36 protein-coding genes and 1 riboswitch (1 of these 37 running past the window's edge) are annotated in these 57,671 nt (G+C 35.9%); of the genes, 17 read left to right on the forward strand and 19 right to left on the reverse strand.

What is annotated here, in order from left to right; translation table 11 throughout:
• The coding region (locus tag AC07N0_RS20490; RefSeq protein ID WP_494590784.1) for a T9SS type A sorting domain-containing protein at positions 1-3,121 on the forward strand (3,121 nt) is incomplete at its 5' end.
• Here the strand turns inward: AC07N0_RS20490 and AC07N0_RS20495 are convergent.
• The gene (locus AC07N0_RS20495) at positions 3,118-3,369 is read right to left on the reverse strand and encodes a hypothetical protein (RefSeq protein ID WP_494590785.1); all 252 of its coding nucleotides are present in this window, start codon (positions 3,367-3,369) and stop codon (positions 3,118-3,120) included. The two genes, AC07N0_RS20490 and AC07N0_RS20495, sit on opposite strands and share 4 nt — an antisense overlap.
• A gap of 344 nt (positions 3,370-3,713) precedes the next feature.
• On the opposite strand from AC07N0_RS20495, the gene AC07N0_RS20500 reads away from it, so the two are divergent.
• The 4 genes from AC07N0_RS20500 to AC07N0_RS20515 all read left to right on the forward strand — a co-directional run bounded on the left by AC07N0_RS20500 (position 3,714) and on the right by AC07N0_RS20515 (position 8,583).
• Positions 3,714-4,715 carry a pectinesterase family protein gene (locus tag AC07N0_RS20500; protein WP_494590786.1) on the forward strand — a complete coding sequence of 334 codons (1,002 nt, stop codon included), beginning with the start codon at positions 3,714-3,716 and terminating at the stop codon, positions 4,713-4,715.
• Between the two features lie 172 nt (positions 4,716-4,887).
• On the forward strand, positions 4,888-6,633 hold the full coding sequence (locus AC07N0_RS20505; RefSeq protein WP_494590787.1) for a DUF885 family protein: 1,746 nt from the start codon (positions 4,888-4,890) through the stop codon (positions 6,631-6,633).
• 18 nt (positions 6,634-6,651) lie between these two features.
• Positions 6,652-7,902: an NAD(P)/FAD-dependent oxidoreductase gene (locus AC07N0_RS20510; protein WP_494590788.1), complete on the forward strand. Its 1,251-nt coding sequence runs from the start codon at positions 6,652-6,654 to the stop codon at positions 7,900-7,902.
• Positions 7,903-7,974: 72 nt separating this feature from the next.
• Positions 7,975-8,583 carry a Crp/Fnr family transcriptional regulator gene (locus AC07N0_RS20515; protein WP_494590789.1) on the forward strand — a complete coding sequence of 203 codons (609 nt, stop codon included), beginning with the start codon at positions 7,975-7,977 and terminating at the stop codon, positions 8,581-8,583.
• Positions 8,584-8,626: 43 nt separating this feature from the next.
• Here AC07N0_RS20515 and AC07N0_RS20520 read toward each other — a convergent pair whose 3' ends face one another.
• Together AC07N0_RS20520 and AC07N0_RS20525 are read right to left on the reverse strand one after the other, a co-directional pair.
• The gene (locus AC07N0_RS20520) at positions 8,627-10,312 is read right to left on the reverse strand and encodes a RagB/SusD family nutrient uptake outer membrane protein (RefSeq protein WP_494590790.1); all 1,686 of its coding nucleotides are present in this window, start codon (positions 10,310-10,312) and stop codon (positions 8,627-8,629) included.
• A 128-nt stretch (positions 10,313-10,440) separates the two neighbouring features.
• A complete protein-coding gene (locus AC07N0_RS20525; RefSeq protein ID WP_494590791.1) occupies positions 10,441-13,530 on the reverse strand; it encodes a SusC/RagA family TonB-linked outer membrane protein in 3,090 nt (1,029 codons plus the stop codon).
• Positions 13,531-13,894: 364 nt separating this feature from the next.
• Positions 13,895-14,112, forward strand: a riboswitch (cobalamin riboswitch).
• Between the two features lie 205 nt (positions 14,113-14,317).
• Between AC07N0_RS20525 and metE the strand changes: the two genes are divergently transcribed.
• Positions 14,318-16,648 (forward strand): 5-methyltetrahydropteroyltriglutamate--homocysteine S-methyltransferase, encoded by a 2,331-nt coding sequence (gene metE, locus AC07N0_RS20530; protein WP_494590792.1) that lies wholly within the window; start codon positions 14,318-14,320, stop codon positions 16,646-16,648.
• Between the two features lie 38 nt (positions 16,649-16,686).
• Here the strand turns inward: metE and AC07N0_RS20535 are convergent, their stop codons facing one another.
• From AC07N0_RS20535 to AC07N0_RS20545, 3 genes are all read right to left on the reverse strand, one after another.
• Entirely contained in the window at positions 16,687-17,085 is a 399-nt protein-coding gene (locus tag AC07N0_RS20535; protein ID WP_494590793.1) for a helix-turn-helix domain-containing protein, read from the reverse strand.
• 51 nt (positions 17,086-17,136) lie between these two features.
• Positions 17,137-20,502, reverse strand: a complete 3,366-nt coding sequence (locus AC07N0_RS20540; protein ID WP_494590794.1) for a DEAD/DEAH box helicase — start codon at positions 20,500-20,502, stop codon at positions 17,137-17,139.
• Positions 20,503-20,571: 69 nt separating this feature from the next.
• A complete protein-coding gene (locus AC07N0_RS20545) occupies positions 20,572-22,407 on the reverse strand; it encodes an alkaline phosphatase (RefSeq protein WP_494590795.1) in 1,836 nt (611 codons plus the stop codon).
• 359 nt (positions 22,408-22,766) lie between these two features.
• Here AC07N0_RS20545 and AC07N0_RS20550 point away from each other — a divergent pair, with 359 nt between their 5' ends.
• The 4 genes from AC07N0_RS20550 (at position 22,767) to AC07N0_RS20565 (ending at position 31,669) form a co-directional block, all read left to right on the forward strand.
• Entirely contained in the window at positions 22,767-24,167 is a 1,401-nt protein-coding gene (locus AC07N0_RS20550) for a TolC family protein (RefSeq protein WP_492804256.1), read from the forward strand.
• A gap of 2 nt (positions 24,168-24,169) precedes the next feature.
• Positions 24,170-27,448, forward strand: a complete 3,279-nt coding sequence (locus AC07N0_RS20555) for an efflux RND transporter permease subunit (protein ID WP_492804254.1) — start codon at positions 24,170-24,172, stop codon at positions 27,446-27,448.
• A 75-nt stretch (positions 27,449-27,523) separates the two neighbouring features.
• Positions 27,524-28,639 carry an efflux RND transporter periplasmic adaptor subunit gene (locus AC07N0_RS20560; protein WP_494590796.1) on the forward strand — a complete coding sequence of 372 codons (1,116 nt, stop codon included), beginning with the start codon at positions 27,524-27,526 and terminating at the stop codon, positions 28,637-28,639.
• A gap of 720 nt (positions 28,640-29,359) precedes the next feature.
• Positions 29,360-31,669 (forward strand): efflux RND transporter permease subunit, encoded by a 2,310-nt coding sequence (locus tag AC07N0_RS20565; RefSeq protein ID WP_494590797.1) that lies wholly within the window; start codon positions 29,360-29,362, stop codon positions 31,667-31,669.
• Between the two features lie 75 nt (positions 31,670-31,744).
• Here AC07N0_RS20565 and AC07N0_RS20570 read toward each other — a convergent pair whose 3' ends face one another.
• From AC07N0_RS20570 to AC07N0_RS20600, 7 genes are all read right to left on the reverse strand, one after another.
• Positions 31,745-32,683, reverse strand: coding sequence for a DUF6607 family protein (locus tag AC07N0_RS20570; RefSeq protein ID WP_492804249.1), 939 nt, complete (start codon positions 32,681-32,683; stop codon positions 31,745-31,747).
• The gene (locus AC07N0_RS20575; protein WP_494590798.1) at positions 32,680-33,837 is read right to left on the reverse strand and encodes a PepSY-associated TM helix domain-containing protein; all 1,158 of its coding nucleotides are present in this window, start codon (positions 33,835-33,837) and stop codon (positions 32,680-32,682) included. Before AC07N0_RS20575 ends, AC07N0_RS20570 begins: the two co-directional genes overlap by 4 nt.
• A 3-nt stretch (positions 33,838-33,840) precedes the next feature.
• On the reverse strand, positions 33,841-35,124 hold the full coding sequence (locus AC07N0_RS20580; protein ID WP_494590799.1) for a hypothetical protein: 1,284 nt from the start codon (positions 35,122-35,124) through the stop codon (positions 33,841-33,843).
• Positions 35,125-35,134: 10 nt separating this feature from the next.
• Complete coding sequence (locus tag AC07N0_RS20585; protein WP_494590800.1) at positions 35,135-37,537, reverse strand: TonB-dependent siderophore receptor; 2,403 nt, start codon at positions 37,535-37,537, stop codon at positions 35,135-35,137.
• Between the two features lie 141 nt (positions 37,538-37,678).
• Entirely contained in the window at positions 37,679-38,398 is a 720-nt protein-coding gene (locus AC07N0_RS20590; RefSeq protein ID WP_494590801.1) for a nickel transport complex, NikM subunit,transmembrane, read from the reverse strand.
• Between the two features lie 57 nt (positions 38,399-38,455).
• Complete coding sequence (locus AC07N0_RS20595; protein WP_494590802.1) at positions 38,456-39,580, reverse strand: PepSY-associated TM helix domain-containing protein; 1,125 nt, start codon at positions 39,578-39,580, stop codon at positions 38,456-38,458.
• 239 nt (positions 39,581-39,819) lie between these two features.
• The gene (locus tag AC07N0_RS20600) at positions 39,820-42,183 is read right to left on the reverse strand and encodes a TonB-dependent siderophore receptor (RefSeq protein ID WP_494590803.1); all 2,364 of its coding nucleotides are present in this window, start codon (positions 42,181-42,183) and stop codon (positions 39,820-39,822) included.
• 367 nt (positions 42,184-42,550) lie between these two features.
• On the opposite strand from AC07N0_RS20600, the gene AC07N0_RS20605 reads away from it, so the two are divergent.
• The 6 genes from AC07N0_RS20605 (at position 42,551) to AC07N0_RS20630 (ending at position 47,003) form a co-directional block, all read left to right on the forward strand.
• Complete coding sequence (locus AC07N0_RS20605; protein WP_494590804.1) at positions 42,551-44,653, forward strand: TonB-dependent receptor plug domain-containing protein; 2,103 nt, start codon at positions 42,551-42,553, stop codon at positions 44,651-44,653.
• A 187-nt stretch (positions 44,654-44,840) separates the two neighbouring features.
• Positions 44,841-45,194, forward strand: a complete 354-nt coding sequence (locus AC07N0_RS20610; protein ID WP_494590805.1) for a hypothetical protein — start codon at positions 44,841-44,843, stop codon at positions 45,192-45,194.
• Positions 45,195-45,198: 4 nt separating this feature from the next.
• Positions 45,199-45,600, forward strand: a complete 402-nt coding sequence (locus tag AC07N0_RS20615) for a SpoIIAA family protein (RefSeq protein ID WP_492804235.1) — start codon at positions 45,199-45,201, stop codon at positions 45,598-45,600.
• Between the two features lie 10 nt (positions 45,601-45,610).
• The gene (locus tag AC07N0_RS20620) at positions 45,611-45,823 is read left to right on the forward strand and encodes a hypothetical protein (protein ID WP_492804233.1); all 213 of its coding nucleotides are present in this window, start codon (positions 45,611-45,613) and stop codon (positions 45,821-45,823) included.
• 29 nt (positions 45,824-45,852) lie between these two features.
• A complete protein-coding gene (locus tag AC07N0_RS20625) occupies positions 45,853-46,470 on the forward strand; it encodes an HmuY family protein (RefSeq protein ID WP_492804231.1) in 618 nt (205 codons plus the stop codon).
• Between the two features lie 200 nt (positions 46,471-46,670).
• Complete coding sequence (locus AC07N0_RS20630) at positions 46,671-47,003, forward strand: DUF6686 family protein (RefSeq protein ID WP_494590806.1); 333 nt, start codon at positions 46,671-46,673, stop codon at positions 47,001-47,003.
• A 69-nt stretch (positions 47,004-47,072) separates the two neighbouring features.
• Here the strand turns inward: AC07N0_RS20630 and AC07N0_RS20635 are convergent, their stop codons facing one another.
• From AC07N0_RS20635 to AC07N0_RS20650, 4 genes are all read right to left on the reverse strand, one after another.
• Positions 47,073-48,146, reverse strand: a complete 1,074-nt coding sequence (locus tag AC07N0_RS20635; protein ID WP_494590807.1) for a phytase — start codon at positions 48,144-48,146, stop codon at positions 47,073-47,075.
• Between the two features lie 72 nt (positions 48,147-48,218).
• Positions 48,219-49,469: a right-handed parallel beta-helix repeat-containing protein gene (locus tag AC07N0_RS20640; protein WP_494590808.1), complete on the reverse strand. Its 1,251-nt coding sequence runs from the start codon at positions 49,467-49,469 to the stop codon at positions 48,219-48,221.
• A gap of 29 nt (positions 49,470-49,498) precedes the next feature.
• A complete protein-coding gene (locus tag AC07N0_RS20645) occupies positions 49,499-52,258 on the reverse strand; it encodes a TonB-dependent receptor (protein ID WP_494590809.1) in 2,760 nt (919 codons plus the stop codon).
• Between the two features lie 274 nt (positions 52,259-52,532).
• A complete protein-coding gene (locus AC07N0_RS20650; protein ID WP_494590810.1) occupies positions 52,533-54,188 on the reverse strand; it encodes a tetratricopeptide repeat protein in 1,656 nt (551 codons plus the stop codon).
• Positions 54,189-54,464: 276 nt separating this feature from the next.
• Between AC07N0_RS20650 and AC07N0_RS20655 the strand changes: the two genes are divergently transcribed.
• Positions 54,465-55,730 carry an alkaline phosphatase family protein gene (locus AC07N0_RS20655; RefSeq protein ID WP_494590811.1) on the forward strand — a complete coding sequence of 422 codons (1,266 nt, stop codon included), beginning with the start codon at positions 54,465-54,467 and terminating at the stop codon, positions 55,728-55,730.
• A 102-nt stretch (positions 55,731-55,832) separates the two neighbouring features.
• On the opposite strand, the gene AC07N0_RS20660 is transcribed toward AC07N0_RS20655, so the two are convergent.
• Positions 55,833-56,759, reverse strand: a complete 927-nt coding sequence (locus AC07N0_RS20660) for a ParB N-terminal domain-containing protein (RefSeq protein ID WP_494590812.1) — start codon at positions 56,757-56,759, stop codon at positions 55,833-55,835.
• Between the two features lie 21 nt (positions 56,760-56,780).
• On the reverse strand, positions 56,781-57,671 hold the 3' portion of the coding sequence (locus tag AC07N0_RS20665; RefSeq protein WP_494590813.1) for a ParA family protein. 57 nt of this gene lie beyond the right edge of the window; the window shows 891 of its 948 coding nt (coding positions 58-948); its start codon lies off the right edge, out of view; it ends in the stop codon at positions 56,781-56,783.

A 57,671-nucleotide genomic window follows, 5' to 3' on the forward strand; every position in this document is an offset into this window, starting at 1 on the left:
TAAAGTTTCTTTATTCGACCACCAAGGTTCATTCGAAGATACGCCCGTTTCTGTTTATGCTTTAGACGGAACTACTAAAACTTTATTGGGAACATTTAATGGAACTGCTTATATGTCTTTTGTAGACATCGTGGTAAGTACTCCATTAGATGCTGATGCTATCATCATTCACAAATATGCTAATGCTATTCCACAAAAAGTTCAAGTATATGGTATTCCTACTACTACGCCAGCTACTAAACCAGAAGAGCCAGTAATTACAACGCCTGATCCTGTAGTTGTAGTAACACCACCTACGCCTATTGTAGAAACGCCTGTAACTGTTGCGCCAGACCGTATTAAAATTGCTAAAATTTCAGCTAGCGAAAACACAGGTCAAGACTATACTCCTTGGTTGAATGATGATTTGAACAGCTTGGTTGAATATGCTTGGACTGGCAACTCTAAATGGGTTGACGTAAGATTGACTTTTGAAAAACGCAGTAAAATCACTAAAGTTTCTTTGTATGACTATGAAGGTACTTTCGCTGATAATCCTGTTTCGGTATATGCTTTAGATGGTGCTAATAAAATTTTCTTAGGCTTGTTTGAAGGTCTTGCTTACAAAACATTCGTAGATATTATTGTAGCTACTCCTTTTGATGCAGATGCTATCGTAATTCATAAATTTGCGAACAACATTCCTCAAAAAGTACAGGTTTTTGGCTTAGAAGCTACTACAGTTTCTACTGGCTTAGTTGAAGATAGCCCAGTTGTTACTACTCCAACACCGCCTACACCTGTAGTAGTAGTACCTCCAGCACCAGTAATTGCTGGCACTAAAATAGAAATTAACCCAAAAAGATGGTATCAATTAAATAATAATAGTAATGGATTAGACGAACTTTTTGATGGTAATGTAGATGCTTCAGTAAATACAGGATGGGGAAAATTATTAGATAACTATGATGCTTATTACCCTCTTCTTGATGACGAGCAAATGACATTGCAAAGCATTCGTTTTTATGACGGACAAGGTATATTCCACGACAAGCCTATGACGCTTTCTGTGATTACTGATACTTGGGAGAGAATTCAGATTGCTAAATTCACAGGAGACTTATACAATACTTGGGTTGGTCCAGATGCTCTTAATCCAAATACATTTTCTTTGAGCAATATCCCTGCAGGTAAAATCAGATATTTGGTAATCAATACCTATGGTAATTTACCAACAGAAATGGAGTTGTATGGAACACATGTACCAAGTAAAAAAGCTGTTACAGCAGCTCCTTTGAAAGCTATCAAAATGAAAGATGGTTTTGGCGTAAATGGTTTTGAATGGGACTTCTTTGATCCATATCATCCAGATTATGTTGATGAAACAAAGTTTAAAGCTGTTAAATCATTCTCAGGATTCCGTCACTACATAGATTGGGATAAGCTTGAGTTCAGTGAAAACAAATATACATTCAATCCAACATATAGCGGTGGTTGGAATTATGATGCGATTTATGAGCGTTGTAAAACTGAAGGTATTGAAGTATTAGCTTGTATTCAAGTGGCTTCAACTTGGTTGGTTAAAACATATCCTGAAAGTATCCAAGACTATAACGTTATTCCTGTAAAATACGGAAAATCTATTACAGAGCCTGCTTCTTATATTGAACAAGCTAGAGTAGCATTTCAATATGCTGCCCGTTATGGAAGTAATAAAAATGTTGATAGATCTCTTTTAAGTGTTTATGACAAACCAAGATGGACTTTTGACAACATCAATACTGTAAAAGTAGGCTTAGGTGTAGTAAAATACATGGAATGTGGCAATGAGCGCGATAAATGGTGGAAAGGCAGAGGTGCTTATCAAACTGCTCGTGAACACGCTGCTAATTTATCTGCTTTTTATGATGGACATAAAAACACAATGGGTCCTGGTGTTGGTGTAAAAAATGCTGACCCTACTATGAAAGTGGTAATGGCAGGTTTAGCATTCGCAAAAACTGACTATGTAAGAGGTATGATTGACTGGTGTAAAGAGTTCAGAGGTTATAATGCTGATGGAACTGTTAATTTATGCTGGGACATAATCAACTACCACCAATATTCTGATAATTCGGGTTCTAAACAAGATGGCACATCATCTCGTGGTGCTGCTCCAGAAGTATCAGAAGCGGCAAAAACAGCAAAAGAGTTTGTGCAAATGGCTCATGATTATGCGAATGATATGCCTGTTTGGATTACAGAATTAGGCTTTGACCTTAACCAAGGAAGCCCATTAAAAGCAATTCCGATTGGTAATAAAAGCGAATATATTACTCAGGCAGACTGGGGTTTAAGATCATCTTTGATGTATAACCGTTTAGGCGTTGAAAAATCTTTCTTTTATGAAATATATGATGACAACTTTGAAAACCCTATTCAATTTGGTTCATCTGGCTTAATTGGTCCAAATCAAAAACGCAGACCAATCGCAGATTACCTTTATCAAACAAACAAATTAATGGGTAACTATGTGTACAAAGAAACTATCTCGCAAGACCCAATCGTAGATCGTTACGAGTACAATGGTAAATCTGCTTATGTTTTGTTTATCGCTGACGAGAAAGGACGTACTGCAGATTATACGTTAAATCTTGGTAATGTTTCAAAAGCAAATTTATATAACTTAAAAGTAGGTGCAGATTCAATGAGTGTTTCAGCTTTGGCTGCAAATGGCGGAAAATTCACATTAAATGTTACTGAAACGCCTATCTTCTTGATTCCAACAGAGACAGCCTCTACAAATCAAGCTGGTAGTGTAAAACCAACAAGTAATTTAATTCCAACAACGGAAATGAATAGCCGTATTGCGGTTAGTGAAAAATCAGGTCCTGAAACACCATTGTTAGGTTCATTAAATACATATCCAAATCCAACTACTGATTATGTATTATTGACGCTAGATAATGAAAGTACTGAAAACCTTGAAGTAAGAATTAGTGACTTAACATTCGGCAGAGTGATGTTACAAAATGTATTTGAAAAATCTGGAAGTAAATTTTCTGAAAAATTAGACATCAGAAACTTACCTGCTGGAAACTACGTAATAGAAGTAATTCAAGGAAAAGAACAAATGGTTAAGAAAATTGTAAAGGCGGGTTAAAACAAGCTTAGCTGTCCTAAAATCTTTTTAGTGGCAGCTAAGTACGGTTTTCTTTTTCCAGAAATTATCAATTTAACATCTGTTCTGAAAACTGTGCCAAGTTGCATTTGATTTCGCTGTTTTCTTGAACAACTAACCCACAATACGGGCACCTTCTGCCCCTCTGTAGGACGAACCCTTATTCTCTTACTTTTGGCGTCGTAAGTAGTTGAAAGGTATACATTGGTAAAATAAATTGATTCGGCCATAACTATTTAGTATATAAGCGATTACAATTTAACAAAAAACATTCATATTCAACAAAAGAAGACTTCTAATTCATTAGGAGTCTTCTTTTGTTTTAAGCCCACCATGCACTTACAAATTTTCAAAATCCTTTACCGTGATGTTCTAAGCATTATGTTTCTTAAATAATGAGTAATATCTTAACTATAAAATATTTTTTATATTATATTTTTTATTGATAAAATTCTATAATTTTGTAAAACAAAGCTTAACCAAAAACAATTATTCTTCAAAAATTAAATAAAGGATATAAAGCTTCCTGATAGTTTACCCATTTCATGAAGAACTGTATTCTTAACATTTAGACATGTCACATTTAAAATACATTTTCCTTTGCTTATGCTGTATGGTAAGCACGGGACTATTGGCTTCACCTGCCAAACAATTAACGGTGGCAAAAGATGGCACTGGTGATTTTAAAAGCATTCAAGAGGCTTTTGATGCTGTTCCCCTTCATAATAGTAATCCTGTTGTTATTTTTGTTAAAAATGGGACTTATAAAGAGAAAATAGTGCTAGATTCAACCAAAAACATGGTAACGCTAGTGGGTGAGAGTGCATCACAAACTATTTTAGCTTTTGATGATTTCTCTGGTAAGTTAGGGGCAGATGGTATAAAAATCACGACTACAACATCGGCATCTACGAGAATTGTGGCAGATAATTTCACTGCCGTAAACATCACCTTTGCTAATACGGCAGGGCCAGTTGGACAAGCAGTAGCAATGCTTGTAGATGGTGACAAAGCTCGTTTTATCAATTGTCGCTTTCTAGGCTTTCAAGATACCTTATATCCAAAACGTGCTGGAACCAGACAATACTATAAAAACTGTTATATTGAAGGCACTGTTGATTTTATTTTTGGTTGGGCCATTGCATTTTTCGACCATTGCCAACTAAATGGCAAATTAGATGCGGGCTTTTTTACAGCAGCATCAACACCCCAAGATCAATCTTATGGGTTTGTTTTCAATCGCTGTACTTTGACAGGAAGCGCTCCAGCAGCTACTTATTATTTAGGAAGACCTTGGCGAGATTATGCCAAAACGGTTTTTTTATGTTGTGAAATGTCGAACATTATTAAGCCAGAAGGATGGCACAATTGGCATAAAACAAATGCCGAGAAAACAGCTTTTTATGCAGAATATGACTCTAGAGAAGCTGGTGGTATTTCACAAGCAAGGGTAGAGTGGTCTAAACAATTAGTGAAATCTGATGTTAAGAAGTATACAATTCAGAATGTTCTCGGTGGAAATGACCAATGGAGAGCCTCTAAAGGACTATCTAAATTGGTTAAAATAAAAGTTTAGAACCCTCTTTGCTTTCAATTTGTAATTCAGCCTTGTGTCGTTATGATGCAGGGCTTTTTCTTTGACATTAAGTTAATATTAAAGTATGTATTGATAAAATGTATGTACTTCAAATCATTATAAAATTATACTTTTACTTGTCATAAGTGGGAACCCATAATTTGAGCAACAAATGAAAAAATATCGACTATTACAGCACAGACTTTTTTTGATAGGGTTCTTGATAATGACCTATCAATCAATCGTTTTTGCTCAAATCTCTACAACAGATTTGTATCAACAAAGCAGTGAAGTAAACAATGTAATGGCTCAATATTATGCTGACAAAGGCATACTTTCCAGATTTTACTTTGTTGAAAATTCCCCTGAACGAAGAGAACGCCTAAAAAAACTTATTGGTGACTATCAAAGCCAATTATCAAAACTCAATTTTAATCAATTAAATACTGGTACTAAAGTAGACTACGTCTTATTCAAAAGGAATCTGGATGAAGAATATTATCAATTTACGATTGAAGAGAAAGAATATGACTCCTTGAAGAAATGGTTTCCTTTTGCTGACAGCCTATATGCCGTAGAAAAAATAAGAAGAAGAGGAACACCTTTAGATGCTCCTAAATTGGCATTTCAGTTTAATGAAATAGCCAAGCAACTCGTTTTACTGAACACTAAATTGGCTAAAGACACCTCTTTAACCAACAACTTAGGAAAACGGGGAGCAGGCATTACTACAAATTTACAGAAAGCTATTAAGTCAGTTTATGGCTTTTATCAGGGCTATGATCCTTTATTTACTTGGTGGATGCCCCAACCTTATGCTCAGTTAGATTCGCTATTAAAAGTGTATGCTACTAATTTTCAAAAGAAAGGCAAAAACCTTTCTACGCAAAAAGTAGATGCTAGTGGTATTGTTGGTAATCCGATTGGGAAAGAAGAAATCGCCCGCCGATTACAGCTTGAAATGATTCCTTATTCTCCTGAAGAATTAGTTGATATTGCCAATAAAGAATTTGCTTGGTGTGATGCCGAAATGCTCAAGGCAAGCAAAGAACTTGGCTTTGGAGACAACTGGAAAGCCGCCTTGGAATATGTAAAAACTAAGTATGTACAACCTTCTCAACAGCCCCAAGAAATGATGAGGTTATACAATGAATCGGTTGACTTCCTAAAGAAAAATCAATTAATAAGCATTCCAGCGTTGGCAGAAGAAGCATGGCGAATGAGCATGATGTCGCCCGAAAGACAACTCATTGCTCCCTTTTTCTTGGGTGGTGAAGAATTCATTATCTCCTATCCAACCAATACTATGACTGAAGACCAGAAGTTAATGAGTATGCGTGGCAATAATCCTCATTTTTCAAGAGCAACTGTACATCATGAATTAATTGCAGGACACTCGTTACAGTATTTTATGCTGAATAGATACAAAACGTATCGTCAGTTTGATACGCCATTTTGGATGGAAGGATGGGCATTATATTGGGAATTGATATTGTATGACATGAATTTCCCAAAGATACCAGAAGATAAAATAGGCATGCTATTCTGGCGGATGCACCGTTGTGCAAGAATCATTTTCTCGCTTAATTATCATACGGGTAATTGGACACCACAGCAATGTATCGATTTTTTAATCGACCGAGTTGGACATGAAAAAGCCAATGCAGAAGGCGAAGTAAGGCGTTCATTTGTAGGTGGGTATGACCCACTGTATCAAATTGCCTACATGATTGGAGGGTTACAATTTAAGGCCTTGAAAAGCGAATTAGTTGATACAGGAAAAATGTCTTACAAGCAATTTCATGATAGCATTATGCAGGAAAACTCGTTGCCCGTTGAAATGGTCAGGGCTATTCTCACAAAACAATCTTTGAGCAAAGATTTTAAAACAAATTGGCGATTTTACAAATTCAAGTAAGCAATTAATATTTAAGATATGAAAAGTGTAGTAGTAATCGGAGGTGGAATTATTGGTTTAAGTACAGCATATTATTTACAAAAAGCTGGTAATCAGGTAACGGTTATCGACAAAGGTGATTTTTCGGATAATTGCTCCTACGGCAACGCAGGCTATGTTTGTCCAAGCCACTTTATTCCTTTGGCAGCACCTGGCATTATTTGGCAAGGGTTAAAATGGATGCTGAATCCTAAAAGTCCGTTTTATGTAAAACCATCTTTGAACCCTGCTTTGATAGATTGGGGTTGGAAATTCATGAAGAGTGCGACTGAAAAAAATGTAGCAGCTTCGGCTATTCCCTTGAGAGATATTTCTTTATTGAGCCAACACGAATTTGCCGAATGGGCTTGTTTACCTCACTTTGATTTTGCCTATGAACACAAAGGAATGCTAGAAGTATTCCAGACAGAAGGCGTACAAGCCCATGCACATCACACCGTTGAGAAAGCACAGGAATTAGGCTTAGACGTTACTTTATTGAATTATGACGAATTACAAAGCCTTGAACCACAAGCTAAAATTAATGGTCTTGGTGCATTATTTTTTAAGTGTGATGCCCACTTGTACCCAGATAAGTTGATGCGTGTATTACTACAGGATTTAACAAGCAAAGGTGTAGTATTCAAAGCAAATGAAGAGGTAATACGCTTTGAAAAAAACAATGGGAACATCACGAAAGTAATCACCCAACAACAAGCTTATGAAGCCGACAGTTTTGTAATTGCTACAGGCTCATGGAGCAGAGAATTGGCAGCAATGGTAGAGGTGAGTTTGCCGTTAGTACCGGGACGTGGCTATTCCATTACGTTAGAGAATTCCCCTTATAAAATAAATCATCCTATCATCTTGGCAGAAGGGCGAGTAGCTTTAACGCCAATGGATGGCAATAAAATTCGATTTGGAGGTACGATGGAAGTGGTTTCTACTAAAACGCCACCACAGTATCATAGAGTTGAAGGCATCTTAAAATCGGTGAAAGATTTCCTTCCTGATTTTGATATTCCGATGCCTAGTAATGATAAAATATGGTATGGATATCGTCCTTGTTCAGCAGATGGGCTACCCTATATTGGCAAAACGAAGAAACATAAAAATGTAGTAATTGCCACAGGGCATTCGATGATGGGTTTGAGTTTGGGACCAGCAACGGGCAAATTAGTAGCAGAATTAGTGAATGAACAGCCTACAAGCATTGATATGAAAGCTTTTGATGTAGAGCGATTTGGATAAGATAATTAGAAAATAGTAGTATTTTTGAGGATAATCTAAATCTTTCAAAAAACTTAAAAGTTGTAGTACAACATGAATTCACAAGCTCCTCAAAGTACTTATTTCGAACAAATCAATAAGAATGTTTGTAAAAATGTAGCGTTTTCGGAAGAAGAATTACACATTTTCAATGAACATCTTCAATATAAAACCATTAAGAAAAAGACCTTTTTATTACAAGAAGGTGAAATTTGTAATTTCGAAGCTTTTATCATAAAAGGCTGTATGCGGAAGTATTATATCGATAAAAATGGCTTTGAAGTAATCTTACAATTTGCCATTGAAGATTGGTGGGTAAGTGATATTGCTAGTTTTCATGAGCAAAAACCTTCTGACCTGTTTATAGAAGCTTTAGAAGACTGTGAGATTTTTGTATTGACACCTGATAAAAAAGAGGATTTATTAACGAAAGCTCCTCGATTTGAAAGGCAGTTTAGATTGTTGGTACAGAAAAACTTGTCGGCAACACAAAGTAGGTTAATCAATTCCATTGCCCAAACTGCTTATGAGCGATATGCTGATTTCCTGAAAAAGTATCCAAAGATTCCTCAGCGTGTAGCTCAACATTATATCGCTTCGTACCTTGGCATTTCTGCTGAATTTCTCAGTAAGGTGAGGGCGAAAATGGCGAAAAACAGTTAACATAAAAAAGGTTGAGACTTTCATCTCAACCTTTTTTATGTGATTAATAACTCGGATTCTGAGTTAAATATCCTGGAATATTTGAAGCCCCGTCAATCGCAGTTTGCGGAATTGGGAAGAGTCTTTTGTTTCTATCAGTATTTATTTTCTCTGTCCATTTATCTTCGAATTTACCAAAACGAATCATATCTGTACGGCGATGCATTTCCCAATAAAGCTCAAATCCTCTTTCACGGTATAAGATATCCAATGACATGGCACTAAGTGCTGGAGCTACCTTAGACGACGTTCTGGCTGCTCTAATCATATTTACATCTGATAATGCACTAGCCACATCATTACTTTTACGCAATTTTGCTTCGGCTCTCATCAAATAAACATCGGCCAAACGCACAATGCTAATATCGGCCTCACCGAAATTTCTACCACTTACAGATTTCTTACTGAATTCATATTTTTCTACTCTGTAACCAGTGTTATAATTACTTCCTTCAGTAGTAAAGTCTATTTTCTCTGTGAAATCTACCGCTAACGTTGGCTTATTTCTAGTATCATAAACTAATTTACCCACTTTCATCTTTCCATCAGCACACTTCAAGAAAACACCATTTTTACGAATCAAACCATACTGTTGTCCTCTTAAAATACCACGATTGATATTAAAGTTCTCAGCCGCAACACATGAATCCGCAGGGTTTGAATAGATAGACAAATTTTGTTTGTAAAATCTAGGGTCAACAGTTGGGTCTTGTGGAGCATAAGCATTCACCCAAGTACGGTAATAGTCAGAAGTAATCCCTGGACCATCTGTTCCGTTAGCATTCGGATAGGCAGGCAGTGGAAATTGGTCTCCAGAAAGAGAGAAATATGCCAAACGGTTATGTCCGTTCAGCTCTGCACGTTGATCAACGGCAAAAATTAATTCTTTGTTCGTATGATTATCTGAATTGAAGATTGAGAAATAATCATTTGATAATTGGTATTGACCAGAAGAAATAATTTTATCAGAATATTCAATTACTTTATCCAAATCTTCATTTTTGAAAGTAATCGTTGCCGCATAAGGATCACGATAAACCGCAGCGTTCAAATAAAGTCTTGTCAATAATCCCCAAACAGCCCCTTTTGTTAATCGTCCTGGTCCTACAGATGTTTCTAGACTTGGCTCAACAGCTAATAATTCACTTTTGATGTATTCAACGGCTTTGTCTCCTCTTAAAATAGTAGAGTTTTCGCCAATGTCATCTTTTACGAATACTAAGCCAAATAAATCAAGCGTCAACATTGAATAGTAAGCTCTCATACCTCTTGCTTCTGCCAAATAGGTTTTAGCAATTGGGTCTTTTGAACTTGGCAGTGTATTGATTGCCGTAATAGCACGCGACATTCCCTGTAATATAAAGTTCCAAGTGGATCTTAAATTAGGGTCAGTACTTGTTTGGGTATGAGCATGTAGTGCTAAATAGATACCATTATCACCCCAGTCTGTACCCCCACGATATGGCAAAATTGCCTCGTCTGTAGAGATTTCTTGGATTGCGAAGTAGTTGGTATGTAGGAAAATATCTGGAAGCCTTGCGTACACAGGAGCAATAATTCCATCAGCAGCTTGTTTATCCGAAAGATTTGACGTGAAAGACTCATCCAATACTACTTCTTCTAGATTGGTACAACTTTCAATGGTTAAAAGACCCATGAGGGCCAATAGTACATATATTTTCTTTTTCATGATTTCGACGATTTGTAATTTGAAAATTTGGTGATTTGAAGATTTGAAAATGAATTATTCTCAATCATCACATAATCCAAAGATTGAACAGATAACCGTTAACTGCTTTCAGATAACTGTTCTGTCAATTAAAATGAAATGTTTAAGCCAAAAATAACTGATCTAGCTTTTGGATAACTTAAATAGTCGATTCCGTAAGAAGTAATACCATTAACAGTTCTGTCTGTATTTACTTCAGGGTCATAGCCATCGTATTTTGTAAATACTGCTAGGTTCTGACCTGTTACCGAAAGTCTTAATGTAGATACCCATTTGTTAATACCCAATGCTTTAGTGTTTACATTATATCCTAAAGTCAAGTTATTCAAACGAAGGAAAGCACCGTCTTTCAAGTATCTTGTAGAAACTGGAGCGGAGTTATTGACAGATTCGTTGCTTGAAGCAATGGCTTCGGCTGTGGTGTTAATTCCTTTTGATAGTCTTAACTTATAGAAATTGGCATTAGCTGTATTATCATACACTTTGTTACCAGCAACACCATTGAAGTTAATCGACAAGTCAAAACCTTTGTAGTTCGCACGACCAAAGAAGTTAAATTGTTTGGTTGGCAAAGCACTTCCTGCTGCAATACGGTCTTTGTCAGTTACGATTCCATCGCCATCTACGTCACGGAAAGTACTGATTCCTTTATCATCAAATCCTGTAAATTCTTTCAAGAAGAACGTACCTATTGGTTGGCCACTCACATAACCATTAATAGTAGCCGAAGTCAAACCAGAACCAGAGGCAGAACCCGAAGCGATAACTGAGTAAGGAGAGTTTTTAACAACGTTATCAATAAAAGTAATGTTTCCACCTACTTCATAAGTAAAACCACTTGCTGAAGCACGACGGTAGTTCAATTCTAATTCTAACCCTTTATTGGTAATTGTCATATTGTTTACATTCGTCCAGAATGTACCTGCAGGCTGAACTGGGTCAGCAGGAATCACTTCTAAGAGAATATCTCCAGATACTTTATTGAAAGCATCAATTGTACCCGTCAAAGCACCATTTAAGAAGCCAAAATCAATACCGATATCTGTTTGTGTTGATTGTTCCCATTGAATATTTGGGTTGGCTAATCTAGTATAAGACGTTCCTGCAGGATATGCTCCAGTTTCAGTTAATGGATAAGAAGTCCCCGCAGAAACCACTGAAGTAAATCTAGCCTGAGTAATTTTTGAAGGAATTTCTTGGTTACCAGTACGTCCCCAACCTGCTCTTACTTTTAAATTACTCAACGCAGAACCTTTCAAGAATTCTTCTTCAGAGATTCTCCAACCTGCTGAGAAAGAAGGGAAAACACCATATTTATTGTTTGCTCCAAATTTTGAAGAACCATCTACCCTTAACGTAGCTGTTAATAAATATTTGTCTTTAAATTGATAATTTACTCTTGAGAAAAACGACTGTAGTTCATCATTAGTCGCATAACCTGTTGGCTTATTATTTGCCAACGTAAGGTCTTGTCCTAATCCTGGATTATAGATAGGCTCGATGTCTGAAATTGGAAATTTGTTAATGCTATAAGAACGTCCGCGGAACATGAATTTTTGATACGAATGTCCTACTAAAGCTGAGAAACTATGGTCTTTAATGGCTTTTGTATAAGTCAAATAGTTTTCAATCAAACGGTTAGTATTATTAATGTTGATTGTCTCTAAACGACCATCTTGCAAAGGTACAGCACTTGCCAATGATTGTAAATCACGAGATGAGCTTGAATTATCAATCCCGAAATTCAATTTATATACTAAACCATCAATGATTTTGATAGAAGGAGAAATATTTCCGATGATACGTGTAATAGAAGTAACGTCTTTCTCCAACTTCAAAGTAGTTAATGGGTTTACGCCATTCACATAAGAATAAGGTTGACCTTTATCGTCGTAAGCAGGATAAGTAGGATTGGTAGAAATAGCAGTACCAATAATACCTGTGATTGGAGGGCGTTCGTTATTAGTATTAGTAGCGTTTAAGTTTACATCAATGCTGATACGGTCGTCTAATAATTTTTGTGTTACATTAATACGACCCGTATAACGATCTAACTGATTGTTTTTCAAGATACCTTCTTGATTTTGAATCCCAAACGAAGCATAATAAGTAAGCTTATCAGCACCACCACCTAATGAAATATTATGGTTTTTAGTAAGGGCTGTTCTTGAAATTTCTTTTTGCCAATCGGTTGATGCTTTCAAGTCTTCTAGCACACCGCCTACAGCAGGTACTTGTTTACGGTATTCATCTGCTGAGAAAACAGGTAAAGCTCTCGCCATCGTAGAGAAACCATAACTAGTAGAATAATTGAAAGAAGAAAAGCCTGCTTTTCCTTTTTTAGTACTAATCAAGATTACCCCATTTGCACCTCTTGAACCATAAATAGCCGTTGCCGAAGCATCTTTTAACACATCTATTGATTCAATATCTTGAGGGTTCAAAAAGTTAAGAGGGTTTGTTGCTCCACCAGTACTAGAGTTATCTAAAGCCAAACCATCTACCACAAAAAGTGGTGTACTTCCTGTTCTTACACCACCTGGCCCACGAACACTGATACTTTGTACTCCTCCGGGTTCACCACTGGCAGAGGTAACATTTACGCCCGATACTTTACCTTGTAAAAGTTGTTCAGGAGAGTTTATAATCCCTTGGTTAAATTCTGCACTTTTCAGTGACTTCACCGACCCTGTAATATCTTTTTTCGTTGAACTTCCGTAACCAATTACTACTACCTGTGCTAAGTCTGATGCAGTAGATACCAACGCTACCTCAATTGTACTTTTCCCTGCAATAGCTACTTCTTGTTTTTCATACCCAACAAATGTGAATACTAACGTTGCATTTTCGTCCGCAATAATACTGAAGTTACCATTGGCATCTGCATTCACCCCACGTTTGCTATCTTTTACCAGAATATTACATCCTGCCAAAGGCTCTTTGGTTTTAGCATCAATCACTCTACCTTTTACTGTAATCTCTTTAAGAGCTTTCTTTAGTAGTGTTTTTTCATAAGTATAAGATTTATTGATTGTGAGAAGGGAAACATTGTTGGCAAAAGTTGGACTAGCAGCAATGCCAACTGTCGCCCCAACTAAGACACCAAGAATCAACGTTGATTGGGTCTTAAAAAAAGGTTTTGTGTTCATTTTTAGTTGTGTTGTAAATGGAATTTTCATATTTAATCACAATATAATTAAATTGTAATAAAAAAAGAAAAGTAAGGATTTGCTTTTTAATTGAGGGCGCAAGTTATTCACGTAAGATTTCCAGAAAGTAAAGGCATTGTTATCAAAACATGATTTTTTCGTAACACTGTCTTAATATCTATCACCAATGACAGCTATTTTAATGGAGTGACAAACTTATAATCAAGGAAGAAAAAATAAAAAGATATTTTGTTTAAATTTTACAATTTTATTGTATTTTTTATCTATTAAAAAGATATATAATTATTAAATTATCCAAATATTTAAATAAATAAGGATAATATATCTATCATATTTTTATCATTAATACCTTTGCTCAGTAACTCAGTAAACACCCGTCAATCAGGAGGTTGGTTTTAAGGGAAAGTGAATAATCTTTCGCCATAAATTAAAAAGGAATCGTGTGAGAATCACGAACAGACGTGCTACTGTAAGTAACGGTTTCGAGCAGAAACGATTTTTCTTCCGTTTTGCCCATTGTTCTTTTCAAAGAATGAGAAGGGTGAAGAAAATGTTACAAGTCAGGAGACTTGCCTACCTTCTCAATGACTATTCCCTCACGAGATAGGGCTTAGTTCACGCATTGATTTTTATAAAATACTTGTCGAATATTACTCTGTTTCAGCAATGAATCAGCGTGTGCTTATGCTTTATGCATGACGGTGTGGTGTTTTCAGTTCCATTCGGCGTGTTGTAGAATACGTCAAAATGCTTTATCAAAATCTGATAAGGCACGAACCTTAAAACAACAATTACTATGTTTACACACAATTTAGGTTACCCCCGTATCGGTAGCAAAAGAGAATTAAAACGTGCTTGCGAGCAATTTTGGGCAGGAAAATCTACCAAAGACGAATTACTTCGCATTGGTCGCCAAATCAAAAGAGAGAATTGGCAACTTCAACAAGAGGCAGGAATAGCATTGATTCCTTCAAATGATTTCTCTTTATACGACCACATGCTCGACACTGCTTTGTTGGTCGGGGCTATTCCTGAGCGTTACCATGCTTTGGTGGACGGACAAACCAACCGTGAATTAGATATTTATTTTGCGATGGCAAGGGGCGTACAACGTGACGGTCTCGATATTAAAGCCATGGAAATGACCAAATGGTTTGATACAAATTATCATTATATCGTTCCTGAATTCACTAAAAATCAACATTTTAAAAGATATTCTGATAAAATAATCGTCGATTTTGAAGATGCCAAGCAAATGGGATTTATTACAAAACCCGCCTTGATTGGGCCCGTTTCTTTCCTCCTATTAGGAAAAGAAAAGGAAGCGGGCTTTGATAGAATAGATTTATTAGAAAAACTATTGCCTGTTTATATTGATATTCTACAAGAATTGGCAATACGTGGAGCAAAATGGATACAACTAGATGAACCTTGCTTGACGTTGGATTTGACAGAAAATGAACAAATAGCCTTCCAACAAGCCTACCAAAAAATCAAAAAGGCAGTTCCGAACTTAAATATATTGGTAGCCACATATTTTGAATGTACTGGCGAAAACATTTATGTAGCTACCAGCTTAGATATTGATGCCTTGCATCTTGACTTAGTTCGTTGCCCTTCGCAGTTACAGGATATTTTTGAGCAAACCGATTTTGCCAAAACGAAAAAAATCCTCTCGCTTGGTGTAGTGGATGGTCGTAATATTTGGAAGAACGATTATGCTAAATCATTGACATTGATTCAAAAAGCAATTGATATATTAGGGCAAGAAAGAGTAATGATTGCACCTTCTTGTTCATTATTACACAGTCCTTGCGATTTGGATTTAGAACAAAATGAGGAAGTCCTTACGCCAGAAATCAAAAATTGGATGGCATTTGCTAAACAAAAATTGACCGAAGTAAATGTATTAAGAAAGCTTTCTGAGCCAGCGTCCGCACCTTTGTTTGCACAACATTTCGCTGAAAATCAAAAGGCTATTCAAAGCAGAAAAGATTCAGCCTTGATTCATAAACCACAGGTAAAAGCTAGGATGGCAGCTTTAACAGAACAAGATGCTCATAGACCAAGTCCTTTTGCGGTTCGTCAGGCTTTGCAGTTAGAAACCTTAAAATTGCCTCTCTTTCCGACAACAACCATTGGTTCATTTCCACAAACAGATGATGTACGTGTATTGAGAGCAAACCTTAAAAAAGGAATTATTTCTCAAGAAGAATATGATGCACAAATTGCGATAGCAATTGAAAAGTCTATCCGTTGGCAAGAAGAAATTGGCTTAGATGTGTTAGTTCATGGGGAGTTTGAACGCAATGATATGGTAGAATATTTCGGCGAACAATTATCAGGGTATGTGTTTTCGCAAAATGGATGGGTACAAAGTTATGGTAGTCGCTGTGTAAAGCCTCCTATTATTTATGGTGACGTAGAACGCCCAGTTGCTATGACAGTCCGTTGGTCGGAATTTGCACAATCTAAAACAGAAAAGTTGATGAAGGGCATGCTTACTGGACCAATTACTATTTTACAATGGTCTTTTGTAAGAGATGATCAAGCACGAAAAACCACAGCCTTCCAAATTGCGATGGCGATTCGGGATGAAGTATTAGATTTAGAAAAAGCAGGTATTAAAGTTATTCAAATTGATGAACCTGCTATTCGTGAAGGATTGCCATTGCGTCGTGCCGATTGGGAATACTACCTTCAATGGGCTGTAGAAGCTTTTCGTTTAAGTGCTTCGGGCGTAAAAGATGAAACCCAGATTCATACGCACATGTGTTATTCTGAGTTTAATGACATCATCAAGCACATAGCCGATATGGATGCCGATGTGATTACGATTGAGACTTCTCGTTCACAAATGGAGCTATTGGATGCCTTTGTTGACTTTAAATATCCAAATGAAATCGGACCAGGGGTGTACGATATTCACTCGCCAAGAGTACCCGAAACAGATGAAATGCTTGCTCTGTTAGAAAAAGCCTTGGTGAATATTCCTGCTAGAAATTTATGGGTAAATCCAGACTGTGGCTTGAAGACTCGTCGCTGGGCAGAAACAGAATTAGCCTTAAAAAATATGATTAAAGCTACTGAGCTTTTAAGAGAAAAAGTAAAAGAGGGTGTTTGTTAAAACTGTAGGGCGAGATTTTATCTCGCCTTATTTTGTTTTTATGCTAAAAGAACTTCTGCTGGAATCCCCAAACCATGATAAAGGTTTTTTACCATTTTTAAAGTAAGAGGTCTTTTTCTATTAAGCACCTCTGAAACTCTATTTTCTCCCCCAAAATATTTTGCAATTTCTTTTTGAGAAAGATTAAGCATTTCTATTCTTTGCTTGATTGATTCAATTGGTTCAAGCTTCTCTATTGGGAAATGCTTTTTCTCATAATCTAATGCCAAAACTGATATTGCATCTAAAATATCTAAGGCTTTATTTCTCGTCGCTTCATCTTCAATAAGGTCAGCATCGACTAAAGCATCAATTAATGTAGATGCCCTCTCAAAATCTGCTTGATTAGTAATCGGCTTAATTATTATTTCATCAAGATTAATAGCTAATTCCTTCATTTTTATCTATTATTAAATGTGAGAAATAGGCGGAATACTATTCCACTCCTACTATTTTCCCCTTACCAAGTTTAACAAATCATCTTTCGTCAAAGATTTCAACATGGATACATCTGTCTTGATTAAATCGTTGACTAAATCATTTTTAGAGGCTTGCAACAGCATGATTTTTTCTTCGATAGTATTCGGACAAATTAGTCTGACAGCCACTACATTTTTCTTTTGTCCAATTCTATAACAACGGTCAATTGCTTGATTTTCAACTGCTGGATTCCACCAAGGGTCAACTAAATACACATAATCGGCTTCGGTTAAATTCAACCCTGTTCCTCCTGCTTTTAAGCTAATCAGAAATACCCTTACGCCTTCGTTTTCCTGAAATTCATTTACTTTATCCGCTCTATTTTTAGTTTCGCCCGTTAAATATTCAAAAGAGATGCCTCGTTTTATTAATTCCTTTCTAATTAATTCAAGCATCTTTACAAATTGCGAGAATACTAATATTTTATGTTCGGGAGATTTATTCTCTATTTCTTCCAACAACGCTTCTATTTTAGCAGATTCATTCCCATAAAATTCATCTTCGCTTAACAAAGCAGGCGAATCGCAAATTTGACGGAGTTTAGTTAAACCTGTTAAAATATGCATACTTTCTTTGGGTATATCTCCTTCTATCTGATTATTCAAAAAATTTCTGAACTCCTTCTCATAAGCATCGTACACTTTTCTTTGTTGTGCGCCCATTTCGCAATAAACTACCACTTCTGTTTTCTCGGGTAATTCTTGGGCAACTTGTTTCTTAGTCCTCCGTAAAATAAAAGGATTGATTTTCTGCTGTAATTGCTTTGCTCTTTTCTGGTCTTTGAACTTATCAATCGGCATAGAATAATGGTCTTTAAAATGCTGACGACTTCCTAATAAACCTGGACAAGCGAACGAAAGCTGACCGAATAAATCAAAAGTATTGTTTTCTATCGGCGTACCTGTCAGTACGATTTTATTACGAGAAGACAAAAGGCAAGCCGCTTGATAACGCTGTGAGGTTGGGTTCTTTATCGCTTGAGATTCATCCAGAAAAACATAATTGAAATGATACTTTTTCAAGAAACCAACATCTGATAATAGTGTACCGTAAGATGTCAGAATGATTTCATAATTATCAAAACTCTTCGTGTTTTTTATTCTGTTACTCCCATAAACACTTAGTATTTTAATAGAAGGAGCAAATTTTGCTACTTCAGCCTCCCAATTGAATATCAAAGACGTAGGGACTACAATCAAGTTAGTATTTTGTACATTTTTATTGCGTTGAGATAAAATAAAAGCGATAATCTGAATCGTTTTCCCTAAACCCATATCATCTGCTAAACACCCTCCAAAGCCAAATTCATCCAGAAAGTTTAACCAGTTCAATCCTTCCTTTTGATAATCTCTTAGCGTTGCATTAAGCTCTTTCGGAATCTCTACACGCTCAATCTGTTTAAAGGTCTTTAGTTTTTCAGCATAAATCGTCAGTTCCCGTTTTACTTCATCTGCCAAAAACTCTTCTTCATACATCCTTGCTATTTCAGAAAAATTGCTCTTCGGAACCCGAATCTTTTCTTCAACAATAATGCCTTCCTGAAAATATTCTGTGAATTGTCGTATCCATTCTGTTGGTAAAATACCTAAAGTTCCATCACCCAATTGTACGTATTTAGTCCTATTTCTAACAGATTTTTGCAGTTGTTTTAAAGAAACCTGTTGTTTTCCATAACGCACAGAGAGTTCGGTTTCAAACCAATGAATACCACTCGTTACACTGACCGATACCCTTATTTTATTGTAATTTCGCTTATTTTCTTTGAGCTCATTAAAGCCCAAAATAGTAATGCCTTGGCTTTGCCATTCTTCAAAAGCATCCAAAAACCAACCTTCATCTAAAAACTGTCCTCTATGTAAATAAAGATATTCATGGTCAAGCTGTTCTTCAAAGGCTTGATGTTGCTTCAATAAATTGGCTGTAAATTGGACTTCTGCTTCTTGGTCTCTTTCCAACAGAAAAATATTCTCATTGAAATCACTTACATAAATTTGTTTTTTGGAAAGAATTGGCACTTCTGTATTCCCGTATTTTATTACAGGTGTAATTGAAATATAGTCTTCTGAATCAGACAGGTAAATAATTTTTTGCTGACTTGTATCAAAAGCCTTTGCTTCAATTTGGGCAGGCGTTGCAGGTCTGATATAAGAATAATTTACCTGTATTTTATGTTCAAGTTTGTTGAGAATATTCTGTTGGAATTCTTCAAACTTGGTATGATGAACCAGGATTTTATGGTTATTCTGCTTGAAAAAAGTAATGATTCTTAAAAAGTCTGGATTCTCAATCAGATATAACGTATTGGCCACTTGGGTAAAATAATCGAATTTGACAGATAGGTTTTTTAGCTCATAAGCCTTTTCGTTGATAAATAATTGAGCCGAAACTTCATGAAAGATGTCTTTATAATCTATCTGCATCTTCACGTCCATTTTGAGCGTTTTTAACTCAATCGGGACGATAGTATTAGCATTTACTTTCTCTGAGAGTTTAACGTCATGAAAAAAGACATCCAACTTTAGTGGATTTCTAGCCAAAGCTTTTAATCCTTCAAAAAGTGTTTTAGACGATTTTTCATGATTAGGTTGTTGAAATTTCAGAATACTCGAATAAAATTTAACTTCCTCTATATCAGTAGTTTTCCAAATAAAATCAAGGGGGTCAATTGTTTTAAAAGGATTCTTTACCTTCCCATCTTTGGTTGTTTGCACTTCATATAGCTCTACTACCAGATGGTCATAATAGCGGTGTTTCCCCAATACAATTATCTTTTTGGATGTTTCTTCCAAAGAAAACAAGGACTGTTTTTTTGCAAGAGGCTGTGGTAATAAAGACGTGCTTAACAACGAGTTCGTCGTTTGATTAACTGCTATCAATTCTTTCAATTTAGGCTTTATGGAAAGCTTGAATGGGTTGTATTCTAACTGGAAATATTCATCCAAGTTTTTCTCTTGCTCTAAGCCATAATCTTTGGCAAAAGCCAACATTTTGTTATAACGCAAAGCATCATCAAAAAATACCCTAAGATTTTGGCGTTCTGTCAGATTGAGCAATACTTGTACTTGATGTTCACAGAGATTCTTGATGGGGGCATTACATTCACACGAAAGCTTGATGGCATTCTCTTCTTGCCTAACGGAAACAGTGACAAAGTCTGTTCGAGTGAGGTAAACAGGTATTTCTACAAAATTCAGCTCAATTTTTTCAGGTTGAAGATCAAAAAAACCTTTTTCATCCGTAGCAATGAGCGATGAACTATGTTTTAAAATCGTTAAATAATTAAGACTTGCAATACTAAGATTTTCAAAAAAATATGTTAGTTGAGAAGAAAGCATATTTGGCTTTGAGCTTTGAGCCGTGAGTTATGAGCATTAAAAAGCTTACAGCTCACGGCTCAAAGCTCATCACTTAATCCGTAAACATTGAAGCAACTTCTCAAAAATAGTATTATTTTCATAAAATCCACTGAAAAGTTGTGCATTAGGTCCATAAGCAACTACTGGAACCATAATGCCCGAATGATCGCTGGTACTGAAACTCCCCTCTATTTTACCCGTTTTAAAATCACCATCTAATAACGACAATCCTCCTGTTTCATGGTCAGCCGTAATCACGATAGTCGTTTCTCCATTTTTATCAGCATATTCTAGGGCTTTACCTATTACTTTATCAAAATCAAGCATTTCGTTGGCAACATAATTTAACTGATTGGCATGACCACCCCAATCAATTTTTGAGCCTTCTAACATCAGGAAAAAACCATTTGGAGACGTACGCTCTAATTGTTTCACTGCGGCATCAAAAGCTTCAGAAAGGTATTCACCTCTACCTTCATGCTTTGGACGCACTTCGTTTTTATCAACAAATACAAAAGCTTTCTCTTTCGTATTTGCCTTTTTTAGCCCTTCAATGGTCGTAAATACTTTACCATTTTTCTTTAGTTTCTCTAGTGTTTCCGCTCTAAAAGATTCTATTCCCGCCCCAATCGTTAATGAAATTGGACTTTTGGGCAGGTCATCAGCAATTAGCTGGAACCAATCTCTTTCGGGTTCATGTGCATAGAAACTCGCTGGGGTGGCCCCTGTGATTTCTTCCGAAACCACCAACCCTACTTTTATCTTCTTTTTGTCTAAAATTTCCGATATGTTTTCTAACGGTTGCTGTTGGGTATTCATCCCAATATAACGATTATTCGTTTTTTCACCTGTTGAAAATGCAGTTGCTCCTGCCGCAGAATCGGTACAAAAACTATCTGCTGAATTAGTTTTAGAGAAACCAATATTTTTGAAATTTGTCCAGTTTAATTTTCCACCATTAGCAGCTATCCCACTATAAATTTGGGATAAACCCATACCATCACCAATCAAGAATATGACATTCTTAGAAGGCTTCTTTATTCCATCTGATTGATAGGTAGGCAAATAAGGAATGTGTTGAGCAATAGGCTTACCTGAGTAAGCTGTTAAGTTTTTAATGTAGTTAGCCAATTCTGATAAATTATCTGAGCCTATGTAATCAACCTCTAATTTCATTAAAGCTTTGTAAGCTGTCAACGAATTAGGGACTGCCCAAAACCGAACTTGTTTTCCAATATGATGAACAGAATCAACAAAATTCTTAATCTTTAGGTACTGCGGTGCTGTAATGAGACCTTTGCCATTCCAACGCGTAAAATCTGTAATACTGGTACTGATTAACGCAACTCTTTCAAAACTTTTAGGCGAATAGCTTTGTCTAGGGCGACCATCAAAGTAGAAAATATCATCAAATTTATCAAAGTCTATACTTAATGGCATATCACCACTGATAACAATCTGCACCGCATTAGGATTATGCTTTAAATCAAAATAGTTACGATAAGGCTTTAATTGTGCTTCTAAAAGCTTTAAGGCTTCCGCTCCATCTTCTTTGATGTCAATTAATAATTGTAGGCGTTGTCCGTCTTGATAGGCCTTCCCATTATTCTGATTGATTTGCTTCAATAATGGTTCAAGATATAACGATTTGAAAGTACGGTTCAGAAGAATGGATTCTTTTTCATGTGCCACTACCAACTCTTCTCCTTGTTTGAAAACATCGGCTTCAATCATTCCAAAGTGCAAAGCGTATGCTTCATAAAAAGGTAAATCATGCAAATAATCATTGTGTGCATGCGTATTTTTCATAGAATAGCTCATGGGTTGAGCCAAGGTCTTTGTTGCAATAGTAAAGAGTAAAAAAAGGAGGATGTGTCTTTTCATATTGTTGATAGCAATGAAGATTGTTAAAAGTTCAAAATTATCCTTCCAATGTTAGGAAATCGTTATCTGTAAATTAATCAATCAGTTAATAAGACCGTTACGATGAACTTTCAAAAGAGAAAAGATATTATTTAACTAAGGCGTAAAATTAACCAATTCTTGATTTATTTATATTTTTTTATTTTTTCTAGGAAACATTCTATTCCTATTTTTTTAGAGGGTATTATATTTCCAAACAGCTATAAATATATCAAAATGATACAATAGCCTATAAAGCAAACCAAAATGTTTGAATATATTTGGTCAACCAAATAGACTATCAGCATGAGCACTTCCATTCAATAGCAATACTTAACATTATGATTCAAATAAAATACCAACGCATTTTATTATTTTTCGCCTTTCTGTTGCCTTGCAGGTTTTCACTTGCACAAGACCATTTCTTGAAACTAACAGATGCGATTCAGCTTGGCTTAGAAAATTACAATTCAATTAAAGCCAAAAACAGTTATCTAAAAGCGTCACAAGCCTTGGTAATAAATGCACAAAAGCAATTCCTTCCTGATGTAAACGTGGCGATTCAAAATAATTATGGTACAGCGAATGGGCAGTTTGGCTCACTCTATTCTTATAGAGGTGTGGGGATGGCAGCTTCTGGACCAAGTTCAGCAAGCCAAAACTGGAATACTGCCTTTGGTGCTTTGTATGCTTCTAACGTCAATTGGGATGTTTATACCTTTGGTCGTTTAAAAGCTACCGTAGATATCGCCAAGTCGCAAGTATCAAGAGATTCCTTAGATGTTTTGCAAGAAAAATTTGCGCATACTATCAAAATTACGGCTGCATATTTTAATTTGTTGGCGGCACAAAAATTTGTAGAAATCAGCCAGCAAAACCATAAAAGAGTGGTGGCATTACGTGAAGTAATTAAAGCTAGGACTTTAAGTGGTTTGAATGCAGGAGTAGATTCTTCCATTGCTAATGCGGAAGTTTCTAATGCAAAACTTAGCCAGATTGATGCACAAAACCTTGAAATACAAGCAAGTAATCAATTAGCTATTTTATTAAATACGTCTGCTAAACATTTTCAGTTAGATAGCCTGTATTTCTCTAAAATTCCGAGTCAACTTGGTTCATCATTAGCTATTGAAAATAACCCAACGTTGCTGTTCCTTAAATCTCGTATTACAATCGCTAATAATACACAAAAATTATTGAGTAGAAACAAGCTACCTGTTATCAGCTTATTCGGTGCTTTTCAGTCTAAAGCCTCTGGTTTTGACTATGACTATTCTCCTGATAATCATCACGTTGATCAAAGTTATTTTTCAGGAATTGCTCCATCCAGAAGCAATTTCATTGTAGGTGCGGGTATGTTCTGGAATTTCATGTCACCGACCAAAATCAACCATCAAATCAAAGCACAACAATTTATTAGCGAAGGCTTAAAAAGCGAATATGATTTGACGGAAAACCAATTGGAAAGTCAGATGATTTTAGCAGACCAACGCATCGAAAATGCTTTGCTTACTTATAAAGAATCTCCAATTCAATTAGAGGCCGCTCGCAATGCTTATGAACAAAAAGCCGTATTGTATAAAAACGGATTATCAAACATCATCGACCTGACGCAAGCTTTATTTGTATTGAACAGAGCCGAAACTAATATTAGTGTAGCTTATGCCAATGTTTGGCAAGCTTTAGTCCTTAAAGCGGCCAGCAACGGAGATTTCGATTTACTCATCAAACAAGCCAGATAATAATGAATTTAATTAAAACAGCTTTACGCAAACCTATCACAATACTTGTATTAGTAGCGGGCTTGTTATTCTTTGGTATCAATGCCATTCGGAATATCAAAATTGATATTTTCCCAGATATGAATATGCCCGTAATTTATATCTCTCACCCATTTGGTGGCTATACGCCTACCCAAATGGAATCTTTTTTCGGGCGTCAGTATGTCAATCTTTTATTATACGTTTCAGGGGTTAAAAGTATAGAAACCAAAAATATACAAGGCTTAACCTTGATGAAACTTACTTTTTACCAAGGTACTAACATGGCTCAGGCCGCAGCAGAGGTTTCAGCCTTTAGTAACCGAGCCCAAGCTATTTTCCCGCCTGGTTCACAACCACCTTTTATTTTACGTTTTGATGCCTCTACTTTACCCGTAGGACAATTGGTACTAAGTAGCCCGATACGGTCGAATAATGAATTATCAGACCTTGCCAATACTTATATTCGTTCCTCTTTTACCTCTATTCCAGGGTTAATTTCACCTGCTCCGTTTGGTGGAAACGTGCGAACAGTAGTCATCAAAGCTGACCCAGAACTGATGCGGTCGCATAATATGACGGTTGACCAAATTGTTGAAGCCATTCGCCTTAACAACCAAACATCTCCTTCTGGAAATGTGCGGGTAGGCAATTATAACTACATTACGCCCGCTAACACAACCATTAAAACCATTAAAGATTTTGAAAACATTCCTTTATTTAAGGGCGGCGTACAAAACCTTTATATGCGTGATGTTGCGGTAGTAGAAGATGGTGCCGATATTACAGGGAGTTATGCTTTAATCAATGGTAAACGTTCTGTATATCTGGCCATTACCAAATCATCTACTGCCTCTACGTGGGAAGTTGTTCAAAACCTCAAAAAGAACCTTCCTCGCTTACAAAGTCTTTTACCAGAAGATGTAAAACTCTCTTATGAGTTTGACCAATCAGTTTATGTAATCAACTCTGTAAAAAGCTTACTGACAGAAGGGGCCATTGGTGCCATCTTAACGGGCTTGATGGTTTTGCTATTTTTAGGGGATGCTCGTGGTGCTTTGATTGTAATTCTGACCATTCCAACGTCGGTTATTGCAGGCGTACTCTTTTTGCAATTAAGTGGACAAACCATCAATATCATGACGCTGAGCGGTCTTTCATTAGCTATTGGTATTTTGGTCGATGAGTCCACGGTGACCATTGAGAATATCCACCAACATTTAGACCTCGGCAAGCCCAAGGCACTGGCCATCTGGGATGCCTGTAAAGAAATTGCCTTTCCGAAGCTATTGATTCTTTTCTGTATTTTAGCCGTATTTGCACCTGCTTTCACCATGACGGGTATTCCAGGGGCTTTGTTTTTACCCTTGGCATTAGCCATTGGGTTTTCAATGTTGGTTTCCTTTCTTCTATCACAAACCTTTGTGCCTATCATGGCCAACTGGATTATGAAAGGACATAAGCATGAGCAATCACATACTACCAATTTGCACGATAATGAAGATTTTATTGCCTCTAATATTACTGTTGAATCAGAATTTAACCAGATTACCCAGAAAAAAGGTCATGTAGAACATCCTGCTAAAAAACTAAGTTTATTTGACCGATTCAGAAATTCTTTCCTCTCATTTCTTGAAAGAATCATTCCTTTTCGTAAACTCGTGGTGGTTGGTTACTTAGTAATTATTTCAGGAGCCGCCTTTCTATTTCTCAGTACGATTGGTAGAGATGTTTTACCAAAGACTAATGGTGGACAATTTCAAGTACGCTTGCGTGCCAAAGAAGGAACAAGGATTGAACGGACGGAACAGAAACTGATTCAATCGATTGCCATTCTTGAAAAAATGGTGGGTAAAGAAAACATTTCTATCACATCATCATTCATTGGACAACACCCTGGGCTTTTCTCGACCAGCCCGATTTACTTATTCATGAGTGGTCCTCAAGAAGCAGTTTTACAAGTTCAGTTAAATGAAGAATATGAAACTGATTTAGAAGAGTTAAAAGATGACTTTAGAAAAAGAATCAAAGCTACTATTCCAGATCTGAAGCTTTCTTTTGAACCTATCGAATTGACTGAAAAAATATTAAGTCAAGGTTCGCCAACGCCTATTGAAGTACGTTTGGCAGGTAGAAGCAAGAAGAACAATGAAGAATATGCGAAGAAGCTTATCGAAAAATTAAGTCAGATTAGCTATTTGCGTGACGTACAGTTAGGACAGCCTATCAAGTACCCAGCGATTAATATTAATATCGACCGTGTTAGGGCTTCGCAATTGGGTGTTGATATGAATGATATTTCTAGAACACTCACAGCCTCAACTTCTTCTTCACGTTATACAGACAAAAGTGTTTGGGTAGATGAAAAATCAGGGCTGACTTACAGTGTACAAGTACAAATTCCTGAAAATAAAATGACGAGTATAGGTGATATCGGAGAGATTGCTTTGTTGAAAAATTCAGCAAGACCTGTTCTAAGCGATGTAGCCACGATTCAAAGTGATACCATTTATGGCGAAAACGATAACTTAGGGGCTATGCCAACGCTTTCGGTAACAGCCAATTTATACAAGAAAGATTTAGGAACAGCTACGGAAGACGTAAGTAAAGCCATTGCTTCGCTAGGAGAATTACCTCGTGGATTGACCGTTGAGCCAATTGGTCTAAGCAAGGTTTTAACAGAAACACTAGATAGTTTACAGTCAGGATTATTAGTAGCAATTATCGTTATTTTCTTGATGTTGGCAGCAAACTTCCAGTCATTCAAAGTATCTATCGTGATTCTTACCACTATTCCAGCCGTAGTATTAGGCTCGTTAGTAATGTTGAGGTTGACTAACTCTACCTTGAACTTGCAATCTTATATGGGTATCATCATGTCGGTTGGGGTATCTATCGCTAATGCTGTTTTATTAATTACCAATGCTGAACAATTAAGAAAAGTATCGGGGAATGCTTTGGAAGCAGCTAAAGAAGCGGCTGCTTTGAGGATTCGCCCTATTTTAATGACTAGTGTGGCTATGGTAGTAGGGATGATTCCGATGGCTTCTGGCCTAGGCGAAGGTGGCGACCAAACATCTCCATTAGCTCGTGCCGTTATTGGTGGCTTAATTGCTTCAACCTTTGCAGCATTAATTATTCTGCCTTTGGTATTTGCTTGGTTCCAAGAGAAAACATCGATAGAATCTGTTTCCTTAGATCCAGAAGATGAGGAAAGCAAACACTATATTCCTACGATTTATAAAAGAGATATTGGTAATTAATATTATCCGAGACATAGATATAACTTAAAAGCTAAAGGCTCAAAAGCTTTTAGCTTACAGCTAAAAAATAAGACCATGAAATCAAAAGTTATCAATTCAATTTTTACTATTGTTGCCTTCTTTACGGCCACAATACTTTTAAACAGTTGTGGTTCTTCTGAAGCTAAAAAAGAAGAGAAAACACAAACGCCAACAGTGCATAGCATAGAGACCTTTTCTTTGGAAAAAGGAATGATGTCAACCAATATTCAAATTCCGGGAGAATTAATCGCCAAACATAGCGTTGATTTATATGCCAAAGTAAACAGTTTTGTCAAGAAAATGAACGTAGATGTTGGCTCAGAAGTAAGAGAGGGGCAATTGTTGGTCACGATGGAAGCACCAGAATTATCAGCCCAACTAGCAACTTCAGCATCAAGGCTACAATCACAAGAAGCGATATATGCGGCTAGTAAAGCTAATTACGACCGTCTTTTACAAACTAGTAAAACACCTGGGACAATTTCGCCAAACGAGTTAGACCAAGCTTTAGCACGCAAAAATGCTGATTTTGCACAATTGGATGCTGCTAAATCAGGCTATAAAGAAATTGCTGATAACAAGAACTACTTAGAAATCAGAGCTCCTTTTAATGGTTTTATTACTGCTCGTAATATTAGTGTGGGTGCTTATGTTGGTCCTTCAGGAAAAGGCTCTGAGTTCCCTCTGTTTACTTTACAAGATCAGAAAAAATTACGCTTAATTGTATTAATACCAGAAGCTTATACTTCGTATTTGGGCGAAAAAAATGAGATAACTTTCACGGTAAAAGCATTTCCAAGTGAAGTATTCAAAGCTAAAATCAATCGTGTAGCAGGAGCATTAGATACAAAGTTCCGCTCAGAACGAATTGAAATGGACATTGATAATAGTAGTAAAAAACTATTGCCAGGGATGGTTGCTGAAGTAAAAATATCCTTCCCTGCTACGGAAAAGACCTTTGTCGTTCCTAAAGCTGCTGTAGCGAATGCTCCAGAAAAAGTATTCGTTGTGAAAATTGTAGATAACAAAGCTGTTTGGATAGAAGTAAGAAAAGGCAGAGAGGCAGATGGTAAAGTAGAAATTTATGGCGACTTATCCGAAGGCGACCAATTAGCAAAAGTAGCTACTGAGGAAATTAGAGAAGGCGTTGAAGTGAAGGTTAAGAAATAGATGGAGATTTTAAGACGAAAGACATAAGATGTAAGACTAAAATGAAAATATAAAATCTTAGCTCTTATGTCTTGTGTCTAGCTTCTTGTGTCTAAAAGTCTTGTGTCTTTCGTCCTAAAGTCCACCCTTAAAATTCTTTCTTTCTAACAAAAAACACTGTATTTTTGCATCCTGATATGCAAAAAAAATCTTTCATAATACGGTTATTTAGCACATTTTTGGTGTGTCAGATACTTATGCTTTCGGTTTATGGACGAACGCTTTCGGTACAACAAGCACATCATTTTGGTAAAAATAAATGCAAAATTGATAGCCCCAGTGAACGCCATCATATCAATTCAAACATTCGCATACTACTTGCCTTAAATACAATTGATGCTCACCGTGAGATTTTTCCTTCGATTTATTCCCTTAGAAACATTTCGCTAGTAGCCTTCCAATTTGAACCGACATCATTTTTTAAATATCATTTTTATCAAATTTTATTTGAGCATTTTATTGCCAAAAATGCTCCGTGAGTTCTTTATTTTTAAACAATTTCATAAAATCTTTACAATGACTTTGATTGTTTTCGTTATTCAATCATTAGTTTTATCAATTTATCGCTTTTCTTATTTAGTAATATCCTCTAAAAATGAAAAGCACGACCACTTTCCCCTGAATATTTTATTCAGGAAATAATCCTTTTGTAACACATCAGGATTCCAAAATCATATTATTATGTGGAATACAATTGCCAAATTAATTATCCAATATCGCCTTCTTTGGATAGGAATTATTCTTAGTTCAACTGTTTTTATGGGTTTTGAAGCTAGTAAAATTGAGCTTTCGTATGAAATAGCAAGGATTTTACCTTCTTACGACCCTATCGAAAAAGAATACCAAGAATTTCGTAAAAGATTTGGCGAAGACGGAAGTATCATGGTGATTGGCTGGCAATCACCCAAACTTTTTGAGTTAGAGAAATACCAAAATCTAGTTAAGCTTACAGAAGATATTAAGCGTTTAGAAGGTATCAAAAATATCATTTCAATCGCAAATTTATACGAGTTAAAACGGAATGATTCTCTTAAAAAATTTGAAGTAGTACCGATTCATAGTAGTGCTACAATTACGCAAGCAGAGCTAGATTCAATTCAGCAAAAAGTGTTAGCCTTGAAGTTTTATGAAGGCATGGTGATTAACCATGAAACCAATACGGCTTTGATGGCCATTACTTTCAATGAAAAGACACTCAACTCAGCGAAAAGAATAGCGATTGTCAACGAAATCAAAAAAATAGCCAATGATTTTTCAATAAAGACTAAAACAGAATTACACTATTCGGGTATGCCCTTTATTCGTACGGCTACCATGTTGAAAGTTTCTAAAGAAATGAAGCTTTTTATGGGTTTAGCCATTTTAATTACGGGCTTAATCCTTTGGTTCTTCTTCCGTTCTATTCGTTTCACTATTCTATCCATTTTTGTAGTGTTGATTGGTGTAATCTTTTCACTAGGAACACTCCAATTATTGGGTTATAAAATCACGATTCTTACGGGACTCATTCCGCCATTATTAATTGTAATCGGGATTCCAAATGCTATCTTTTTAATTAATAAATACCAAGCTGAATTAGTCTCGCATGGCAATAAAGACGTTGCCTTGACCAATATGGTTACGGGTATCGGGCTTTCTACCTTCTTAGCAAACGTTACTACGGCCATTGGCTTCGGCGTTTTTTACTTTACAAATAGTAGTCTTTTGGTTGAATTTGGGGTAATTGCGGCGCTTAATGTCATGATTACTTACCTGATTTGTATCTTTTTAATTCCGATTGCATTATTCTATATGGGACTGCCAAAGTCTCGCCACTTAAAGCATTTAGAGGTAAAATGGATTAACACATTTTTATCTAAAATCAATTACTTGGTGCATAACAAGCGAAGTGTCATTTATTCAGCGGTTTTTGTGGTAGTCTTAATTTCTGCTTATGGTATTACCAAAGTACAAGTAATTGGTTATGTCGTAGACGATTTACCAAAAAATGATCCAATTTATACCGATTTAAGGTTTTTTGAAAAGAATTTCAATGGAGTTTTACCTTTTGAAATCATGATTGATACCAAAAGACCTAACGGGATTTTTGATAATCAGGCTCAAACATTATACAAAATAAAAGCGTTGCAAAACAAAATGCGTGCTTATAAAGAGTTCTCAAAGCCTTTGTCGATTGTAGAAGCTACCAGATTCCTGTACCAATCTTATAAAGGTGGCGAAGCCAAGTATTTTATCTTGCCAAACATACTGGAGCTTTCTAAACTAACGGAATATGTGCAAAATGGTGGTGCATCCTCTAAGCAATTCAAATCGTTTTTGAATGAAGATAAAAGCGTTACACGTATCAGTTTCCAAATGGCAGATGTTGGTTCTTTGCGTATGAAAGAGCTCATTGATGAAATCCGCCCGCAAGTTGATGCTATTTTTGACCCTAAAGAATATAAAGTGAGCCTGACGGGTCATAGTTTGGTTTTCTTGAAGAGTAATGACTACTTATTATCGAATCTATACGAAAGTTTATTGATTGCTATCGGCTTAATCGCTGTCGTTGGAATGGTTTTATTCCGTTCTATTCCAGTAATTATTCTATCAAAACTTCCTTGTTTAATTCCCTTGGCACTGACGGCGGGATTGATGGGCTTTTTAGATATTCACTTTAAGCCTTCTACTATCTTAGTATTCAGCATTACTTTCGGTATTGCTTCAGATGGAACGGTATATTTCTTGACAAGGTACCGTCAGGAATTATATGAAAAAGGACATACTGTGTCACAAGCCATCACCAATAGTATTTTCGGTACAGGTTTAAGTATGGTTTACACTGCCATTATTCTTTTCTGTGGCTTCTCTATTTTTGCAGTATCAAGCTTTGGTGGTACAGCAGCAATGGGTGTAATGGTTTCTATTACGCTTTTAGTAGCGATGATTACTAACTTAATATTATTACCCTCTTTGTTATTAACAATTGCTGAATATCAGAAAAAGAAATAAGCTTTATGAAACATAAAAAAACCGTCGTTTGTTAAAATACAAACGACGGTTTTTTTTATGTTTTGGTAGCTAAATCTAGTTTTTCAAAGAATATAAATTACTGTTATTCAAATACTTATTGATTACCGAACGAATTTCTGCTTGACGTTTCGTCGCATTTTTCTCTCCCTTCGCTTTCAATGATTCTACTAAATCATCTAATTCTTTCCATAACATCTTTCCATCATCTGATTTTGCTTTTAAGCTAATTCCTTTGTTCTGAGCAATCAACTGTCCCCATACAGTACGAACATCAACCCAATATTCACGGTTTTTAGCCCAGAATTCAGTTGCTATCTTACATTTTTCATCATCAATTTTTTTGTAATCGTTCAATCCTTTTTCTTGTGCTAATAACTTATCGCCTGAAGCATCGCGAATCACTTTATCATTATCTTGCTCATGTAAATAGCCAGCAGGCGTTACATGGATACGATTGTTTCTTCTCAATACTTGATAGTCTGAACGCTTGGTATATTCTCTTCTTGGAAGTGGCGCATCAGTAATATTTGCCCAAAGGTGTTGGCCATCTTTATGAATCCAAGAAGCTGTACCTTCATAACGTGGCATATCGTTTACTTCAAAAACAGATTGAGACCACTGTCCCTTCACCTGATTTTTAGGCAATTGCGTAGCCTTCCAAGTCATTCCTTTGTCAAACGCCAATAGGTCAGTATTTTCATACTGCCAGTCTTCACGCCAATGTTTTATGACCATCGTATCGTTAATAACCAACAAGTGCATTAATACCAATTTGTCTTTGCTTTCTTCATCCACAAAAACCCATTCTCTTCCTCCCGTTACGTAACGGTCGTGATATTGATAGCTTTTATCGGGTGCAAAGGTTTCTGCATAACTGAATTTTATATCAAAACAGCCACATTGACCTTTAATGGCAGCAATATCTGTACTTTTTTGAGCATTTGCTAAGATTGATACTCCCATCAATACCATAGCGAAGAATAGTTTTTTCATTTTATTTTAGACATTTTTTTACGTGAAAATTCCTGTGAGTGATTAATATTGTTTGATTTTTGTTTGGTTTTATTCCTACGTCCCCACCAGATATAAAAGCCTGTTACGGGTAGGCTTCCTCCAATGAGGGTTGCAAAAAACATAGCGATTCGACCAGGTAAGCCAAATATGCTTCCGATATGAATATCATAATTTAGTCTTCTAAGCTTCTCTCCTCCATTCATGTCGGCATAAGCTCCATGTCCAATTTCAGCCAAGCTGTATTGGTCAAAAGAATAATCATCTGACTGATATGCTTTCTCTTTCGGGATGATATAAAAGCCAATTATTGAAGAATCTGCCTCAGGAATTGAGACATACATTTCTCCAATATTATTCTTGTATTTAGTTAGCATCTTTAAATACAAAATGTCTACTCCATTTTTGGGTGCCACTGTTCCTTTTTTGATAGACAATGCCTGTGGTTCTTCTACAGGTATTTCACCCCCGCTAGCTAGCCAATACTCTGCTTTACTGACAGATTCAAACGTCCAAACTAAACCAGAGAGGGCTGCAAATATGACAATCCATGCACTATAAAAACCTAGTACATTGTGTAAATCATAGTTTTTACGTTTCCATTTTACATTCTCTTTCCATCTTATCCAAAAGCGTTGCTTGGCAGCAGCTTTATTTTTGGGCCACCATAACACAATACCTGTTATTAATAAGATAGTAAATAATAGCGTACCCCATCTTACCATTTCTCCTCCGATTTCACCTAGCCAAAGCGTATAATGACCTGTAATGACGATGCTAAAAAAATCATTTTCATCATTTACTACTTTCAGTACTTCGCCCGAATAAGGATTGATATAAGCCGATGCTCTAAAGTCTGTTCCTCTATAATAAACCACGACTGATTTTCCTTCTTCAAAATAAGCCACCGTTGAAACAATTTGCTTAGGAAACTGCTTTTGTACTATTTCTTTTAGTTGAGAAGGAAGTAAAAAAGGTTTGTTCTGTTTTTCTACATGTCTATAAGACTGCGTCCAGTTTTCTATTTCTGGCGAGAATGCCCAAATAGCACCTGTTATACATACCACAAACACGACTATCCCCGATGCTAAACCAAGCCATAAATGTAAGAGCCCTGATATTTTTTTTAATGTCATCGTTTATTTATTTTGAAACCATACTTCATCCAAACTTCCCATTCGAGGATTCACAATGCTCGTATACTTACTTCCGAAATTGTATGAAATACCAAACTCTGCCCAAAAATTGTTTTTTGTCGCCAACTGCTGTCCTCCTAATAAATAAGTCGTTTCATCCAAAGGGTTTTTCAGTAATGAGATTTGGTCATTTACCATTTCAAACTGCCCTGTTATATTAAAGAATAAACCTTTTGCTAGTCGGAACGAACATTCACTGACAAATGAAAGGCGATTCTTAGTCAAATCGTTTAAATAAGAGCTACTCTGTACAGACCCTCTGATACTTCCCCAATTGCGAGTTACATCGGTTAATATTGCCAAACGTTGATAAGGGAGCGTCTCTTGAATTTTATTCCAGATACTCTCTCCATAATAATCAAAACTTTGTACGCCTGCCTGATATACAAATCGTATCTGTTTAATGGTATTTTTTGAGTACGGGAATAAATTATATTCAAGCAATGGAGCTATTCTAATGCTACTTTTAATATTACTATATTCGCTACTACGATAATGCATAATCCCTCCAACAGACCAATGTTCATTGATACTGCGTGCGTATAACGGAATAATATCAAGGCTTTTGATTAAAATAGATTGTTTAATTTCATCTATGGTATAACTGTTCTTTTTAAATCCCTGCTGTATATTAACGACCAGTTTATGCTTGGGTGTGATTTTCCTGATGGCAATTTTAGGACCTACATTATAGTACAGGTAATTCGATTGCCCCTCCATATAGCCCTCAAAGGCTGCTGTAAAATTCCATCCTTTCCATAAATCCCGATTTTCGATATACACAGAATCTGCTTGAACAAACGATTCATTTACTTTGGCATCAAATGCTTTTTCAAAAACTGTATGATGTAATAAAAAAGATAGCCCTTTTGATAGGTGGGTCACAATCATACTTCGAACATACTCTTCCGTTTGCCCTTGCGGTAAATCGAAAAAAAGCGTATCCTTCTTGCCCACTAGTTCATTCATCCCTGTAAACTCAAAGTTTATACGGTATCCTCCTTGCGAATTTGGCTTTTCTGTTACTAATACTTGTATCGTAGCACTAGAAGCATCTCTCACAAAATTGCAGGTATACAAACTTTGAAGTAGGTAATCCTGATAACAACGTGTTGTAGAAGTTGCGCAATTGATATAAATGTTCGGTTTCTGTTGTGCCCAGACGCTACCTGACAGTAAACCAATAAAGGCTACTGTCAGAAAAGCTAATCTATATTTATCGGCCATACTCAATGCTTTAAAATTTAATAACTGTTTGAATTCTGAAGTTTACAGGCGTACCTGGGTTATAAATCCATTCTTTTGCATCTGGATTATAATACCCATTGCTCACATACTTCTGATTTCCAATGTTGTACACATTCAAACCGATTGAAAGTTTATTAAAATTATAAGATAACGAAGCATCATAGATTGTATAAGTTGGTAACGTTTTATTGCCAAATTCACTTCCCCAACCTACATATACGCCGCTACGACTACCCATGTATTGCACCCCAGCACCAAATCCAAGTCCTTTTAAAATACCATCTGTAAATTTGTATTTCAACCAACCATTTAACGTATGGTCTGGTGTTCCATAGTTTTTGATGCCTATTACAGTAGAATCTGCATCTTTGGTTACACGAGCATTGGTATAAGAATAGTTAGCAACAACACTTACATTGTTAGTGATATTCCCTACGATATCCATTTCAAAGCCTTCGCTCGTTATCTGTCCTGTTTTTAAGTAAAAACCATCGTGGATTGGGTCACTTGTACTTACATTGTTTTTCTCGATACGATAAATAGAGGCATTTACACCAAGTCTATTATTTAATAACAATGCTTTAACGCCTATTTCTCTGTTGCTTCCTGTAAGTGCAGGCAAACGTCCCTCTCCAAAAATAGCGCCACGTTGTGCCAAAAAGCTTTTATCATAAATAGCAAAAACTGAAAGGTTTTTAGATGGCATATACGTTAAGCCAAATCTTGGTGTAAAGGCATTTTCAGTAATTTCATATTCTGGGTCATCTACTCCTCCGTTATAATCTTGCCCTGTTGTAAGGCTGGTAAATCTTCCCGCTAACGTTACTATAAGCTTCCCTGCAATTTTGATATGGTCTTGTATATATAATGCTTGCCACTTGTTAGTAGAACGCCATGAGCCATTATTTTCAGTAGGAGTATATCTTACGCTATCTTTTGGAAGATAATAAATCGGATTTTTAATAGACAATTTTAATCTTTCAGGATTACTCCAATCTCCTTTATAATTATTTCCTTCGCCACCATCACCAAAATCTAAGCCTACTAATACTTTATGTTCAACATATTTCCCTGTCTTGAATTTTCCATCTGCAAATACTTGCATATTGTATAAATTGCCTGTCCAGTCACTTCCTGAACTTGTACGATAAATGGTGTCTTTTGTAGCCGATATATTATTCACATACAGTGCCATACCATCCCAATCTGTTGACATATAGGCTACTTGAGCATTTAAATTCCAATTGTCATTGATTTGATGTTTAAAGCCTAATCTTGTATAAACATCTGACCCCATGTAGTTACCAACATTAGGGTCGTTCATAGCCATATTGTATGGCAAAGCAAAGAATTGCTCGTTGATTGATATCTGATTATACGAATTATGAGCTGTAACAGCTTTTACATAGTTATGCTCAATAGTAATGCTTGATTTTGGCGTAAAATCATATTTCAAAGAAGGGCAAATAAAGTAACGGTTGAAATTTCCCATTTTATAAAACTTCGCACTTTGTTGAAATCCTGTATTTAAACGATAGGTTAATTTCCCATCCTTTGAAAATTCTCCACCCAAATCAATGGCGGTACGCATCATGTTAAAACTACCAAGCCCAAACGTAATTTCATTGATTCTTTCATGAGTGGGTTGTTTGGTTACAGTATTTACCAAACCCCCTGGTTCAGAGTTGGCTAACATAAAGCCTGCTGGTCCTTTTACAAATTCTACTCTTTCAATCATGCCTGCATCTTCTTGTGCATTCCACCAAATAGGTCCACCTACCCCGTTACGATAAGTGCTATACGTTGCATCAGTTCCTCTTATCAAAAGACTAGCATCTAAGTCTTCGCCATAAGTCTTAGTAATACCACTTACGGCTCTGATAACGTCGTTTTTATTAAGCATTCCCATATCAACAATTGTCTGGCGTGTAGCAACGGTGATATTTTGTGGAATTTCAATCAATGGAGCTGTCAATCGAAGAGATTCCGATGGATTTTCAGCAATATATTTTTCTGATTTTTCTCCTGTTACAATTACCTCATTAAGGTTTTTGGTATTTTCTTTCAGATTAAACACAGGAAGTGTTTTCGTTTCATTGGCTTTCAACGTGGTTTTAAGTTCCTGAGAATCAAAACCTACAAAACTAGCAACTACTGTATAAGTACCTGCTTTGAGCTTTTCAAGTTGATATTCACCTTTGTTATTAGTGGTAGTTCCTTTGTTTGTTCCTTTAATTGAAATCGTAACAAATTCAGCAGGACTACCATCTGTTAGCTTTACCGTTCCGATGATTTTCCCTGTATTTTGGGCAAATCCTGAAAATGTAATAAGCGATACAAACAAAGGAAGTATACGTTTTAGAAGGATTATATTATGTAAATATTTTTTCATTTTAATATTAAGTAAAGAGTTAAGTTTTGGTATTTTTTTATCGACAAAAAGTGATTTTGTCAAACTTTCAGCACATGAGGGTATAGCTTTTCTTTTCAGAAAAGCTATCACCAATTTTTCAAGTCAATAGATTATTGCTTATTAATCAAGCATAAAGGTTGTTTCAGATTTATATCTAATTGTTTGATAATCCTTCCCTTTAAAAGTCCCGGGAGTGTTATCAATCCATTCCAATTCTACTAAATACATTCCTTTTCCTGTTGGGGAAAAAGAGCTTTCTCCTTTTTCATTAGTGAATAATGCTTTCTCCCAAGTCTGTGGGTTAATAACAGTTACTTTAGTCTTAGACAAACCCTTTTGGTCTTTATAAGTTGTTAACACAACCTTATCTTTTTCCTTACTAACGGTAATATCCAAAAACTGAAGCTTGTTTTTTGGATTACTTATTTTACCAACTTGATAAATGGTGCGCAAAAACTGTACAGGTCGAGTAACTCCTAAATTATGTTTTGTCCAATCTTGTACCTCTCGCGTATCGTTGATAGCCAAAACCTGATAGGTTCCTTCTGTTTTTGGTGTAAAGATTCCTTCCCAATGGGTTTCTTGCTGAGTCATAGTAACGGCTGATTGATTTCCATCTCCATCAATTACTGAAACAGTGAGTTCATTCATTTTATTGAGCCTATCTCCTTTTTCTCTTATTCCAGAAGCGTATTCTCCGTAAAACATTAGGATTTTAACGGGACTTCCTATTTTACCAGAGCCTTGTGTTTCAAGCCAATATCCATGTGCCATGGATAAAAACGGGAGACACATAATGGTAAATAAAAAAGCCAGTTTGAATAATATTTTCTTCTTCATATTTGACTGTTTTGGGTTTGATTAAATAATACTATAGATACTTTGAGGATTCTACAATCAAGCCAGTTTTTTTCTTCTCCCCCACCAAATCAACACACCAGAAATAGGCAAACTAGCAGCCACTAAGCTCACTAAAAAGGCTAATACTTTTCCTGCCAAGCCGAATATTGCCCCTACGTGAATATCATAATTCATTCGGAGTACTTTATCAGCTACTTTATCTACAGGAAATCTTCCATAAAGGTGATTTACTGATAATTCTTTTAACGAATATTGGTCAAAATAACGGTAATCAATTTTCCACGTTGTGCCTTCTTCCATATTTACATTGACAGCAAGTGATGCTGAATCAGACTCTGGAATATGTACTTCTATCGTTTTGGCAAGTGGCTGTTCCTCAAGCATTTTATACCAAATACGGTCAATGGCAGGCGATTGTTTTGTTACAAGCTCTTTCTGTTTTTTATCTGAAAAAACTTCTGTATACATCGTTGATTTTTCACCTCCTAAGCCTCCGTACACCGCATTAGAAAACCATTCAAAGCCCCATACCAAGCCCGTTAAGGCAATAATCAAGACAATCCAAGCTGAATAAAAACCTAAAATATTATGTAAATCATAGTTTTTACGTTTCCATTTTGTGGTATTTTTCCAACGAAACCAAAAGCGTTGTTTGGCAGCACTTTCGTTTTTTGGCCACCATAAAATAATACCAGAAATCAACATGACTACAAAAACCAATGTTGAAGTAGCCACTATCGGTTGGCCTATCGTTGGAGGGAGCCATAAATAATAATGCCCCATTAGTACTATTCTAAAAAAATCACTATCCATATCTTTTACTTCCAATACTTCTCCATTATAAGGATTGAGGTAGGTGATATAATAATAGGATGGTTCATAATGATAAAAAATAGCTTGTGCTGACTGACTTTTACCTGAATACATGATAGCATGTAGCTGTTTGTTTGGCAAAGCTTTTAATGCTATTTTTTCAAGGGCCGATGGTCGTAAAAATGGTTTATTTTGGGCTTCTACAAAGCGAAAAGGCTGTGTGACATTCTGTATTTCTTCCTGAAAAGCATACAAACAGCCCGTTATAGAAACGATAAACACCACAAGGCCAGACGCAAGCCCAAGCCACAGGTGAACCTGTCCTATAATTTTTTTAAAACTCTTCATATATTTAAGTATGATTAACGCTCAATGATTAATAAGGTACTCGTAAAAAATCATCTCTTTTATTCAAAAAATTTATATCCCTACAATAACTGGGAAATTCGTTCTATGATACTAAGAGTTGATTTAGCCAACATCAAGTTTAATATATAAATAGTAATTAGTTATCTGTATATAAACTTAATGTTGGTAATCCTGTGTTCATTTATTACGTTGAGGTGCTAAATGAACTTAGTAAATTTTTAAAACTTATAACCTACCGACAAACGTGCATTACGCAAAGCTTCTGTTTGGTAGTAGTAAAAACCACTCCAGTTATAGAAAGCACCTGAATATAAATAAGCATTTAAAATGTTATTAACATTTAGTGCAATAGAGAAGTTATTAGCTTGATACGAAACCGCTCCATCCATACGGAAGTAATCTTTCAATGGCTGTGTTGTTCCATCAAATACATACCATGAAGAACGTCCTGCTTGATATTGTGCTCCTAAAGAAACACCCCATCCTTTCATTTTTCCATTCGTTGCTTTATAAGCTAACCAAGCGTTGGCGATATTTTTAGTTGAGCCTGCTACTGCAACACCTACTTTTTCAGCATCAGTATCTTTCGTTACTTTAGCATTAGTATAAGCATAGTTCAATGTCAAATCTAAACCATGAACAATTTGTCCGCGTAAATCAAATTCAACACCTTCTGTTTGAGTTTGTCCTAGTTGTATAGAGAAATTTGGATTACTTGGGTCAGATGTTAATACATTATTTTTTGTAATGCGGTACGCTGCTAATGACGTTGTCCATAAGCCTCCAAGCCATTCTCTTTTCAATCCTAATTCTTTGTTATTTCCAGTAATTGGGTCAAATTTCTTTCCACTCTTATCTACACCTGCTTGTGGTACAAAAGCTTCATCAAATACACCATATACAGACGTATGCTTGTCTAAAGAATAACTTAACCCAACGCGAGGTGTAAATTTATTCGCTGTAGCAATTCCTGAATAAGGATCTCCGTCAGTTGAAGTAGTATAACGACCTGCCAATGTTAAGCGTAGTTTATTTTCAAAAAAATGAAGTTCATCTTGTAAATAAATACCTGTATACGTTTGATAATAGTTTGCACCGCGTTCACGAAGACTTAAAGAACGGTCGAACTTAGGATAGCTTGATGCTGGTGTTACGCCATATTGTGGGTTATAAATAGTTAATGGGCTAATATCTCCTGATTGGTTCCAATCGTGGAAATAGTTTTTATTACCCATATCCAAACCTGCCAACAAAAGGTGTTTAACGCTTCCCGTTTCAACATCACCATTTACAAAAAACTGACCTAATTTATTGGTTCCATCAATATCCCAAATAGCCATGTTTCTATGCAAAGTATCACCATTAGCTGATATACTAGTTGGCCACATAGATTGTCCTACTTGGCTATAGTTCATATAAGCAATTTGACCTGTAAACTTCCAGTTTTTATTGATAGCATGTGCCAATGTCAAGAAAAACGTGTTGTCATTGATATTGGTTGCAGGCATATTGGCTTCAGCAGTGGTAAAGTTCACTGGCAAATCACCATATCCTTTTTTAGAGAATGAATAATTAGAGCCAATCATCGACATCTGATTGTACTGATAAGTATATTCAGCAGTCAAAGATGTTTTATCATTAAATTGATATTTGATAACAGGAGCAATTGATACACGGTTGTTGAATTCAAAATCACGGTGCGAACCTTTCATCTGTCCCATAATGTTCAATCGATACAACAATTTACCATCTTCTCTTAATTTTCCGTCTAAATCTAACGTAGAACGATAGGTATTAAAGCTACCAACTGTCATAGTTGCTTCTCCTTTTGTCATACCTGTAGGTTTCTTTGTTACTACATTATAGAAACCAGAAGGTTCGCCATTTGCCAACATAAAACCAGCAGGACCTTTCACAAATTCAATACGTTCAACCATACTCATATCTTCGGCTAATGGGCCCCATGACATTTGTACATTCATACCATTTCTAAAAGCAGCAATTTGTGAACCACGCATATTTAAAAGCGCATAATTGTCCCAGTGCTCTAAACGTGTTACACCACTTACATTTCTGGTTACGCCTTCTAGCATATCAAAAATTTGTTGGTCTTGAAGCAATTGTTTCGTAACAACTTGGATGTTCTGAGGAAGTTCAAGTAAAGGCGTTTTTAAACGTAAAGAAATCGATGGATAATCCGTAACATATTTACTAGGATTTGATACCACCACAACTTCTTGTAGTTGTTTACTATCTTCTGTTAGTTTAAAATCTACTTCTTTAGTCTCTCCAGCGGCTAAAACAACGCTTTGGTTTTGTGCTTCTAAGCCTACAAAACTTGCTTGTAGTGTATATTTCCCTGGCTTAATTTCTGTGATTTCATAATAGCCATTTGCATCTGCTATTACCCCTTTGTTTGTTCCTTTAAGAACTACATTTACAAATTCTGCTGGTTTTCCGTCACTTGTAATAACTTTCCCTTTAATAAGGGCTGTCTGCTGTGCTACAGCAAATACACTGTTTAACAATAAAACACTACAGAAAATAATGCTAAAAAAGTGTTTTGATAATTGTTTATTCATGATACTGTTTAATATAAGGATTTAATTTTTTAAAGACATCAAACGTGATTTTGACAATGCAAAGATTATACTTATTTAGACTAATTCAAAATAATTTTAGTTTTTATTTGGAATCCTTCTAAATAATCTATTACCTTTGTCATGTTCCTTTTGAAATAGAAAGTTTTGGAGACTTTGAGATTATTGGACTGTAAGACTAGAAGACGCTAGATGTAAGACACTAGACTTGGGGATTTTAAGTTTTAGGACTATTGGAAAGGAAACAAGAATTTAATTTCTCTAAATTATCAAACCAAAGATTCATATCAATCACTAACATTGAATAATGCTGAGGCTCGCTGCTAAAAGCTAATTACCTGAACATCTTATGAAGTGTATAATTACCTTATTATTTATATATAATGCTTTAAACGTGTTTGGGCAACAGAAACATGTTTTAAGTGATAGTTTAAAGACAAGTAATTTAAATGAAGTTGTTGTAACCGCTACTCGCAATGAAAGGGCTTTAAACGCTTTACCCATGCCTGTAACACTGATTGGGCAGAAACAGATTCGGGCGATGGGTTCATTGCGATTAAGCGAAGTACTTGCAGAACAAACGGGACTTTTTATTGTAAACGACCACGGGCAAGGGCTTCAAGTTCAAGGGTTTAGTCCAGATTATACTTTAATTCTTTTGGATGGTGAACCTTTGGTTGGGAGAACAGCTGGTACTTTAGAATTATCAAGATTGGCAGTAGCTAATATTAAACAAATTGAAATCGTAAAAGGGCCTTCCTCTAGTTTATATGGTTCAGAGGCTTTGGCTGGAGTAGTAAATATCATTACTGAAAGACCTAATGGGACAAAAGGTTCTTTTTCAGCAAGATACGGAACGAATCAGACAACTGATTTATCTGGAAACATGAGCATGAAAACGAAAAAGTTAGGATTCAACCTTTTCTTAAATCGTTATGCTTCTGGTGGATATGATTTTACGCCTGAAACTTTTGGACCAACAGTTTCACCTTTTCAAAATTATACGATTACCCCAAAATTTACCTATGATTTTTCAAAAAATGTAAGTTTGAATATATCAACAAGGTATAATATTGAAAATCAAGAAAGTAGCTTATTAGTCGGAACGGATCAAATAGTAGGAACAGGGTCGGTAAAAGACTGGAATATTAACCCAAGTTTAAGGGTTTCTTTTCACCAAAACCTAAAAGCTGTTTTTAGATTTTACAATACACAGTATAAAACAAATTCTGAACTTTTATTTCAGAAAGACAATAACGTATATGATGCAACGTACTTCAATCAGCAATTTCTAAGACCAGAAATTCAGGTAGATTATGCCATAGGCAATAAGCAAGTATTAACGCTTGGGGCTGGTAAAATTTGGGAGAGTGTAGAAGCAACAAGATACGATGATGTAAAAAGATTTGAAACCAATTATGGGTTTTTTCAATACGAAAATTTACTGGTGAGTGCTCTAAACCTAACTATCGGTGGTCGTTTTGACGCTCACTCTGCTTACAAAGCTCAGTTTAGCCCCAAAGTTTCGGTGGCTTATGATTTATCTAAAAAGGTAAAACTCAACGGCTCTGTTGGAGTGGGTTTCAAGGCACCAGATTTCAGACAGTTATACCTCAACTTCACCAATGCCGTAGCTGGCTATAGCGTATTTGGTACGCAAGAAGTAGCATTAAATTTAGCTCGTTTACAGGCTGAAAATCAGATTGCAGAAGTGCTATTCGATGTAAGTAAATTCGGAGGGTTAAAAGCTGAAAGCTCATTAGCGTTTAATTTTGGTGGAAAAGTTGATTTAGATAATGGTCTGAAATTCAAGGCAAATGTTTTTAGAAATGACATTTCAAACCTAATTCAAACCCAAGCCGTAGCCTTGAAAACGAATGGACAAAGTGTTTTTAGTTACATGAACCTTACGAAAGCATTTACACAAGGAATAGAATTAGATGCTAGTTATACGATTGCTAATAATAAGTCGCCTATTACGTTGAGTGCAGGCTATCAGTTTTTGGAAGCAAAAGATAAAGACGTAGTAGATAAAATAGCCCGAGGTGAATTATTCAGACGTGACCCTGAAACGTTGGTAACAGTAAGGGTAAAAGCTGCTAACTATGAAGGACTTTTCAATCGCTCTAGGCATTCAGCCAACATCAAAGTATTCTATGAAGACATGAAAAGTGGATTAACGGCTTCGTTAAGAGGGATTTATAGAAGTAGATATGGTTTTGCTGATTATAACGGAAATGGTATTGCTGATGTTAGCAATGAATTTGTAAATGGATACATCCTTTGGAATGTATCTGCCAGTAAAACCTTTCAGGAAAGATTTAGATTACAAGCAGGTGTTGATAATGTATTGGGTTATACAGATAATAGAAATATCCCTAACCTAGCAGGAAGACTGATTTGGGTAAGCCTTGGTATCAACCTTGAAAAGCACAAGATTACAGAACAGTAGAGTAGCATTCGGGGGGGTCGTTTATCCCGAATTCACGAGATTATGGTAAATAGTAAATGACTATGATTTTATTAAAGTCATTTCTGAGAATCAATAGTTTTATTTTTTCTTTTCGTTCACATTGTACAAAAACAGTCTTGAATTATCGAGACTGTTTTTAAAAAAGTTTCTACTAAATTTTATCAATATGAAAGAGATGCAACAACAACATATCATTTTAGTTGAAACGGATAACGCCAGTGCTTGGCAATGTAAATGTTGTAATGAAATACAAGTTCAATATAAAAACTCTTTGATGACTTTTGAATGGACTACGATGGTGACGTTTTTAAGAAAATTAAATGAAGCCCCGCACGCCCAAAAGTTTTATGTCATAGAATTGTGCAATTTAAGAAGCGTTCCAAACATACAAACAGATATATTTTCAACTGGTCTATTTTTAAGTAATACAGAAATGAAAGAATTTTTATTTGTGTTGCATACAGCCTGTGAAAAGATTGATTTAGAGCTAATTTTTAGGAATACAATTCACAATAACTAAGCTAATGGTACAAATTGAAACACATTTTAAATGTCCTGTTTTTTCGATGAAAATTAGTGGAAAAACAACGCAGGAAGATACCAGAAGCTATTTGTCAGAAATGAGTAAGCTTATTAATAAAAACGAAAGTTTTGGCTTGCTCTTCGACTACCCAGAAGGAAATCTATGTCGTGAAAGAGGTGTCGTAAAATTAGAAACCACTTGGTTTAAACATTATCGTAGAGAGTTTTCCAGACAATGTTTTGGGATTGCAATCGTCACGAAATCATTTTTTATGGCAAACGTCTATCACCATATTGTACAATATTTAGCTAAGCGTACCTATGGCTGTCCTGTAAATATTTTTGAAACTCGTTCTGATGCTCAAAGATGGTTAATGGATTTGTACTTAACTCCTAAACAATAAAATCAGTCAGATGGAAACATTAATGTTCAAAACAAACATTACCTCTCCTATTGGTATACAAGCCATTTGGGATGCCCTCAAGTCAGTAGGAATTAGCAATTTCAACATTGACTTTCATGATGTGAACAAAGTTTTAAAAATTGTGTCTGAACAATTTACACCGAGCGAAAAAATTATTAGTGCCCTTGTTGGGCTAGGTTACCAGTGCGAGAAAATATCATAAACTCATCCCTTTATTTAAATACAAAAAACATGAATTCTTTACAAAAAATTGCCTTGTCAGCTTTAGTTATTAGTACGCTCTTTACTGCTTGTAAAAAAGATGATGAAGTAGTAGTACAACCTGTAAAATCAGAAACAGTGAAAGATTTAGCTGCCGACCCTACAACTGCCGTTGGTGCTAACGGCCAGCCCGCAGGAACAGGAAAGTATGCTTTCTTTAGCTTCAAAACTGGTGCTGTTGCTAGTTCAGACTCAGCAACTACGAAATGGGATATTGGCGTAAGAGCTACTACAATTATCACAAATGGTGGTGGTTCTGGTAGTGGCCAAGGTGGCGCAGTAGTAATATCGGGTATTTTCGATGAAATCAAAGAAGTGCCTGCTTCTGCCACTTTTGCACAAGATACTAAAACCACATTTGCTATTCCAACAGGTGCAGGAAATGGTTGGTACAACTATGCTAATGGTATCATTACACCTGCAGCAGGAAAAGTAATATTAATAAAAACTGCTGATGGCAAATATGCTAAAGTAGAGATTTTGAGCTACTATAAAGGTGCTCCGACTACTCCAACTACTACTGATGTAGCGCGTTATTATACATTCAGATATGTATATCAACCAGAAGCAAGTACAAAGTTTAACTGATGATATTGAATCGCTCAATGAGAGAGTAAAAGACATCGCTCTCTTATATAAACTGCCACTGCTTTGCGGTGGTAGTTTTTCTTAATAGTGATTATAGTAATCTTCAGATTTCTAATTCCTTGGCCAATACTCGCTATTGTTGCTTAATTTCTGTTCGTCTACTATCTAATTAATAAGCGTCATTGTTTAAAGCTATTCTTATGGAAAACTCACACGATTTCAATACGTTAACCGAAAATTCAAACGGTTATATTGGTTACTGTCCATGTTGTAAAAAGTATAACCTTGCCTACAAAAACTCTTTGTTTATCCTGAATGAATTTGAGTTTGGTGCTTTTCAAGAAATGTTGGAAAACAAAATAGGCATTCATGATTTTTGGACTTCGCATGGTAAGGAATATATGATGCGTACACCACTGAAAAACTATTTTGTTTTGTGGAAAGAAAGTGAAATAGATGAAGTATTAGATATGATGGAAGAAATTGCCTTGCTAGTTGAGGCTCATAGAGTAGTCAATATCAATAAGAACTAAGAAATTTGAGTTTTAAGTGCGGAGTATTTTTTCTAACTCCGCAATCAAAACTCGATACTATTCATTTCATTACTTAAGTTCTTTTCCTGCTATATCTTCCCATTTATAGAAATGAAAAGTACGGTCGTCGCTCATGGCAATAAATAATCCTTTCTTGAAAGTATTATTTAAAGGCACTGCAACTGTTTCAGAACCATCACTTTTATTGGCTTTTACCTTCACTACCTTTAGTAACTGATGGTCGTTTTTGTTCTGAGCTGTTCCTTCTCTGCTAAAAATATGGAATTGATTTGCTCCTTGATCCGACACTAGAATATAACCAGTCGTTGGTGAGGTTTGATAAATAGAAATTCCCTCATGGTCTTCAGTAAAACCTGTAGTAGCAAACAACGCTAATTCTTGGTTACCATTTGTTGGCTCAGCGTAATATTTTCTTACGCCAACGCCTTCGTCGGAATAATAGACATAGCCAAGTTCATCATCTACAGCGATAGATTCTATTTCTTTTTTTCCGCTATATGCTCCAAACTTTCTTACTAACGTAGCTTTTACCTGTCCAGCACCATTGTCTTCCAAAAGATATTGCCAAAGGTAACTACCATCTGTTGGACCCGATTTTCTACCTACAATCGCATAAATTTTTCCTGCTTTGTTTTTGTATAAAGATATTCCCATCAAGTCACGAAACTCTGCTCCTGTTTCATTCTCAAATACCTCAATGCCTCCATTATCAACGGCCTTCATGTCTGGTAATGAATAAATACGTAGTTTATGGGTCAGACGCTCTGTAACTACGGCAATATCTGTGGCTTTGTTGTTTAACATCAATCCATACTCAATATCCACATTATCAGGTCGCTTCAATCCATGCACTACTTTATCCGCTTGAATTTTCCCTTGTAAATCATACACAAACAAAGCTCCATCTACGTCTTTATCTGTACCCACTATTAGGCTTTTGCTAGCATCATTGGGATTTATCCAAACAGCAGGGTCGTCGGTATCATGTTGTACAGGTTCAGTAATAAAAGTGGGCTGTACGATGGGTTGTTCACTAGCAGTAGTATTTGTTTGAACAGCCACTTGTTTACAAGCATTAAGCGAAAAGGCAAGCAAAAAGATGGTTAAAAGCCTATGATTCATTATTCTTTCTATTTAATTGTGAGTTAGTGATTGAGTGAATCACTAACTCGTAATCCACTCAATCACAACTATTTACTTCGTTCCAAAAGCACCAATATACGATGCAGGCTCAGGCGATTTGTAAGTCTGACCATTAATCGTGATACCGTCTTTATAGTTTCTCGTGAAGGTAGTAATTCCTTTATTCAACGCTGGCGAATCAGTAGCCAAGTGGAAGTCCCAACTAGTTGTAAAATCAGCATTTGATTTATCAGTACTTACTGGGTAATTCACAAATTTAGGGTCGTTATCACCTACTTTTGTACTGATAATATCGTTTTTGCCTGTTAAAATTTCAGTACTTGGTTGGAATTGATTTACTCCCTCTTGCGTATAGCCATAGTACAACGAGTTACTAACTACCGAACGACTATCTTCCGGTTTTTTAGCGTCTCTCTTAATACCAAAACGAGTGTTTGCCATTAAGTTATTATACAAATCTGCACGAACACTTGCCTCTACCCAAATAGAACCACCTTTAATAGTTGGTCTTCTCCAGCCTGTATTCACAATCGTGTTGTTATAAGCCACTACGTACGCTTGAGGAGTACGGTCACCAGCATTTGATAATTTCAAGGCATTTGTATTAGTGCTATAAATTAAGTTATAAGCTACGTCAGCAATACAACCTGATTTGATGTTGATAGCTTCTCCACCACTTTCGCCTGTTGTATGAAAAGTGTTGTTACTAAAAATGATACTTCCGCCTTCTAAATAAGTACAGTCATCATGCCAAAAACGAACGATAGAGTTTTGCATTACTAACTTTCCTGCAGTGTTTGAGAACCAGATAGCAGGGTCAAATTCACCGCTAACAGCCTTGTATAAACCTTGTTTTACCGATGTAGACGATTCTGTTGTAACGGCACCACCATACTCCATAATTACATTGTTTAATAACAATTCTGAACAAGTTTTTGAAGCCAAAATTCCACCCCACAACTTACCGAATTTGTTTTTAGTAATTCTTGCACTTTCAGGAACAGTCATTTTTACAAGGTTGGCTGTGCTTCCTGTTACATACAAATTACCATTTACGATAATCTCAGGCTTGCTTGTCGTATCCATCACTACTGTTACGCCTTCTTCAATCGTTAAGCTTTTGCCTGCTGGAATGATGATGTCTGTTTTTACTTGGATGATAGAACCTTTTACCCAAGTTCCTGATACTTCACCCGTTACCGACTGCTCTACAACTGGTGTTGTTTTGTTTTCGTCTTTACTACAAGCACTAAACAATGTGGCTAGTAAGAATGCTCCTACTAAGATTTTTGAATTTTTCATGACATTAATAAAGTTGAATTTTGAATATTTTAGTATTTGAATTTTATGCCTATTAAATAACTTCTTTGGTAATAATCTTCACGAATCAAGGTTTTATCATTTCCTCCTTTTGATTGCTCTGGGATATTGGCATTGACAGGATTGGTATTTTTGATAAATACTCGCATCGGTGTATTCAATAAATTGTTGGCTTTGCCAAAAACTACCCAACGTTCACTCAGTTTCTTCTCTATCGAGAAATCCATCTGAACGAAGGCTTCTTGCCATAAGTCATTATCTAAAAACTGTGAAACTGTATTGATACGCTCACCTGTATACGACGCTGCTAATTGTGCATCCCATCCTGTTTTTGAATTTCTATAGAGTAAAGAAAAATTACCGATGTGTTCCGACTGTCCATAGAGTGGACGCGTTTGATCAACGGAGATAGATTCTAAGTTCCCCGCACTATTACGAATCCTGATATTCTTTTTGGTTGTAATAGACGAATGTGTGTAGGTATAGTTTGCCTTGATGCCAAAGTTTTTAAAATACTTGATTACATCTAACTCCAAGCCGTAATTATTGGCATTCCCAAAATTCCCTGGTGTATAGAATACGTCTTGGCCACGAGTCTCATCCACTTGCAAGGTATATTCTATCGGATTTTTGATGTATTTGTAGAAAACACCTGCCATTATTTGGTCTGATGCATTCGGAAAATATTCATACCTCAAATCAATATTATCGGCCACAGCACGTTGCAAATCAGGATTTCCTCTTTCTTGAAATTCTTCATTGACTACTTTCCCTGGAACAATCTCGAAAAATCCTGGACGATTGATTGAACGGAAATATGAAGCACGCAAATTTTGAATATTATTTAAACTATGCTTGACGTTTAAGCTTGGCAAAAAATCAGTATATACTTGGTTTCCAGACGGATGAAGTTCGCCAAGTGGGAACAACATCTGATAGCCTTGGTCTGTATTTTCAACCCTAAGTCCACCAATGAATTGCGTTGCTTTGGTATTTAGTTTTGCCATTAAATACCCTGCTGCTATTTTTTCAGTAGCATCATAATTCAATGCTGAGGCTACTGTTCCTCTTGGGTTTTGAACGGTAAAATCTACTTCGTTATAATTGTTAAAATCTTTGCCAAACACTGCAAAAGGATTCGTTGGTTGAAGTACATAGTTATTATAAAAATTACTTCTCTGTTTATCTCGATACAATACTCCTGTACTGATTTCTAGCGGGTTACTCTTCCATGAACTTAAATACGTCAAGTTTAAGTAAGTGGCTAAATCGCGGTCATCATTATGTTCCCAACGGCGACTACTTTGCTGAGGATAAATTTTAGTTTCTACAAAATTTTCTCTTTTACCCAAAACGCTAAAACTAGTATTATCAGGCACTTGGTTAGAAGCCGTAGAATATACTGCCGACCAATTGAAGTTGAATTTATCTGATAATTGATGTGTACCTTGTAAAGTGCTATTGAAAATTTGTTGTTGTGTAAGCCTTGAACGAACCCCAAAAGTTAATCCTGCGTTTCCTTTTTCTGGGTCGTACCCTCCTGATGAGTATTCTGTGGTTTTAGTATCCCTTAATTGCTCGTTAATCAGGTTCATATAGGCATTATACCACTGCAACTTATTTCGCTCGTTAAATCGAAAATCTATTTTGGCATGCAAACCCAAACGCTCTTGTCTTTCAGAAAATTGACGTTCAGCTAAACTGGTAATTCTTGAAGTTTTTTCAGTATCATAAACCGTTGAAGAGAAGAATTTACTATTGCTACCACGATACGTATTTTGAAAGCTTCCTGCTAAAATTACACCCAAACGGTTTTGTAAAAAACGATTTCCAATTGATAACCCTCCTACTATATTTGGAATCGGATTTTTAGTTTGCAATGTCAAAGTTCCTTTCGGAAAGTCTTTTGATGTCGCCGAATAAGTACTACCATTTAATTCATAAGGCGATTGCTTTTGAATCTGGCTTGCATCAAAACTTGTAAATCCACGATTGATAAACAATTCATTGTACCCTCCTGCTAAATTCCCTTTAATTTCTAATTGATTAGGTGCATCTTTCATCACCATATTTACAACACCTCCTACGGCATCACCCTCTAAATCAGGCGTCAGGGTCTTAAATACTTCTAAACGACCTAACAGTTCAGAAGGGAAAATATCTAGCGGCACATAGCGATATTTGTTGTCTGGGCTAGGTATTTTGATACCATTTACCAAGGTATAATTATAGCGCTTATCCATTCCCCTCAGGATGGCATATTGTCCGTCACCATTACTATTTCTTTCAATTGAAATTCCTGATACTCTTTGGATTAAGTTCGCCACCGTTAAATCTGGAGAAATTTCTATCGCCCTACCAGAAACAATATTCATCAGCTGATTAGCCTTTCTTTCTGAAAAACGAGCTGAATTTTCCGTTGATTTATCGGACGTGGCAGTTACAACAACTTCATTAAGTGATTGTTTTGAATCAGGGACTAAACTTAGTTTTAGGAAAGTATTGTCTTTCCCGATAACTACTTCTTGTGTAATGGTCTCATAAGTAATGTAGCTAATCTTTACTTGGTATTTCCCTGCTGGAAGATTCTTGATACTGAATGAACCGTCTAGTCCAGTAACATCATAAAAACCTTTTTTATCTAATCGTACATTCGCTCCTATTAGTGGTTCTCCCGTTTCTTTATCAATCACTACCCCACTCAATGTTCCTGAGAAAGCAGTAAAAGTGATTAAGATAAAAAAGCTAATCAGGCTGTATATTTTGTTCATTTTGTTTTGTGATTTATTTTTAATTAGCTTTTTCGTATGAGCTTAGTTAAAAATTCTTTCGACATCATTTTTTTGATGTGACAAAGGTTCAAATACAAAATGAATACAACCAAATTTGGGGCGTTACAAAAAAGCAACAGCGTTACAAAGGGCATAAACAAGAAGGCAACAATAGAAACAAAAAACAATCAAATAGCTGTATATCAGATATTTATAAGTAATCAATCGCTACATTATCAAATTGTTACCGTTACATTTCCAAATCATTAACAACCTATAATGCTTGAATAAATGCCGAAAGACTATCTCCTTGCGCTAAGTTTAATTTCTTACGAAGACGATAACGAACTACCCTCAAGCTATCTTGTGAGATACCTAACAACGAAGAAATATCAGCAGAATTAAGATTCATTTTTAACAAAGCCACCAATCGTAAATCGTTTGCCGTAAGGTTATCAGTCGTAGCTTTTAGCTTATCAAAAAAGCTTTGATGCACTTGCTCAAAAATACCCCTGAATTCGTCCCAATATTGATCATGATTAAAACTTTGATTGATTTCCTGCATGATTTGCCTAAGCTGACGTTTTGGGTCACGACGCTCGTCTTTAATCATTTCTTCCAACTTGTTATAGAGCTTTTCAAGCAATTGATTTTTCTGGATAACATGCAGTGTATGCGAGCTTAATTCTTTGGTTTTTACTTCCAATAGATTTTTAAGATTTTCTTCTTCCAATACTTTATTTCTCAAAGCTACCTCCATCAATTCCTTTTGGGTTTCATATACATGATTCCGCTCTTCATTCAAAAATCGCTCACTTTTTATTTTCAAGCGCTGTCGGCTAATAATTACCGTCGCCAAAGCTGCTAATAAAATGGTTACGATTCCGATGGCAAAGCCAATAATTTGGTTTTGTTTTTTCGCATTATTCAATTGCTGTATTTCATTATTCTTTTTACTGATATCATACATTACTTGTAGCAAAGCCAATTGCTTATTACTATTCTCATCATAAATATCTAAGGCCGTTTTTCGGCTTAATTCTAAGTAATGATAAGCACTATCGTTTCGTCCAAGTAAATTATAGGCTTTAGCAATATCACGATAGGCTCCTGATAGCTGATAATTTTCTTTTGTATCCAATGCCATAGCTAAGGCCTTTTTAGAATACTGTAAGCTTTCTTTTACCTTATCTGTTTTTCTAAAAACATCTCCTAGATTATTCAATACTTCTATTTGGGCTATTTGGTTGTTTGTTTCCTTGTTAAGTGTAAAAGAGCGTTGGTAATAAAAATAGGCTGAGTCGTACTTAGCAAGGTCTTCATAAATGCTTCCAATATTTTCGTAAATCTTAGACATTCCTTGGCGATTATTAATCTTTTGGTAATGCATCATTGCCCGACGCTGATAGACAAAGGCACTATCATATTTCTGTTGTTTTTCGTATAACTGCCCAATTTTACCCAACGTATTGGCCATGCCTAAATCATTTTTGGTATTTTTATAAATCCCCAAAGCTTCATCATAATACTGACGAGCCAAGTTTCGCTGATGATTGTAATAATATAAAACACCCAAATCGTTTAAATTACCGGCCAACAATTCTTTCTTTTGGTTGGCCTTAAATATCGTGCTGGCCTGTAAATGGAAATCCAACGCCTGAGGATAATGCCCAAAGTGATAACAAATTTGCCCCATTTGCTGTAGATAAAGTCCTGCTTGAACAAAATCCTTTTGCTCGTTTGCCTTATTGTACTTTTCTTTCAATAGGCGAAAAGTAGTATCTGGATTATGAAAATACAGCCCCAGATTTTCTTTATCTTCCTCCTTAAATGTTTGTGAGCAGAGATTTGAAAGATTATTTATTAATAAGCATACAACAAAAAAGCCTTTGATAAAGCGACGCGAAGAATAATATTGGATGAAATTCATAATGAGTATTAGCCGAAAAATTTGCTAAATTTCCCTCTTCAATAGCTCAAAATCATTATTTCAATTAGAAGTTTAACAAATATTTAATATGAAGATGATGTACCTAACTTTTATAAATTTGACTTTTGTATCCATTTGATGTTTGGTTAAACAACAGATATGAATAAGTTTTTTGATTTTTGATTAAGAATGGACTAAATTGCTTTAAGAGATTTTATTAATCATCAATTCACTTCAACAAATTTTAAAGCCTATCAATTTATGATAGTATTTCAAATGAAAAAATCAATACTCCATCTTCTTTTTGTCTTGCTATGTTTCTGTGTTTCTAATACCATTGCTCAAGACTTAACGCAACAAATCATTCCGAATCGTAGCAATAGCCTATCTCAACAACAAAAACCTTATGTCATCTTGATTTCGGCTGATGGTTTTCGTGCAGACTTTACTGATAAGTATCAAGCCAAGAATCTTCGTAAATTGAGTAATGATGGCGTAACAGCAGCCTACATGCTACCCTCTTTTCCGTCTCTTACTTTCCCCAATCATTATAGTATCGTAACGGGAATGTATCCAGCACATCATGGCTTGGTTGATAATTCTTTTTATGATGCTCAGCGCCAAGAGAGTTATGGAATGGGCAATAAAAAAGCTGTTGCTGATGGTTCATGGTATGGCGGAACACCTCTATGGGTGTTAGCAGAGCAACAACAAATGATAAGTGCTAGTTTTTATTGGGTTGCTTCTGAAAGTAATATTCAAGGAACTTTACCTACTTATTATTACATCTATAATGATAAAATAGATATTGATACGCGTATTAAAACGGTTAAAAACTGGCTTCAATTACCTGAAGATAAGCGTCCGCATATGATTACTTTTTATTTCCCTGAGGTTGACCATGAAGCCCATACTTATGGCCCAGACTCAAAAGAAACCGAAGAAGCAGTACATTTTGTAGATAATAGCATTGGTAAATTGGTTGCCACTGTTGATTCACTACATTTGCCTGTAAACTTCGTATTTGTTTCTGACCACGGTATGACGAAAGTTGAATATGAACATCCTATGCTTTTACCTAAAGCAATCGACCCTGAAAAATTCATCATTCCTCGTGGAGATGCATTGTTACAATTGTATGCAAAAGATAAAAAAGATATTAAGCCGACCTACGAAGCTTTGAAGAAAGAAGCAGTAGATTTTGACGTATACTTAAAGAAAAATATTCCTAGTCGTTGGCATTATGGTAAAAAAGACGACAAGTATAATCGTGTTGGCGATATCCTACTTGTGCCACATTTACCTAAAGTATTTGGTATTACAGGTAAATCTACGACGCCAGGTAAACACGGTTTTGACCCAGCCATTGAAGATATGCACGCTACATTCTTTGCTTGGGGACCAGCCTTCAACCCTCAAACAAAAATAGATGGTTTTGAAAACGTAAATATCTATCCAATGATTAGTAAGATTCTTGGCTTAGAATACAGCCATAAAATAGATGGAAAACTAAAGTTTTTAGATACTATTTTAAAGAAATAAAACATAAAAAAGCCAGATGGTCAAAATGACCATCTGGCTTTTTTATCAATAATGCTTTTCTATTTCGTTTACCTAATGGACATTTTGACCATCTGGCAAATATCAGTTTAAAATCAATTTAAAGTCTTGTAAAGCAAGTTCTATCGCCTCAAAAGCTTCTATATTTCTACTAGCGTATGCTTCGTTAATAGTACTTAATACTTTATTATATTTCTCTTGAGCAATATCGTTTGAATCATTCTCTGATTTTTTATCTTTTGAATTACTCTCTTGTTGCAATAAAATTTCCTCTACTTTCTCAATATCATCAATCGATTGGTTTTTCTCATTCGACTTTGCCAATAGCTGTATTTTACTTTTCTCAACTTTCTTTTTTCCCGAAAGTACTTCATTGCGAAGGGTAGGCGTGAGTTTTTCTAAGCCTTCAGCAAAGGCAGCATCCCTCCTAATTGTTTTTTCGCCAACATTATATTCTTTGGCTAATCTTTCGGCAGTGGTAATTTTTACAGCATTTTCCAAATGGTCATTTTGACCATCTGATAAAAATTCTTCTTTTTTGCCTTGTAAATTATCCGAAACGTCATTTTTCTCGGTATTATAGCGCAATCCTCTCAAATATGATGCTTGCTGTACATTTAGGTTTCTTCGACCCAACTGCAAATCAATCATGTGTTCCTTTACTTCCTTAAATGAGTTAAAAGACAATAATTGCACGTTGAAAGAAACCCCAAATTCTTTGCATATCCCATAACGGTTGTGCCCATCTATCAACACATAAGCTGGCTCCATTACGTTGCCTTCACCAATAACATCCTTGGTTGTTTCCCAAAGTAAAAGTGGGTCTTTGCATCCATTTGCTAACAAATTAGCCTTTAATTGCGCTAATTCGGAATCTAACAAGGGAGGAATGAAGCTTCTTAATTCTTCAAGGACTGTTATATTTTGCTTTATCGACTCTAAGGGCGAAAAACTATTTGTGATAGACACCCTTGCTTTTTCTGCAATCGACATTTTTATGTTCTTTGCCATTTCTATAAAATGTTAATTGGATTAAAACAATGATAGGTATTCGTCACAAAACTCTTCATAACATCTTGCAGCTTCTGAATCTTTATCAAATGTTCTTATGGGTATCTGTTCTATCTGAGCCTTCTGAAAAGCAATCAAATGTTTAATTTCCTTGCTGAATACTTTAATGTGTGGGAAAATGCTTCTTACCGTCTCTTTAATCCCGTCATGAACAGTATTTTTCCTTACCATGGTAAATACAATGCCATCTACTTGCAGGGCTGGATTGAAAATTTGGCGAGCTTCAGAAATACGCTCCAACAGGGTATTTAATCCTTTTAAAGCCGACATTTCTGGCAAAAGGGTAATTAAACAACTGTTAGAGGCTTGCATGGCACTCATCGTAAGAATGTTCAAAGAGGGGGGACAGTCAATCAAAATAAAATCGTAGTTCTGACTAATCCTCGCTATCAATATTTTCAAGCGTTGTTCGCCACCTACCTTATTCACCAATTCTGTTTCAGCTTTTGCCAATTCTATATCTGACGGAGCAATGTCTAGATTTTCACCGATGTTGTAGATAGGCAAATCTGCTAATTTTACTAAACTATGGTAAACTTGTTTTTCATCTTGCAGGTGGATATCAAAAATCTGACTCAAATTACCTTGTGGATCTAAATCGATAATCAATACTTTAAAGCCCATTTTAGCAATTGCCTCACCCAAATATCCAGTTGTCGTAGTTTTACCTACTCCGCCTTTATGGTTGATAACAGATACCACTCTGGCTTTTTCATATAAATTTGTTGAAAATCCGTACGAAGTTACCACTGGCAATAAGAGCTCTAAATGCTTTTCACTTAAATTTCGTTCTCCTTTCAATGCTTTAGCCAAAGTATCTTTGGCAAGTCCTGCTTCTCTTTCCAATGTCGC

This window comes from Arcicella sp. GW821-FHT09D11 (assembly GCF_059416265.1).

Excerpts from the sequence above, each read along its gene's own strand:
- AC07N0_RS20610 (WP_494590805.1), top strand. The coding sequence starts at position 44,841 with ATGAAAGAGATGCAACAACAACATATCATTTTAGTTGAAACGGATAAC.
- AC07N0_RS20510 (WP_494590788.1), top strand. The coding sequence starts at position 6,652 with ATGAAAAGTGTAGTAGTAATCGGAGGTGGAATTATTGGTTTAAGTACA.
- AC07N0_RS20655 (WP_494590811.1), top strand. The coding sequence starts at position 54,465 with ATGAAAAAATCAATACTCCATCTTCTTTTTGTCTTGCTATGTTTCTGT.
- AC07N0_RS20570 (WP_492804249.1), bottom strand. The coding sequence starts at position 32,683 with ATGAAAAAACTATTCTTCGCTATGGTATTGATGGGAGTATCAATCTTA.
- AC07N0_RS20520 (WP_494590790.1), bottom strand. The coding sequence starts at position 10,312 with ATGAAAAAGAAAATATATGTACTATTGGCCCTCATGGGTCTTTTAACC.
- AC07N0_RS20575 (WP_494590798.1), bottom strand. The coding sequence starts at position 33,837 with ATGACATTAAAAAAAATATCAGGGCTCTTACATTTATGGCTTGGTTTA.
- AC07N0_RS20640 (WP_494590808.1), bottom strand. The coding sequence starts at position 49,469 with ATGAAAAATTCAAAAATCTTAGTAGGAGCATTCTTACTAGCCACATTG.
- AC07N0_RS20650 (WP_494590810.1), bottom strand. The coding sequence starts at position 54,188 with ATGAATTTCATCCAATATTATTCTTCGCGTCGCTTTATCAAAGGCTTT.
- AC07N0_RS20545 (WP_494590795.1), bottom strand. The coding sequence starts at position 22,407 with ATGAAAAGACACATCCTCCTTTTTTTACTCTTTACTATTGCAACAAAG.
- AC07N0_RS20555 (WP_492804254.1), top strand. The coding sequence starts at position 24,170 with ATGAATTTAATTAAAACAGCTTTACGCAAACCTATCACAATACTTGTA.
- AC07N0_RS20590 (WP_494590801.1), bottom strand. The coding sequence starts at position 38,398 with ATGAAGAAGAAAATATTATTCAAACTGGCTTTTTTATTTACCATTATG.
- AC07N0_RS20600 (WP_494590803.1), bottom strand. The coding sequence starts at position 42,183 with ATGAATAAACAATTATCAAAACACTTTTTTAGCATTATTTTCTGTAGT.
- AC07N0_RS20660 (WP_494590812.1), bottom strand. The coding sequence starts at position 56,759 with ATGGCAAAGAACATAAAAATGTCGATTGCAGAAAAAGCAAGGGTGTCT.
- AC07N0_RS20505 (WP_494590787.1), top strand. The coding sequence starts at position 4,888 with ATGAAAAAATATCGACTATTACAGCACAGACTTTTTTTGATAGGGTTC.
- AC07N0_RS20515 (WP_494590789.1), top strand. The coding sequence starts at position 7,975 with ATGAATTCACAAGCTCCTCAAAGTACTTATTTCGAACAAATCAATAAG.
- AC07N0_RS20565 (WP_494590797.1), top strand. The coding sequence starts at position 29,360 with ATGTGGAATACAATTGCCAAATTAATTATCCAATATCGCCTTCTTTGG.
- AC07N0_RS20620 (WP_492804233.1), top strand. The coding sequence starts at position 45,611 with ATGGAAACATTAATGTTCAAAACAAACATTACCTCTCCTATTGGTATA.
- AC07N0_RS20595 (WP_494590802.1), bottom strand. The coding sequence starts at position 39,580 with ATGAAGAGTTTTAAAAAAATTATAGGACAGGTTCACCTGTGGCTTGGG.
- AC07N0_RS20635 (WP_494590807.1), bottom strand. The coding sequence starts at position 48,146 with ATGAATCATAGGCTTTTAACCATCTTTTTGCTTGCCTTTTCGCTTAAT.
- AC07N0_RS20560 (WP_494590796.1), top strand. The coding sequence starts at position 27,524 with ATGAAATCAAAAGTTATCAATTCAATTTTTACTATTGTTGCCTTCTTT.
- AC07N0_RS20540 (WP_494590794.1), bottom strand. The coding sequence starts at position 20,502 with ATGCTTTCTTCTCAACTAACATATTTTTTTGAAAATCTTAGTATTGCA.
- AC07N0_RS20495 (WP_494590785.1), bottom strand. The coding sequence starts at position 3,369 with ATGGCCGAATCAATTTATTTTACCAATGTATACCTTTCAACTACTTAC.
- AC07N0_RS20625 (WP_492804231.1), top strand. The coding sequence starts at position 45,853 with ATGAATTCTTTACAAAAAATTGCCTTGTCAGCTTTAGTTATTAGTACG.
- AC07N0_RS20615 (WP_492804235.1), top strand. The coding sequence starts at position 45,199 with ATGGTACAAATTGAAACACATTTTAAATGTCCTGTTTTTTCGATGAAA.
- AC07N0_RS20580 (WP_494590799.1), bottom strand. The coding sequence starts at position 35,124 with ATGGCCGATAAATATAGATTAGCTTTTCTGACAGTAGCCTTTATTGGT.
- AC07N0_RS20550 (WP_492804256.1), top strand. The coding sequence starts at position 22,767 with ATGATTCAAATAAAATACCAACGCATTTTATTATTTTTCGCCTTTCTG.
- AC07N0_RS20500 (WP_494590786.1), top strand. The coding sequence starts at position 3,714 with ATGTCACATTTAAAATACATTTTCCTTTGCTTATGCTGTATGGTAAGC.
- AC07N0_RS20525 (WP_494590791.1), bottom strand. The coding sequence starts at position 13,530 with ATGAAAATTCCATTTACAACACAACTAAAAATGAACACAAAACCTTTT.
- metE (WP_494590792.1), top strand. The coding sequence starts at position 14,318 with ATGTTTACACACAATTTAGGTTACCCCCGTATCGGTAGCAAAAGAGAA.
- AC07N0_RS20585 (WP_494590800.1), bottom strand. The coding sequence starts at position 37,537 with ATGAAAAAATATTTACATAATATAATCCTTCTAAAACGTATACTTCCT.
- AC07N0_RS20605 (WP_494590804.1), top strand. The coding sequence starts at position 42,551 with ATGAAGTGTATAATTACCTTATTATTTATATATAATGCTTTAAACGTG.
- AC07N0_RS20535 (WP_494590793.1), bottom strand. The coding sequence starts at position 17,085 with ATGAAGGAATTAGCTATTAATCTTGATGAAATAATAATTAAGCCGATT.
- AC07N0_RS20645 (WP_494590809.1), bottom strand. The coding sequence starts at position 52,258 with ATGAACAAAATATACAGCCTGATTAGCTTTTTTATCTTAATCACTTTT.
- AC07N0_RS20630 (WP_494590806.1), top strand. The coding sequence starts at position 46,671 with ATGGAAAACTCACACGATTTCAATACGTTAACCGAAAATTCAAACGGT.